The organism is Pseudoxanthomonas sp. CF125 (genome assembly GCF_900104085.1).
In the GTDB taxonomy this organism is placed as follows: Bacteria; Pseudomonadota; Gammaproteobacteria; order Xanthomonadales; family Xanthomonadaceae; genus Pseudoxanthomonas_A.
The window spans coordinates 636,376-694,046 of sequence record NZ_FNLD01000001.1 but is presented as its reverse complement, the minus strand read 5'-3'; the positions used below and the strand labels follow the sequence as shown (position 1 = coordinate 694,046).

The following is a 57,671-nucleotide window of genomic DNA, read 5'->3' as shown; positions in this document are numbered from 1 at the left end:
TGCGCGCCTGGGCGCGACGATAGAGCCGGACCCCGACGCCGCCGGCGCGATCGGCGGCTCCGACGTCGATGCCTTGCCCAAGACAACGGGTCCGTTGGGAGGCGGGTATGCCGCCGTGCCGCCACCGAGCAGTCCGCCTGGCACCAGCTATACGATCTCGAATATCGCCTGTACCGGGCCGGCGTTCGTGGCGGGTTGGATCGACTTCGACGGCAATGGCAGCTTCGATGCCGACGATCGCTCGGCGACCGCAAGTTGCGCGAGCGGCAGCGGTACTGTTTCGCTCACTTGGACTATCCCGGCCGACTATGCGTTGCAGGCGACCAGCTACATGCGTTTGCGCCTGTCGCCGGATGAAGCGGGCGTGGCCAATCCTGCTGGCGTAGCGGTCAACGGCGAAGCCGAAGATTATCGGTTGGCGCTGCCGCAGTTGGTGCCGACCTTGACCATCGCCAAAATCTCCACGGGCGGCGTGGGCACGTTTTCCTTCAGTGGCGACAACGGCTTCGCCACGCAGAATCTGACCACCACGGCGCCGAACACCGCGGTTAGCGGTACGACGCAGTCGCTGGCGGCCGCAGGCACGCCCACGACCCTTACCGAAGGCGCGGCTGCCGACTTCACTTTGAGCGGCATCGTGTGCACGGGCTTGGGCTCAGGCGGTACCGCAACGCCAAACCTGACCGCACGCACGGTTGTGCTCGACGCCGCGGCTATGGCGGCCGACGCCAACATCACTTGCACGTTCACCAACAGCGCCCACGCGAACCTGCAGATCACCAAGACCAACACGCCGGCGAGTGGTCCTACGGATGGGAGCAACGACACGGTGGCGGTTGGTTCGACCGTGGAGTACAGCATCGTGGTCACCAATGCCGGACCCGGCGTCGCCGACGGTGCAGTCGTTCGCGATCCGGCGACGACTGGCTTGACCTGCACCAACGCGGTCTGCGGTTCGGAGACGAACGGTGCGGCGTGCCCGAGTCCAACCGACCTGGTCAGCGCGCTGCAGTCGACCAGCGGCGCCACCATTCCGACCTTGCCGGCAAATGGCAGCGTGACCTTCACGTTGACCTGCCAGGTAGCGCCCTAAAGATCGAAAGGGTGGGCTTTGGATGGGCCGAGCGGTTTGTGCGCCGGCCCAGCCAAAGACTTGTAAGACCCAGTTAGTAACACATCGCATTTTACATAATATGCATTATGCGAAATTTAGCGGTGGTGCTGTCTCCTGGGCTTGGGCTTGCCTGCAGACGTGGTAGCTCTGCCTTTCTGGAGTTGTATCGATTCTGGAGTTGTATCGATGGAATGCTCACCTACTCCGTCTCTCAAGATGGGCAACGCGCCGGTGCCTTGGGGGCTTACCTACAGCTCCTGCATCTCGCTGTTGGTGTTGTCGCGCTTGTCGGTCGGGATCACTTCCGGTTGCGGCTGGACTGCCGGCTCGGCAGCCGGCGAAGGTTGCAGGTTAGCGCCGGGTTGCTCGGGCACTTCCACATACGGCAGGTGCAATGCCTCGCTGGTCATGTGGCGGATCTGGTTGGTCAACGCCGCGCTCTTGTTCAGTTCCTCGCCATAGCTAGGCACGATCGCCTTCAGGCGCGTCTTCCAGCCCGCTTCCATCTCTTTCGGGAAAGCCTTGGCTAACACGCTGAGCATGATCGACGGCGAGGTCGATGCACCCGGCGAGGCGCCCAACAAGGCCGCAATGCTGCCGTCCTTGTCGGCCACGATCTCGGTGCCGAACTGTAAGCTGGTCTTGCCGGTTTCTGGGTCGCGCTTGATGACCTGCACACGCTGGCCGGCGGTGATCAGCTTCCAGTCCTCACGCTTGGCCTGCGGGTAATACTTGACCAATTCGGCTTGGCGGTCGGCATCGGTCAGCTCAGCCTGCTGCAGCAGGTATTTGACCAGGTCCAGGTTCTCCTCACCGACCTTCATCATGCCGGCCACGTTGTCGTGGTTGACGGACGAATACAGGTCGAACCAGGAACCTTCCTTCAGAAACTTGGTGCTGTACAGAGCGAACGGCCCGAACAGCACGACGGGTTTGCCTTCCAGCTTGCGCGCGTCGATATGCGGCACCGACATCGGCGGCGAGCCGGTCTCGGCCATGCCATAGACTTTGACCTTGTGGCGCTCGACGATGGCCGGCTTCTGGAATGCCAGGAATTGGCCGCCTACCGGGAAGCCGGCGTAGTTCTTCGATTCGGGGATACCTGATATCTGCAGTAGCTTCAGCGATGCGCCGCCGGCGCCAATGAATACGAAGCGTGTTTTGACTGTTCGCTCCTTGCCGCTTTTGAGGTCTTCGACTGTGACATTCCAGGTCTTGTCTTCGTTCCGGTGCAAAGTGGTGACTTCGTGCTGCAGCCGGAGGTGGAAGTTCGGGTTGCGTTGCAGGGAGGCCGTCAACTGGTTGGTGATCACGCCGAAATTCACGTCCGTGCCCAGCGGCATGTAGGTGGCGGCCACTTTCTGCGACGGATCACGGCCTTCCATGACCAGCGGCGCCCACTTGCGGATCTGTTCCGGGTCGGTGCTGTACTCCATGCCGTAGAACAGAGGATTTTTGACTAGCGCTTGCTGGCGCTTGCGCAGGAACTCGATGTTCTTGTCGCCCCATACGAAGCTAAGGTGTGGCGTGGAATTGATGAAATCCGAGGGTTGGCGCAGCCGCCCTTGTTTGACCTCGTGTGCCCAGAACTGGCGCGAGACCTCGAACTGCTCGGCGATGCCGACCGCGCGCTTGGTCTCCACCGTGCCGTCGGGCAGCTCGGGCGTGTAGTTCAACTCGGCGAAAGCAGAGTGGCCGGTGCCGGCGTTGTTCCAGCCGTTGGAACTCTCCAGGCCCACGCCATCCAAGCGCTCAAACAGCTCTACATTCCAACCCGGCTGAAGTTCCTGCAGATAGGTAGCCAGAGTGACGCTCATGATGCCGCCGCCTATCAACACCGCATCGACAGGCTTATCGTTGTCGGCCTCGGGCGCTGAGCCCTCATAGAGTGGCCAGTACAGGAACAGTGCGCCCGATACGGCTAGTGTCAGCACAAGGCCAACCATGATTTTAAGCAGCTTCTTCATAGGGATAGATGCCTTGCCATCGAAGGGGGAGAAATCATCCGGTGACGCGCCCTGACTCTATCGGACGACGGACTTTGCAGGCGCTAAGGCCAGCGGCGCCGTCGACCAACGAGCCGCCCGGATGATAACCCGACTATTCCTGCGCATCGCGTGACCACTTCGTCTACCCGAACTTCTACAGACTCAACACAGCCCCACGACGGGTCGGGTAGTCGGTATAACCTTGCTCTTCGCCTTGGTGGAACGTCGACAGTGATGCGGGTGCTTCGGTGAGCAGGCGCGCGAACGGGACGACGGAGAAGCGCTCGCTCGAAATGCCAGGCAAAGAAGGTCCATCAAGGAGCCCGCAGTGACGGTGCCCCAAACCACGACGACGGCGCAGATAGAACCGACGATGAAGGGTGTAGCCCTACCCTACCCCTCAACACACCGCTGCCAGCCCGCACCGTTAGCCACTTGCTCCCATCCATTAGCAAGACGGCGCATGGCAGTGCCGCCGATGCAAGCGTATCCGAGGTCTTTCGCAGCCGGGGTTCCCATTGCCGGCAACTTGACGACAGTCCGCGACGGCGTGGGCCGGCCCTGACGGCGGGCTTCGTTCTGTAGCAGCGTGGTTTCCATACCCTCGCAAAATCCGATCATGCCGGGGTGCGGGCGCGTTCGATACTTCTCGCAATTGAGCGGCGTGGTGTCCTTGGCCGCTGAATTGTAAGGCGCGGCTTTGACTCGCACTGGTGGCGGTGACGTCTTGGGCTTGGACACCGAAATCTGAGCCGACGTAGCAAACGCGCAGGAAACCAGAGCGAGTGTGAAAAATTCACGGATCATGATGTGCCCCCTGCGTGGAGAATACACCAGCACCACTGTCGCTTGATTACGACGGATGCGCATCCAAAAAAACAGAAAAGAGCCCGGCTCACACCGGGCTCTTTTTTTGAAACTCCTTCCGACAACCGTATCAGTCGAACCTGTACACGACCTCCGCCGCCACTTCGCGCCCTACCGGATTGGCCACGCAGTAGGCGAAGCCGCCGCACCACTTGTCCTGGAAGTGGTCGTCCAGGATGTTGTTGACGTAGAAGTTCAGGCGCAGGGCCTCATTGAACTGATAGCCGACGCTGGCGTTCCAATAGATCTTGTCCTGGTTGTAGAAGTCCACGAATTCGCTCTGCTGCCCGTACGTGATGCTGCGCTCGCCCGTGGTCTGATCCACGCGCAGATCCGTGCAATCGGTGGCCACGTCCGGGCGGAAACCGTTGGGCAGTGCGGCACAGCCGCCGTTCCGGTCGCTGCGGGTACCCGCGGTCCAATCCACGTACAGCACCGCAGTCCAGGGATCCATCGTCCAGGTGGCACTGGCGCGGCCGCGGTAGCGGATCTGGCGTTCCTGGTCGCGGACATTTTCGAACAGGTCGCCTTCGAACTGGGCGAACTTGTAGGTCAGCTGCTGGGTGTAGTTCAGTGCGAAATCGAAAGTTCCCCAGTTCGCGGTCTGCCACTGATAGCGCGAAGCCACGTCGATGCCGCTCACGCTCTGCTTGGCACGGTTGATCGGGCCAATTTCGACGCGGGTGACCACGCCGTTGGCATCTCGAGTGACGCGGCTGAGCTGCAGGTCGCATAGCGCCTGGCTGGGCGGAGTGCGGCGCGGCTTGTCGGCGGGCGACTGCCCGGTCAGGCAGTAGGCCTCGTCCAACAGCACCTGGTCGGCGCTGACGTCGTCGATCGCATTCTCGATATTGACCCGCCAGTAGTCGGCGCTGAGCGAGAAGCCCTCGAACGCATCCCAGACGAAGCCGTAGGTGAACGAATCGCCGGTTTCGTACAGCAGGTCTTCGGTGCCCTGCCGGGCGATCAGCGGATTGTCGATGTGGTACGGATCGCCATCGCCACCGGGGCAATTACTGGTCTGCCGGTTGGGATCCCGCAGGCAGGTCAGATAGTCGACCTGGTCGGCCACGCTTTCGCTGGGATCGGCATAGACGAAGTGCATGTCCGGCGCGCGGAAGCTGGTGGCGTAGCTGCTGCGCAGCAGCAAGTTGGCAAACGGACGCCACTCCAGGCCCAGGTTGTAAGTAGTGGCCGCATCGTCGGCGACCGCGTCATAGCGGTCGTAACGGCCGGCGGTGGATAGCGTCAGGCTCTTGAGCAGTGGAATCTTGAATTCCACGCCCGCCGCGTAGCGGTTGCGCTCGCCGCCGCCGGTTTCGATGTTGCCGAACGGCGTGAAATACACCGGGTTGGTGCCCATGGTATTCGGGTCGGGATACAGCTTGTAGCCTTGCTTGGCGGCTTCCAGAACACCGGCGAAACCGATAGGGCCGGCCCAGCCTTCGAACAAATCGCCGCTGAGCACGAAGCTGCCCTGGGTGAGCCAGGTACGCGCTTTCTTGTCGCCCACCGCGCGGACACTGTCGTAGTCGCTGCGGGACACCGGGTTCCACAGCCGGTTGTAGTCGGGCGCATGGATTTCCAGGCCGCTGGCCGCATCGATGCCCAGCGATGGGCCCAGGAAGAATTCCGCAGCCCGCGCTTCATGGATGGTCGGGAAGCGCTCCCGCACTTCGTACTCGGCACGGCCGACCATGACATCCCAGTCGAAGCGGTCGTTGAAGACCCTGCCGCGCAGGCCGGCGTTGAAATCCCAGTTCGTTTCCTCCGACAGGGTCAGCGCGCGGTCGACGCCGCCGATCTCGCTCGGTACGAAGTAGCGCAGCAGGCTGCGCTCCTGGCCGCTGTCGCGGTCGATATAGTTGGAACTGGCCCAGGCCGGCATGAAGGTGTTGCTTTCGCCGGTGGATTTCCAGTAGCCGGCGGTCGCCCAGGCTTCGACGTTGCCGAACTGCTTGGTGCCGTACAGATAGGCGGAGAGATCCTCGCTGCCGTTGCGCAGGGTCCAGTGCTCGAACACGGCACGCTGGGCGCATTGCCAGCCGGTGTCGGTCTGCGCGCCGGTGAAATCGTTGTACAGAATGCGGTTATGCAGGAAGAAGTCGCCGTCGAACTGCTCGCAGGCGCCATCCGGCGGCATCAGCCGTTGACCGTTGGTCGCGTCGAACAGACGGATGCCGACGCTGGGGGTATTGGTCGCGACGCCCTGCTGCACGCCGCCGTAGTTCCAGGTGCGGCGCGGCCCGTCGAATTCCGAATCCATCCACGGCCGGTCGTGCGCCCACAACGGTTCGCGGTTGAAGTACTGCAAGGTGTAGGCAACGCTCCAATCTTCACCATGCCGGCCGCCGGACCAGGAGACGTCGCTCACCGTGCGACCACCCTCGGTGGTCGTGCCGTAGCGCGCACGCAAGGTGTCGCCGTCGATGTCTTTCTTCAGGATGACGTTGACCACGCCGGCCACCGCGTCGGATCCGTAAATCGCCGAAGCACCGCTGGAAAGCACTTCGATGCGATCGACGATGCCGGTGGGAATGTTGTTGTAGTTGGCGAAGTTGCTCTTGCCGGTATACGGCATGGGGTAATCGGCCACGCGGTGGCCGTTGATCAGCAGCAGGCTGCGGCCGGGGCCGAGGTTGCGCAGGTTGAGCGGACTGGCGTTGACCGAGCTCTGTCCCCAGTCGTAATCGTTCTGCACGTTGCCGGTGACTTCGGTCAGCGAGCTGAGCGCTTCGTAGACGGTGGTGAAGCCCTCCTTCCTGATTTGATCGCCGGTGATGACCGTCACCGGCGCCGGGCCCTCGACCTCCGCGCGCTTGATGCGCGAGCCGGTGACGGTGACCTCGTCGAGGGTCTTGGCGCTTTTGTCGGACTCGGTGGGAGTAGGTTCGGTTTGCGCGGAGTCGGCCGCCTGTTCTGCCGGTGGCTGCTGCGCATCCTGCTCCTGGGCCAGCGCCGCGAACGACGGCAACAGCGCCAATGCGAGCGCGCTCGCCAAGGCGTTGCGGTGAAAAGTTGAATACTGCATGGAGCCCCCTCCGTTGAATTGGCTAATGATTCGACCGCGATGGACGGACTCCCATGTCGGAACCATCGCGTTCGCCTGGCTTGGCGAGGATGTCAGCTGTGTGACAGTGATTCCTCAGTGCGACCATACGCGACAAAACCAGTTCGAATATGCGGTTTGTGTCACTTTTTTAGAACGATCCAAAGAAAAATATTAGCGGCGATAATTTCAATTTCGCGAGGCCCTCGGAATTGTTTTATTTGGTCACGCGCCCTACACGAGTAGAACGGGCAATCTGTGCCGTTGCGTCGCAATCGATGCCGGCTTCCTGTGCAGACTCGGGCGTTAGTCATTGCGAACAGAAGATGTGGTCTGTCGCCGAACGGCACTTCCCTCCCCTCGCGAATCCGGGGATGAAGAATGCGAAGTCGCTAGCAGGAAGCGCGCTTGCTTGAACCCTTTCCAGACCGCGATGCGCGCTATCTAGATCTCGCTATCGTCGTCATGAACCGCAACCTGATTACGCGGCGGCCGATACATGAGCGCTTGGGATATCTCGTCGGCCGCTTCACGCAGCGACTCCAGGGCTTCCTGCGCATTGATCTGCTGCGGGCGGCGCTCGATGAAAGGCACCGTGAGCGTGTAAGTGGCGTGTTCTTGTTGCAGGATCGGCGCGGTAAGGTCGATGACACCCACGACGGCCTCGCTGGGGTGCATCGCATAGCCCTGTTTGCGAACCTTGCGCGCGTCTTCCAGGAATTCGGCGCGCTCGTAAGGCACTTCACTCTCGTCTACCAGCTTCAGCCAGCGCGCTTGCTCATCTTCTTGCTGGAACGCGAACAGCACCAGGCCCGAGGTGGAGTGTGTCAGCGGCCGCCGGTGGCCGACACGGACCACCAGACCGAGGTCGCTGGGCGCATCGATCTGGGCGATGACTACGATCTGATCGTCGGAGGGCGCGACCAGATGGCAAGGCTGACGGATACGGTCGGCCAGACGCCGCATCACCGGCAACGCTACTTCGGTGACGTTCTGCACCTGTGGCTGCTGCATGCCGAGCATGAACAGGCGGTTGGTGAGTACATAGCTTCCATCGCCGGCGGCCTTGGCCAGGTAGCCGCGCTCTTCCAGTACCTGCAGCATGCGGAAGATTTCGCTGCGCGAACGCCCTACCCCTTCGGAGATTTCCCCCATGGATCTGGGGCCGGCGTCCTGAGCCAGCAGCTCCAGAATATCCAGGCCCTTGTCGAGGGCGGGCGCTCGGTATTTGGGAAGTTTGGCAGTCATCTGAATAGGATAAGGGAACGGGGAGGAGTCCTGGGCGCCACAGGCGTAGGCTGCTTCTGGTGGTGAATACACAGCAGTATTTTCATATATAAACCTATTTTTTATATTTGCATTATTGCATCGACCACAGTAGGCTCCGATGGACTCAGCGGCAGCAAGCCTTGGGAGGGGCAAGCGGCATGCACTACGAAGACGGCACCACGGCTGCGCCAAATTCCATGATCCGGACGGCCATTCTGCCTCTGGTGCTGATTGTCAGCCTGTTCTTCCTGTGGGGAATGGCCAACAACCTCAACGATATCCTGATCAAACAGTTCAAGAAGGCTTTCGAGCTTTCGGATTTCCAGGCCGGCCTGGTGCAGAGCGCGTTCTATCTTGGCTACTTCGTGTTCGCCATCCCCGCCGGCATGTTCATGCGGCGCTACAGCTACAAGGCCGCCATCATCCTGGGGCTGCTCCTGTACGCCGCCGGCGCGTTCCTGTTCTATCCGGCAGCGCAGCTGCATACCTACAATCTGTTCCTGCTGGCGTTGTTCGTGATCGCCAGTGGCCTGGCCTTTCTCGAGACCACGGCCAATCCGCTGGTGACCGTCCTGGGTCCGGCGGAAGGCGCTGCACGGCGCTTGAACCTGGCCCAGGCGTTCAATCCATTGGGCTCGATCACCGGCATTCTGATAGGCCAGCACTTCATCTTCTCGGGCGTCGAGCATTCGGCTACCGATCTGGCGGCAATGAGCCCTGCGGCGCGCCAGGCCTTCTACGTTGCGGAATCCTCCGCGGTGCAGACGCCTTATCTGGTCATCGGCAGCGTGGTGGTGCTGTGGGCGTTGCTGATCGCGCTCACCCGCTTTCCCGCAACCTCGGGCGCAGCCGAGCCGGCAGCTCAACGCTACGGAATCATCGGCCGTCTGTTGCGCAAAAGACGTTTCGTACTGGCCATCGTGGCCCAGTTCTTTTACGTGGGCGCACAGGTCGGCATCTGGAGTTTCCTGATTCGATACATCCAGGACGGCTTGCCGGGGACGCCCGAAAAATCGGCCGCGCTGTATCTCACCGTTTCCCTGGTGCTGTTCATGGTCGGCCGATTCGTGGGCACGGCGCTGCTGCGCTATCTGCCGCCGGCGCGTCTGCTGGGGATATTCGCGTTGATCAATCTGGCGCTTTGCTCCATCGCGGTGGCATCGCCGCATACGGTCGGGGTGTACGTACTGGTAGCCAGCAGCTTTTTCATGTCCGTCATGTTTCCGACCATTTTTGCGCTGGGTCTGGAAGGGCTGGGGGACGACGAGCGGAAGCTGGGCTCCTCGCTGATAGTGATGGCGATCATCGGCGGCGCCATCCTGACCGCGCTGATGGGTGCGGTTTCGGACCAGGCGGGAATCCATTGGGCCATGGCGGTCCCGGCGCTGTGCTTTGCGGTGATCTTGTGGTTCGCCTTGGCCTCGGCCAGCACAAGCCGGCCTATAGCAGGGAGGGTGTGAGCGGTGCCACGGCTCTACTACGCACTTGATCTGCACGACGATCCAGCGCTGATCGCCGAATACGAGCGCTGGCACAGCCCCGAGGCGATCTGGCCCGAGATCCTCGACTCCATCGCCGCAGCGGGGATACGCGACATGGAGATACACCGCGTCGGCGACCGCCTGGTGCTGAGCATGGAAGTGGACGAGGGCTATTCGCCCGAGGCCAAAGCCGCTGCCGATGCCGCCGACCCGCGCGTGCAGGCGTGGGAAACCTTGATGTCGTCGTTCCAGAAGCCGCTGCCCGGATCCGCACCAGGCGAGAAATGGCGGCTTATGACGCGCGTTTTTTCTCTATCCGAGTCACGCAAGGCAAAGTAAGCCGTTCCCTGCCCTGCTTGGACTTCCTGACCGGTCAAGAGACAAGCAAATCGCGGCCGGCCTTGCTCAAGTCGGCGCAGCCGGTCAACGACATGGCCACTTCCAACTCGGCCTTGAAGGTCGCCAGCATCTCGCTCACGCCTTGCTCGCCACCTGCACCCAGCGCGTAAGCCCACGCCTTGCCGACCAGGCATCCTTGCGCACCTGTGGCCAACACCCGCAGGACGTCCAGGCCGGAGCGGATGCCGCCGTCCATCAACACCGGGATGCGTCCGCCCACTTCATCCAGTATCGCCGGCAACGCCGCTATGCCCGACAGCACGCCGTCCAGCTGGCGTCCGCCGTGGTTGGACACCACGATGCCGTCGGCGCCTGCGGCCAGCGCGGCACGCGCATCGGCGGGATCCAGCAGGCCTTTGATCACGATAGGGCCGTCCCAATGGCTGCGCACCCACTCCAGATCCTTCCAGGTCACCGTCGGATCGAAGTTGTTCTTGATCCAGCCAGCGAACGCGCCCAATCCACCTTCGCCGATCACTTCCGGCGGAATATTGCCGAAGCGATGCGGTCCCCCACGCAACCGCACATCCCATAGCCAGCGCGGATGGGTGGCGCCTTGCCAGGCACGCATGCAAGCGCCCTTCATGCCGACAGGCCCCGACATGCCGGAACGCAGATCGCGGTAGCGTGCGCCAGCGATCGGCAAGTCCACCGTCAGCAGTAATACCGGGCAGCCGGCAGCTTTGGCCCGTTCGATCAGGCTTTTGCAAAAACCGCGGTCGCGCACCATGTAAAGCTGGAACCAAACCGCAGCCCCGCTACCGCTTACCACTTCCTCCAACGCGCAGATGCTCAGCGTGGACAGGCAGAACGGAACCTTGGCCGCATGTGCGGCGCGCGCCGCCTGGACTTCGCCGCGTCGTGCGTACATGCCGGCGAAACCGACCGGCGCCAATGCCAGCGGCATGCTCATCGGCTGGCCGAACAGCGTTGTCGACAGTTCGAGTCTGGAGATGTCGGTCATCACCCGCTGGCGCAGCGCGATTGTCTTCAGATCGTCGACATTGCGCCGCAGCGTGATCTCGTCGTAGGAACCGCCATCGATATAGTCGAACAGCAGGCGCGGTAACCGCCGTCGTGCGGCGGCGCGCAGTTCTGAAACGGGCCTGGCCATGGTTCAACTCCGGCTCCATAGGGAGCGTCTTCTATACGGGGCATCGACGCGGAATGCTATCCGACCGTTTGCGCGCTGAGGCCATGCGATAGGGCTGCGGGCGGCTCATCGCTCCATACCGGACCGGTCGGATAGAGGTGCCGTTGCACGGATTCGACGTGCATTTCCGCCGAGAATCCCGGAAGCGCCGGCGCCAGATAGCGGCCATTGCGGATGGTCACCGGATCGACGAAATGTTCGTGCAAGTGGTCGACGAATTCGATGGCGCGGTCTTCCATGCTGCCGCTGATGGCGACGAAATCCGCCATGGCCAGATGCTGCACCAATTCGCACAGGCCCACGCCCCCCGCATGCGGAAACACCCGCACGCCGAACTTGGCGGCCAGCAAAAGGATCGCGAGGTTCTCATTGACTCCGCCAACGCGCGCCGCGTCGATCTGGATCAGGTCCACTGCCTGTGCCTGCAGCAACTGCTTGAAGACGATCCGGTTCTGCGTATGTTCGCCGGTGGAAACCGGAACCGGCGCGATGCCGCGACGGATGGCGGCATGGGCGAGGATGTCGTCCGGACTGGTCGGCTCTTCGATCCAGGCGATGCCGAAGGGCGCAAGCTGTTTCATCCAGGCGATGGCCGGACCGACGTCCCAACGCTGATTGGCGTCCACCGCCATCGCCACCTCCGGGCCGATGGCTTCGCGCGCCAGACGGCAGCGTCGCATGTCGTCTTCGACGCTGAGGCCGACCTTGAGCTTGATGGTGCGGAAGCCGTCCTCCACCGCCTCTCTGGCCAGCCGCATCAGTTTTTCGTCCGAGTAGCCGAGCCAGCCGGGTGAAGTGGTATAGGCGGGATATCCTTCCTGCAGCAGCGATGCTATCCGTTGCGCCTTGCCCGGCTCGGCGGCGCGCAGCAAATCCAGCGCCTGTTCCGGCGTCAGCGCATCGGACAGATAGCGGAAATCGATGGTGCGCGCCAATTCTTCCGGCGTCATGTCGGCGATGTAGCGCCACAACGGCTTGCGTGCGCGGCGCGCGGCCATGTCCCAGGCGGCATTGATGACGCCGCCGATAGCCATGTGCATCACGCCCTTTTCGGGGCCCAGCCAGCGCAATTGCGAATCGTCGGTCAGGCTGCGCGCGAACGAACCCAGGTCGTCGAGCGCCGCATCCACGTCGCGCCCCAGCACCAGATGCGACAGGGCAGAGATCGCGGCGGTCTGCACGTCATTGCCGCGTCCGATCGTGAAGACCAGTCCGTAGCCAGCCAGCCCATCGGGATCGTCCGTGCGCAGGATGAGATAGGCCGCCGAATAATCGGGGTCCGGATTCATCGCGTCGGAACCGTCCAGTTCGCGCGAAGTGGGAAAGCGCACATCGTAGGTATCTATTGCGGTGAATTTACTCATGCCCTTTCCTCAAGCTTCCTTATGCTGTTGCACACGGCGGTCGGCAAACTAATCAATGCTTTCCATACGCAACGACTTGCTGTCGCTGCCGGCCCAAGCCCTGAATACCCAGTTCCATGACATCCCCGGCTTTCAGGTAAACCGGCGGCTTCTGGCCAAGGCCCACGCCCGGCGGCGTGCCGGTGCTGATCACATCGCCCGGCATCAGCGTCATGTAACGGCTGATGTAGCTCACCAGTTTCGCAACGGTGAACACCATGGTCCTGGTATTGCCGTCCTGATAACGGTGGCCATTGACTTCCAGCCACAACGCCAGGTTCTGCGGGTCCGGAATTTCGTCGCGGGTGACCAGCCATGGCCCGATGGGACCGAAGGTGTCGCAGCTCTTGCCCTTGACCCACTGCCCGCCATGCTCGAGCTGGAATTCGCGCTCCGACAGATCGTTGATGACGGCGTATCCGGCCACGTGATTCAACGCGGTTTCCACCGGTACGTCATGGGCCCGGTCGCCGATCACCACGCCCAGTTCGACTTCCCAATCGGTCTTCTGCGAATCGCGCGGGATCACCACCGTGTCGTCGGGTCCGATCACCGCGCTGGTCGCTTTCATGAACAGTACCGGTTGATCGGGCACGGCCATGCCCGATTCGGCGGCATGGTCGGCGTAGTTCAGGCCTACGCAGATGAACTTGCCGATCCGCCCTACCGCCGCGCCCACCCGCACGTTTTCGGGGACCAGAGGCAAGGAAGCGATGTCCAGCGCACGAAGCTTGTCCAAGCCGGCCGCAGTAAGGTTCTCGCCAGCGATGTCGTCGACGACATCGCCGAGGTCGCGTATCCGTCCTTCCTCGTCCAGCAATCCGGGGCGCTCTTGCCCAACCGGTCCGTAACGCAACAATTTCATTGCAGTATCTCCTTCTCTTCCGTTCTTCAGTTCGACCAGCCGCCGTCGATGATGTGGGTTTGCCCTGTAGTGAAAGAGGACTCGTCCGATGCCAGATAGACCACCAGCGCGGCGATTTCCTGCGGCTCGCCCAGCCGGCCCATCGGTTGACGGTCGATGAAGCCCTTCCACACCGCATCCTGGTCGCCGCCCAATGCGGCGACGCGCATGGAAAGCGAAGGGGTCTTGATGGTTCCGGGACAGATGGCGTTGCAGCGCACGCCCTGGGTGACGAAATCGGCCGCGATCGCCTTGCTCAAGCCGATCACCGCCGCCTTGGTGGTGGAATAGGCGAACCGGTTGGGCACGCCTTTGATGCTCGAGGCGACCGAGGACATGTTGATGATGCTTCCCCGGCGTTGCGCGAGCATGCCCGGCAGCACTGCGCGGCACAGCGAATACATGGCGTCCACGTTGATGGCGAAAGAGCGCCGCCACGCCTGCTGATCGCAATCGAGGATGCTGCCCTGATGCACGTAACCGGCGCAGTTGAACAGCACGTCGAAGGCGTCCTGGTTCGTTACGAGTGCGTCGATTTCCTCCTGCACGGTGACATCCAGCACGCGGGTGTCGATGGATTCCGACTCCGCCGAAAGCGAGGCCAGCGCCTGCGCGTCGATATCGGTGGCCAGCACTTGCGCGCCTTCGCGTGCGCACGCCAACGCGCTGGCGCGGCCGATACCCGCGCCGGCTGCAGTGATGAGGCAGCGCTTTCCTTGCAGACGGCCGCTCATGGCGCGACCGCCGGAGGAAGGTTGGATAGTCGAAACATCGTTTTTCTCCTGCGATTCACAAGTGCGATTTCCGCTCCAGGCGATAGAAGCGCCGGGCGTTGTTGGCGAAGACGTCTTCCTGATGGCCAGCGGCCAGGCGTTCGACCAGTGCTTTGGCCATGTCGAACCAGTGCAGGTAATCGGCAGTGGCGGTCAACACCGGCCAGTCGCTGCCCCACATGATCCGTGCAGGCCCGAAACTGGCGAACAGATGCGCTACGTAAGGTTCGATACTCGCCGCCGATGCGGAGCGGCCGGCTTCGGACAGCAAGCCGGACAATTTGCACAGCAGGTCGGTCTGGCTGGCCAGGCGCGCGATCTGCTGCGCCCAGTCCTCGAATCCGCCGCCGGCGATGTCCGGCTTCCCGGCGTGGTCCAGCACGGCACTCAGTCGGGGATGACGGCCCAGCCGCTCGGCAAGCGCCGGCAGGTGCACGGGCGCCACCAAGGCGTCGAACGACAGATCGTTGGCTACCAACGCATCGAACGTGCGGTCCAGCTCGGGCCTCAGCAGCCATCGCTGGTCCGGAATATCCTGGACCATCGGCCGCAGTCCTTTCAAAAGACCCTGCGCGGCGCGGCAAAGCGAAGCTACCCTCTGCGGCGCGTCTTCGGCTTCGAAGTCGGTCCATCCGACTACGCCGGCGATCAGAGGATGCTGGCGCGCGAGATCGAACAGATAGTGGGTTTCGGCCTCGGTCGCTGCAGCCTGCACCACGACCACCGACTCGACCCCGCATGTCCTCAAGGTCGCATCGATGTCGTTCGGGCCGAAATCGCGGTACAACGTGGAAAACTCCGGCGTCAGCCACAGATAGTCGCCGCGCGAAAGTTGCCAGAAGTGCAGATGCGAGTCGACGATCATTCCGGCGTTCTCGCCCAGTCCTGTGTCAATCCTTCGGCGCGTAGGCGTTGCCAGAACTCTGCCGGCAGGTCTGCGCGGTATCGCAGCGACGCGCTTGTCGCTTCTTCCGTGTTGCGCATTCCGGCCACCACGCTGGTCACTGCCGGATGGGCCAGAGGAAACTGCAAAGCGGCGGCGCCCGCATCCACGCCATGTTCCGCGCATATGGCGTAGATCCGCTGAGCGCGTTGCAGGACTTCCGGCTCCACCGGCGCGTAGTTGTAGGTGCTGCCCGGCGCCCGCGCATCGCCCATCAAACCTGAGCTGTACGGTCCCGCCACCAGAATGCCGACGTTCCGCGCTTGCGCCTCGTGCATGATCCGTCGCGATGCGTGCTGTTCAAGCAAGGTATAGCGCCCGGCCAGCATCACGCAGTCCAGCGGGAACAACGGCAGCAGTTCGACTGCGATGTCTTCCTCGTTGACGCCTATGCCGATGGCGCCGCACGCGCCGGAGGATTTCAGTTCCGCCATCGCCGGCAGCGCCTCGTCCAACGCCTGCCGCAGCAGGACCGGATGACGGTCGCCATGGGTAAGCCGGCCGATATCGTGCAGCAGCAGGATATCGACATGGTCGGTACCCAGCCGTTTCAGACTGGATTCGAACGAGCGCATCACCCCATCGCGGCTGTAGTCGAACTCCGCCTTGTAGCCGGCTACGGCGAAGCCTTCCTGGCCGGGCTTGCGGGTGGTGTCTTCATAGATCCGTCGTCCGACTTTGGTGGAGATGCGGACGCTGTCGCGGGACACGCCTTTAAGCCCCTGCCCCAAGCGGGACTCGCTCAAGCCATAGCCGTAGTACGGTGCGGTGTCGAAATAGCGGATGCCCTTTTCAAGCGCGACGCCTATCGCACGCATCGCCTCGTCGTCGGTCACCTCGGTGTACAGATTTCCGATAGGCGCAGCACCGAAGCCCAGCACAGGCAAACGGATGTCGGTGGCGCCCAGACGGCGTTCGGCGATTTCGATGGCTGCAGACATCGTTCGCTTCACTCCTTGGCCAATCGCGGCGGCGCCAAGGGCGGCTGGGGCTTCTGGTTATGGACCATGGATCTATGCATGGCATCCCCTCCCAGGGAGTTTATGACCATGTCGGTTTCGGGCGGTGAGATGGTTTCATCTATCCAACCGGCACGGATATTTCATATATAAATTTAAATCTCATATTTAAATAATACAAGTGACGGTGCATCAGGCGATAAGATTTTCTCTCAACCGATTGATATTCATAGCATTACCGATTGCGTGGGTGCGGCGGCGCGGTCGATCCGCGCACCACCAGTTGCGGCAGGAACCCCTGGTTGCGCGGTGGCACAGGCTGGTCGGCGTAGGCGTACTGGCGTAGGCCGGCGATCAGCAGGCGCGTGGCTTGCTTGGCGATACTGTCCGTGGCCTGTTTGGCGGTGGTCAGCGACGGCCACGATTGGCGCGAAAACGGGCTGTCCTCGAAGCCGGCGATGGAAAGTTCGTAAGGCACATTGATGCCGGCGGATTTGGCCGCGGCCAACACGCCGGCGGCGATCTCGTCGTTGCTGCCGAAAATGGCGGTAGGTGGTTCATGCAGCGCGAGCAAGCCCCTCGCTCCGCGGAAGCCATCGTCGAAGGTGTAGTCGCCGGGCACTGCCAACTGCTCGTCTACGGTAATGCCGTAATCCTTCAGCGCTTTTTCGTAACCGGCATAGCGCTCGCCGCTGGAGCGGTGTTGCGCACCGCCCCACAGGAAGCCGATGCGCCGGTGGCCGAGCTGGATCAGATGCTCGGTGATCTCGTAGGCGGCGCTGCGGTCATCGACGTAGATGCACGGCAGACCGTCGTCCGGGTCTTCGGTCGCGGCGATGATGCGCACCAGTGCGATACCGCGCTCGGCCAGCGCGGCGACCAGGTCGGTACGCTCGGACATCGGCGCGGTCAGCACCAGTCCGGCCAGGCGGGAGCGTTGCACGAATTCGACCAGTTCGTCGGCCAATAGCGGCGAAGTCGAATCGACTGGTTGGATCTGCAGGCCGAAGCCGGTTTCGCGGCAGGCGGCGAGCACGCCCTTCTGCATCGCGATGATGTGGTACGGGTTGGGGTTGTCGTAGACCAGGCCGATCACGTACGACAGACCATTGCGCAGATTGCGCGCGGACGGATCGGGCTTGTAGTCGAGCTCGGCGATCGCCTGCGTTACGCGGGCTTGCGTGGCCGGGGTCACCGATGGCTCGTTGTTGATCACCCGCGATACGGTCTTCAACGAAACCCTGGCGCGTTCGGCAACGTCCTTGATGGTCGATCTGCGCATGGCGTCGATCTGCCTCACGATTTGGCTCATGCCCGCAGGGCGGCGCCAACGCCGGCCAGGGCAGCCCTGACGAAAGCCGTCCGCGGACCGGCTGCTTTTATGGCTGCCAAACAAGGACACGACGCCCAAATTCGGCCATGACTTACGTTGTCATTGGTTGCTGATTTCATACCGTCTCCGCTGCCCTGTTCTGGACCCCAAACAACCGCCTTCGGCGGGCGCCAACCGGCGCTTTGGTGGCTGTCATCGCCGCGCTGGTTCAATAAATTAGAACGTTCTAAAGCCGAAAATACCAACAAATTTGGGATCAATCCAGTGCTTTTCATATATGAACAGGCGTTTCTGTAGCCTATCAGACCCTTCTTACCCCAATTCGATGACAGGTCATTGACATCGTTATTTAGATCGATCCAGACTCGGCCATGTCGAGTGCCCTGCGGGGTGTTGCGGCGAACAGAACTTGGGAAGAGGTGTGTTCGCAATGATCGATATGATCGATCCAGCCATAACGGGTTCACCGGTGAACGGCGTGCCGTTCCTTGCCGCGGATGTCGGCGGCACCCACGCGCGCCTGGCCCTGGTACGTGCGGGCGCTGCCGCCGGGCGGCCGGTCGAAGTGCTGGCGTTCCAAAAGTACGATTGCACCGACCACTCCTCGCTCGTCGACTTCATCTCCGAGTTCCTGGCCGCGCACGGCGGCGGCGGAGTGAACCGCGGAGTGGTGGCCAGCGCCGGCTACGCGCTGGACGATGGCACGGTCATCACCACCAACCTGCCCTGGCCGCTGTCGATCCGTGAGACACGCGAACGCCTCGGCTTCGCCGACCTGCGCCTGGTCAACGACTTCGAAGCTGTGGCCTACGCCGCAGCCACCCTCCCCACTGTGGAGACCACCCATATCACCGGGCCTTACGAAGCCTTGGTGCGCGGCCCGGTGCTGGTGCTGGGCCCCGGTACCGGCCTGGGTGCGGCGCTATGGATTCCCCACGGCGAACGTCCCTTCGTGTTGGCCACCGAAGCTGGCCATGCCGCGCTGGCGGCCAGCACCGAACTCGAGCTGGCGCTGCTGGCGCAACTGTTGAAGCAACACCGGCACGTGACCATCGAACACGTGCTTTCGGGCCCCGGCATCCTCAACCTGTACCGCGCGCTCGCGGTGCTGCGTGGCGCGCAACCCGCGTTGTCCACTCCAAACCAGATCACCGCGGCGGCACAGGCCGGCGACGACGCGCTTGCGCGCGAAACCCTTGAAATTTTCTGCGGCTTCCTCGGCAGCGTGGTCGGCGATATGGCGCTGACCTACGGCGCGCAGGGCGGCATCCGCCTGGCCGGCGGCGTTCTACCGCAAATCCGCGACTTCCTTCTGCGTAGCGACTTCGTTTCGCGCTACCTCAACAAGGGACCGATGTGCGCGGCGCTGGAGCGCATTCCCGTACGCCTGGTCGAACACGGACAGCTTGGCGTGGTCGGCGCAGCGCATTGGTATCTGGACTGAGAACAGGTTTTTGCAACCGCAACAACACAGACACGGAGAGGGGCGCAGGCGGCGCCCAGGGTGAAATTCTAGGGAGCAACAAAGCTCGGCAACAACTCAACCACCACAGCAACCAACAGATCGATCGGGAGAGTGGCATGAAATATCGCAAGTCAGCACTATCGGCGGCCATCGTCGCCTGTATAGCGTTCAGCGCCCAAGCGCAGGATGCCGCCAGCCAAGCGCCTAGCTCCAACGAACAGGCCACGCAGCTGGACACCGTTACCGTCACCGGCTACCGCATGTCTTTGGAAAAGAGCCAGGCGGTCAAACGCTCGGCCAACTCGATCGTCGATGCGATCAGCGCCGAAGACATCGGCAAGTTCCCCGACACCAACGCCGCCGAATCGCTATCGCACCTGCCCGGCATCACCGTCGATCGCCAGTTCGGCGAAGGCGAGAAGGTCAGCATCAACGGCACCGATCCGGCACTGAACCGGGTACTGGTCAACGGCCAGACCATCGCTTCCGGCGATTGGGGCGGCAACCCCACCGACACCAGCGGGCGCACCTTCAACTACACCCTGCTCTCGCCGGAAATCATCGGCCTGATGGAGGTCTACAAGACTCCGGAAGCCCGCATCGACGAAGGTTCGATCGGCGGCACCGTGATCGTACACACCCGCAAGCCGCTGGACCTGCCCAGCAACACCATCCGCGGTTCGGTCGGCTACAACTACAACGACCGTTCGGAAGAGGGTAATCCGCGTGGTTCGGTGCTGTGGAGCTGGAAGAACGACGCCGAGGACTTCGGCTTCCTGGTTTCGGGCACGCATGATGAGCAGAGCATTTCCCGCGCCGGCATCGAGTACTGGGGTTACACCACTGGGCTGCCCGCCACCGCCACCATCACTGGCGAAGGCGACCCCGCATTGGCCAAGTTGCCGGTCGGCATCAGCAGCTCCTATTTCCAGCAGGACCGCAAGCGCGACGGTCTGCAGGCGGCGCTGCAATGGAAGCCCAACGAGCGCAACGAGTTCAACCTGACCGGCCTCTACGTCAAGGGCAAGTACGACAACTTCAGCCAGGCGCGCTACGTCTGTCCGGCCTGCAGCCTGAGTCAGATCACCAGCGCCACCATCGAGGATGGCTATGTGGTCGCCGCCGACGTAGACGGCGATGCCTATGCGCAGCACGATTTCAATCTGCGCAAGAGCCAGGTGGAGACCAATAGCCTGAACCTGCGCCACGATTACTATGGCGACAACTGGGTATTCACTACCCAGGGCGGCACCACCAGCGCCAAAGGCGGCAAAGATCCGGAGTACCTGATGAAGACGTTGCTGCTCAGCGGCGGCTTCGACTTCGAATATGACGCCAACCACACCATCGTCAATTACGACAACAACGATGCGTCCAACTGGGGCCTGGCGCCCGGCCAGCAATACGGCGGCCAGTACTACGAGACCAGCCGCGACAAGGAGCGCTACTTCCAGTTCGACGCCGAGCGCAACGTGGAATGGGGCCCGATCAACAAGGTCCAGATGGGCTACAAGTACACCAACCACGACAACAGCGTGTCTTCGCGCGGAAATGCGGTGGACGTGGTCTCGGCATTGAACCTGACCGAGATTCTCGGCGGCATGGCGCCGAGCGGCCTCTACGACGGACTCGGGGCGAGCGGAGATTTGACGAGTTGGCCGACGGCCGACTTGGGCGCGGCCATCGCTTACTTCAATACGCTGACGCCGCGTGGCCCGTACAACTACAACTACGGTCCCTCGTTCGCAGTCAAGGAAATCACCAGCGCCTTCTACGCGCAGGCGAATTTCGAGTCGGGCAAGTGGCGCGGCAACCTGGGCGTGCGCTATGTCGATACGTCGGACAAGTCGCTGTACTGGGTCAACAACAGCACGGGCAGCTATGATCGGGCCCTGGCCAACCGCAGCTACTACAAGCCGTTGCCCAGCTTCAACCTAGCCTACGAGCTCAACGACGACATGGTGGCGCGCTTCTCCGCCGCCAAGGTGATGGCCCGCCCGCGCTACGGCCAATTGGCAGGAACGCTGGACCTCAACGACGCGCAGTTCACGGGCGGCGGCGGCAATGTCGACTTGAAGCCTTACGAGGCCACCAACTACGACCTGGCGTTCGAGTGGTACTTCGCCCCGAGCAGCATGCTGGCGGCCGAAGTGTTCCGCCGTGACATCAGCAACTACGTCGTGACCAACACCACCGAGCAGCAACTGACCAATCCGATCTCCGGCGTGTCCGGCGTCTATTCCATCAGCCGTCCTATCAACGTGGCCGACGCCACGGCCACCGGCGTTGCGCTGATCTACCAGCAGGCGTTCGATAACGGTTTCGGCATCAACGCCAATTACACCTATACCGATACCAGTACCAGTAGCGACCTGTTCCTGCCGTATGTCTCCAAGAACGCCTACACGTTGACCCCGTACTTCGAAAAAGGGCCGTTCAACGTGCGCGTGAACTACAGCTATCGCTCGGAGTATTTCAATCAGATCGGACGCCAGAACGCCACTGTGTTCGCCGATGCGTACAAGCAGCTCGACCTGATTGCCGGCTATCAGATCAACGACCTGCTCGGTGTTACCTTCAGCGCCACCAACCTGCTCGACGAAACCTACTACTGGTACGACACCCAGAAGCGCACCCCGCTGGGCGTGTACAAGAGTGGACGCAACTATCAGTTGGCCCTCACCTTCAAGTTCTAAGATGGTGTGGTACGGGCGGGCCATCGTCCCTCCACGATGGCCCGCCTTTTTTTGACAGAGCTGCCAAGGCCCCCGTCGATTTTCCACAAGGAGTGCCGTTCCTCATGACGTCCAATAGCCGCTGCAGCGCAGATCTCCTTCCCGCAATGCGAACGCCTGGGGCGCGAGACTGATGCCTGCGCGTACGGCAGCCAGGCGTCATCCATAACAAGAGCGATGAGGAACGACCGAATGTCCACGATATCCTCCCGTTCCGCGAGCGCCGGCAGGCTGTTACGCCAATTCGCTCTGCTGCTGGCCGTTGGCATCTCGCTGGCCGGCTGCGCTGAGCGCACGGCTCCGACGGCCGCCGTCGCACACACTGAAGTGCTGCAGTTGATTCCAGCGCCTGCCCAAGCCCAACGCGGTGACGGCAGCTTCCGTATCACTACCGAAACCGCCGTCTCGGTCGCGCAAGGCGATGCTCCCGCGCGCGATGCTGCAAATCATTTGGTCCAACTGCTGCGCGATACCCGCGCTTTGAATCTGACCGTGCGCGAGGAATCCGCGCCCTCCCCCGCCAGCATTCGCCTGCAACTGGATCCCCAGTCGCCCGTGGCCCAGGCCGAGGGATACGCGCTGGACGTCGATGCGCAGAGCCTGCGCATCCGCGCACGCGACGCCGCTGGCTTGTTCTATGGCGCAATCAGTGCATGGCAATTGGCGAGCGCCGAAGTCGGTCGCGGCCCCATCGAAATCCCGGCAGCGACGATCCGCGACTGGCCGCGCTTCGGCTGGCGCGGCCAGCTGCTGGACGTAGCCCGCCACTTCCACGACGTGGACACGGTCAAGCACGTGATCGACGCGATGGCCCAGCACAAGCTCAATGTGCTGCACCTGCACCTGACCGACGACCAGGGCTGGCGCATCGAGATCAAACGCTACCCCGAACTCACCGAGATCGGCGCCTGGCGCACGCCGCCGGGGGCGGGCCGCCACGGCACGCCGCAGCGCTATGGCGGCTACTACACGCAGGAACAGATCCGCGACCTGGTTGCTTATGCCGCTGCGCGCCACATCACCATCCTGCCCGAAATCGACATGCCCGGCCACGCACAGGCGGCGGTAGCGGCTTATCCGGAAGAAGTCGGCGTGACCGGCGAACGTCCGTCGGTTTCGGTGGATTGGGGAGTCAATCCCTATCTGTTCGACACCGACGAACGCAGCATGAAGTTCATCGAAGGCGTGCTCGACGAAGTATTGGAACTGTTCCCCTCGCCTTACATCCATATCGGCGGCGACGAAGCGGTCAAGGACCAATGGGAAGAATCGCCGGCAATTCGCGCGCAGATGCGGAAGCTGGGAGTGAAGGACGCGCATGCGATGCAGGGCTGGTTCAACGCGCAACTGGCGAAGTACCTGACCGGCAAAGGCCGGCGCCTGATCGGTTGGGACGAGATCCTTGAAGGCGGTCTTCCGGAAAGCGCCTCGGTAATGTCCTGGCGTGGCGTGGAAGGTGCCGTGGCCGCCGCCAAGCTCGGCCATGACGTGGTGCTGGCCCCGGCCGGCTGGATGTATCTGGACAATCTGCAGACCGAGCGCAGCGACGAGCCCAACGGCCGCCTGGCGGTACTGCCGCTGTCGCGCGTCTACGAGTTGGATCCGGTGCCGCCAGGACTGACTTCCGATCAGGCCCGGCACGTACTGGGCGCGCAGGGCGCGTTGTGGAGCGAATACATTCCTTCGCGCCGCCACGTCGACCATGCATTGTTCCCGCGTTTGGCCGCGGTGGCCGAAGTGGCCTGGTCGCCGATGGCCGCACGCAGCTGGGACGGTTTCCTGGTGCGCCTGCCGGCGCAGCTGCAGCGCTACCGTGCGCTGGGTACCGACTACAGCGATGGCGCTTTCGCTGCCGACATCAGGATCGATGGCGGCCCAAACGCGGTATTGAACGGCGGCCCGGCCAAGATCGCATTAGGCAATCAGACTGGCATCGGCCAGATCCGCTACACCATTGATGGCAGTGAGCCGACGCAGAAGTCCTCGCGCTACAGCGCGCCCTTCGCGGCGACGCTGCCGGTTACGGTGAAAGCCGCGGTGTTCACCGAGGACGGCAGGCCGCTGGCCGCCGCGCGTGGCCGGCGCTTCGACCACGAAACGCTGTTGAGCGTCGATACCCAGGGCCTGCGCAACTGCCACGATGGAGGTCCGCTGGGCCTGCGCGTGCCGCTGCTGCCGGACATGCCGGGCATGGACACGCCGGTCTACAACGTGGACCTGTTCTACGCTTGCTGGACCTACCGGCAGGCGCGGCTGGACGGCATTGCGGGAATCCGCATCGACGCCGCGCGACTGGCGCGCAACTACGGTCTGGCGCACGATCAGTCCAAGATGCATCAGTATCCTTCGAGTGCGCCGCAGGGCGAGCGTGCTCATGGCGAGCTCGAAGTGCTGGACGGTTGCGACGGCCAGACGCTGGCCAAAGTAGCGTTGCCGGCCGGCGCTACCTTGGGCGAACAGTTCACACTGGAAGCGCCGTTGCCGCCGCAAGAAGGCGTTCACGACCTGTGCCTACGCTTCACCGCATCCATCGAAGGTCCGCTGTATGCGATAGGAGCGGTTCAACTGATCGAGGCCACCGCGCAGTCGCCGCCCGCCATGCATTGAAAGGAGCTCCGCATGTTTCCGCTACACCCTCGTTTTCGCCGTCTGTCGTACCTGCTCGCGTTGCTGTGCCTGGCCCTGGCGATGCCGGCTTGGGCCGCGCCGCCCACTTCGCTGAATCTCGACGAGGGTTGGCAGATCCGGCTGGTGCCGGGACAGGCGTTAACGAAGGAACATCCGCAAGCCGCAGTATGGCTGCCGGCGCGGGTACCAGGCACGGTGCAAACCGATCTGATCGCCGCCGGGGTGGTGCCCGATCCGTTCGTGGGCAGCAATGAAGGCGCGATCCAATGGGTCGGCCTGAGCGACTGGCAATACCGCAGCCGTTTCAACGTCGATGCGGCGACATTGAAGCGCGGACACGTCGAACTGGTGTTCGACGGACTGGACACGCTGGCCGAAGTCCGCCTCAACGGCAAGCCATTACTGGACGCGGACAACATGTTCCGGCGCTGGCGCGTGGATGCCAGGCCGCTGCTCAAGCGCGGCGAGAACGTACTTGAAGTGACCTTGCTCTCGCCGATCAAGAAGATCCAGCCGTGGCTGGCGCAACAGCCGTATGCCCTGCCCGGCGGCTACGACTCTGCCTTTGGCGACGAACCGAAGGCGCGGCTGAGCTCAACTTATGTGCGCAAGGCGCCTTACCATTTTGGCTGGGATTGGGGCCCGCGTATCGTCACTGCCGGCATCTGGAAGAACGTGCGTCTGGAAGTCTGGGACGCAGTGCGCGTGGAAAGTCTGCACATCGCCCAACAGCGGGTGGACGCGCAGGCGGCGCAGCTTGAAGCGCAGATCGAATTGGAGGCCAACGCCAGCGGGCCGGTGCAGGTCGTACTGGAAGTGCGTGGCCCGGACGGCGCCACGGTGGCGCGGATCGAGCGCGATGCGGTGGTCGATCGCGGACACAACCGCATCGACTTGCCGTTGCGTATCGCCGATCCCAAGCGTTGGTTCCCCTTCGGCTATGGCGCCCAGGATCGCTATACCTTCGCCGCAACGCTGCGCGACCCCGGTGGCGACCTGCATGCGGTCCAGCGCACGACCGGCTTGCGCACCGTCGAGCTGCGCCGCGAAAAGGACCAGTGGGGCAAGAGCATGGAGTTCGTGATCAACGGAATCCCGATCTTCGCCAAGGGCGCCAATCTGATCCCGCTGGACAGCTTCCCTACCCGCGTCGATGAGACACGCATGCGCCGTACGCTGCTCGATGCACGCGAGGCCAACATGAACATGCTGCGCATGTGGGGCGGCGGCCACTACCAGGACGACCGCTTCTACGAGCTCGCCGACGAACTGGGCATCATGATCTGGCAGGATTTCATGTTCGGAGGCGGTATCCCGCCCTACGACGTGGAGTTCCGCGAGAACACCCGGCAGGAGGCGATCGAACAGGTCAAACGACTGCGCGATCATCCCAGCATCGTGATGTGGTGCGGCAATAACGAGGTGCAGACCGGTTGGGACCACTGGGGCGACCGGGTCAAGTTCAAGCAATCGATCGATCCCGAGGAACGTAGCCGCATCGAGCGCGGCATGACCACGCTGTTCGGTACCGTGTTCCGCGAAGTGGTCGCCGTGCACGATCCGGACGTGCCGTACTGGGCGACTTCGCCCGGTACCGATTTCGATGGCGCCGCGGACGTAAGCGACGACGGCGACATGCACTACTGGCAGGTCTGGGGCGGCGAAGCCAAACCGGCCGAGGCCTACCTGGATGTCGAAACCCGCTTCCTGTCCGAGTACGGCCTGCAATCGTTCCCTGACATGCGCACTATCCGCGCCTTCGCCGGCAAGCAGGACATGGATCCGGAATCGCCGGTGATGCGCGCGCACCAGAAGTTCGACAGCGGCAACGGCAACCAGCGCCTGCTCCTTTACATCCGCCGCGAGTTCGGCGAACCGAAGGACTTCGAAAGCTTCGTCTATCTGAGCCAGCTGATGCAGGCCGAGGGCATCGGCTTGGCCGCCTCGTACCTGCGAGCATCGCGTCCGCGGACGATGGGTTCGCTTTACTGGCAACTCAATGACGTGTGGCCGGGCGCATCGTGGTCCAGTGTGGACTACTACGGACGCTGGAAAGCGTTGAACTACCATGCCCGCCGCTTCTACGCACCGGAGCTGGCTGCCGCGCTGCGCAAGGACGGCAAGACGACGCTTTCTCTGGTTTCCGACCGCACCGCACCGCTCGCCGCGCGCTGGCGGCTGCGCGTAATGGATTTCGACGGGAAGGAACTGAGCCGCCGCGAGAAGACAGCGACGCTGCCGCCACTGAGCAGCACCCGCATCGGCCAGTTCAGCGATGCGCATCTGCTCGGCCGCGCCGATCGCAAACGGAGCTTTGCGGTGTTCGAACTGCTCGATGGCGAGCGCGTACTGTCGCGCCAACTGGTGTTCTTCGATGCCGCCAGGCATCTCGCGCTGCCTGCCGCACAGGTCCGCAGCGAATGGAAGGCCGACGGCGATGGCTTCGCGCTGACCTTGTCCAGCGACGGGTTGGCGCGTGATGTCTGGCTGTCGTTCGGCGATCAGGACGTGCATGTCTCGGATAACGCTTTCGATTTGCTGCCGGGCGAAGCGCTGACGGTGCATGTACGCAGCGCCTCGACATTGGAAACGCTGCAGGCGTCGCTGCAGATCCGCGACCTCGCCGCGACGCTCGCTGGTGCGCCGGCTGAACCTGCGGAGGCGAAATGACGAGTAATTCGTCATCCCCGCGCAGGCGGGGACCCAACGACTTCGGGCTCGGGAAGAACAAAAGGCACTGGCTCCCAACCTGCGCAGGGGTGACGATGCTGGCCGCCCTGCTTGCCATGGCATCCGCTCCCCTCCGCGCCGACGAAGCCGAGGACCGCGCGGCCGCACTAGTGGCGAAGATGACGCGCGAGGAAAAAATCGCCCAGACGATGAACGCCGCTCCGGCGATTCCGCGTTTGCGCGTGCCGGCCTACGAATGGTGGAACGAAGGCCTGCATGGTGTCGCCCGCAGCGGCCACGCCACGGTATTCCCGCAAGCGATCGGGCTGGCGGCGACTTGGAACACCAGGCTGCTCGAGCAAGTCGGCACCGTGACCTCCACCGAAGCGCGCGCCAAGTTCAACATCGCCGGCGGCCCTGGCAACGGCCATAAGCGTTACGAAGGCCTGACCATCTGGTCGCCGAACATCAATATCTTCCGTGACCCACGCTGGGGCCGCGGCATGGAGACCTACGGCGAGGATCCCTACCTCACCGGACAACTGGCGGTCGGCTTCATTCGCGGCCTGCAGGGCGACGACCCGCAGCACCCGCGCACGATCGCCACGCCCAAGCACCTGGCCGTGCATAGCGGTCCGGAACCCGGCCGCCACGGCTTCGACGTGGATGTCTCGCCGCACGACCTGGAGGCCACCTATCTGCCCGCGTTCCGCGCTGCGCTGGTCGAAGGCGGCGCCGGCGCGGTGATGTGCGCCTACAACTCGCTGCACGGTACGCCCGCCTGCGCCGCCGACTGGCTAATCAATGGCCGCTTGCGCAAGGACTGGGGGTTCAAGGGCTTCGTGGTGTCCGACTGCGATGCGCTGTACGACATGACCTGGTTCCACTACTTTCGCGCCGACGAAGCCGGCTCGGCCGCTGCCGCCTTGAAGGCCGGGCACGATCTCAACTGCGGCAATACCTATCGCACGCTGGGCCAGGCGCTGGATCGTGGCGAAGCCAACGAGGCGCAGCTGGACCAGTCGCTGGTACGCCTGTTCGCCGCACGCTACCGCTTGGGCGAATTGGAACGACCGCGACGGGATCCTTACGCACGGCTGGGCGCCGACGATATCGGCACGCCAGCCAACCGCAAGCTGGCACTGGAGGCGGCGCTGCAGTCGCTGGTGCTGCTGAAGAACCGGAACGCGATTTTGCCGTTGAAGCCAGAAACCCGGTTGGCGGTGATCGGTCCCAATGCCGACGCCCTCGCCGCGCTGGAAGCCAACTACCAAGGCACTTCGGTCGATCCGGTGACGCCTTTGATGGGGTTGCGACAACGCTTCGGTCAGCAGCGCGTGAGCTATGCCCAAGGCGCGCCGCTATCGGCCGGAGTGCCGGTGATGATTCCGGAAACCGCATTGCGCAACGACGGAAAAGCGGGCCTGAAGGGCGAGTACTTCGACAATCCCGACTTGGCCGGCAAACCACGGGTGGTACGCCAGGATCGTGTGGTGAGTTTCAACTGGGACCAGGTGGCGCCTGCTCCCGGCGTGGACAAGGATCGCTATTCGGTGCGCTGGACCGGAGAGCTGCTGCCGCCCGGCCCCGGCGACTACACCTTGGCGGTACGCGTGGCGCGCTGTTTCGCCTGCACCCGGCACGACCCTGTGCGCCTGTACGTGGACGACAAGCTGGTGATCGCCGGCAACGCCGAAGACAAGCGCATCGCCGCCGGCATGCACAACGCCGATGGCCGCAACGTCGAAGCGCAACTGCATTTCGAAGACGCGCAGCCGCGGCGCATCCGGCTGGAGATCGAACACCAGGGCGAGGATCAAGGATTGCGCCTGGAATGGCTGGCACCGGCGGAGGCGCAACTGGCCGAGGCCGAACGCATCGTGGCGCAGGCCGATGCGGTGGTGGCTTTTGTCGGCCTGTCGCCGGATGTGGAGGGCGAGGAACTGAAGGTCGACGTGCTCGGATTCGACGGCGGCGACCGCAATGCGATCGCTCTTCCAGCGATGCAGCAGACGCTGCTGGAACGCGCAAAGGCCGACGGTAAGCCGCTGATCGTGGTCTTGATGAGCGGCAGCGCGGTGGCGCTGAACTGGGCGCAGCAACACGCCGACGCGATTCTCGCCGCGTGGTATCCCGGCCAATCCGGCGGCACCGCCATCGCGCAGGTGCTGGCCGGCGATTTCAATCCCGGCGGCCGGTTGCCGGTGACCTTCTACCGCTCGACCAAGGATCTGCCGGCCTATGTCAGCTATGACATGAAGGGCCGCACGTACCGCTATTTCACCGGCACGCCGCTATATCCCTTCGGCCACGGTTTGAGCTACGCCACCTTCGCCTACGACGCGCCTCGGCTGTCGACGCCGACACTGAAGGCTGGCGAGCCGCTGCGCGCAAGCGTGCGGGTGCGAAACAGCGGCGAGCGCACTGGCGACGAGGTGGTGCAGATCTATCTCGAGCGTGTCCATTCAGAACCGCCGCAACGGCTTCAATCGCCGATCCGCAGCCTGGTCGGCTTCAAACGGGTGACGCTGCAACCGGGCGAATCGCGTGAAGTGAGCTTCGAATTGGACGCACGCAAGCTCAGCGACGTCGATAGCGCCGGCCAACGCGCGGTCGAGGCCGGCGACTACCGCGTATTCGTCGGCGGCGGCCAGCCCGGCACCGGCGCACCGGGTGGCGAAGCGGCGTTTTCGATCCAGGGCCGGATGCCGCTACCCAAGTGAACAGCATCCTCTTGTAGAGCCTAGCTTGCCCGGCTCTACAAAATAGAAGCGCACAGCAACACGACAGAACAGGAGATTCCGACATGCCCACCCGCCGCGACATCCTCCAGTTCCTCGGCGCTGGCGCCAGCGCGAGCCTGCTGGCCGGTGCGCTGCCCGCCTTCGCCGCGGCCACGCCTGCTGCGAAAGGCGGCGCCTTTGTGAGCAGGCGGCCGCCGAAGGGCGAACGCCGCTTCGTCAGCGCCGCGGTGGAACGCCAACTGGCCCGTATCAAGGCACAGATAAGCGATCCAGAACTGGCTTGGCTGTTCGAGAACTGCTATCCGAACACGCTCGACACCACCGTGCAGACCGGCACCCGCGACGGCAAGCCCGATACCTTCGTCATCACCGGCGACATCGAAGCGATGTGGCTGCGCGATTCTTCCGCACAGGTGCATCCTTATATCCCGCTGGCGAAACAAGACCCGACATTGCGGCGGATGCTGCATGGTTTGATCCGGCGCCAGTCGCGCTGCATCCGGCTGGACCCCTACGCCAACGCCTTCCTGCCCGACGGCGCGACCCAGCGCTTGAAGTGGTCGCTCGATGACGTTACCGAGATGAAGCCCGGCGTGGGGGAACGCAAATGGGAAGTCGATTCGCTGTGCTATCCGATCCGGTTGGCGCACGAATACTGGCGCGCCACCGGCGATACCGCGCCGTTCGATGACGGCTGGCGCGAAGCGATGCGCATCGTGCTGCGCACCTTCCGCGAGCAGCAGCGCCTGCACGACCGTGGCCCTTACACATTCCAGCGGCCCTCGACGCTTGCCACCGAAACTCTGGTGCTGGGAGGCTACGGCCAGCCGACCCGTCCCAACGGCATGATCCACTCGATGTTCCGGCCGTCCGACGACGCCTGCGTGTATCCGCTGTTCGTACCGGCCAATCTGTTCGCGGTAACGGTGCTGCGGCAGTTGGCGGAGATGTCCCGGACGATCCACCACGATCGTGACTTCGCCTCCGATTGCCGCGCACTCGCCGATCAAGTGGAAAAGGCGACGCGCCAGCACGGCATGATGCGCGACGCCGACGGCCAGTCATTCTGGGCCTACGAGGTGGACGGTTACGGCAACCAGTTGTTCATCGACGACGCCAACGCGCCCGGCCTGTTGAGCCTGGCCTATCTGGGCTGCTGCGAGCGCGACGAGCCGGTGTTCCAACGTTCCCGCCAGTTGGCCTGGAGCGAGCGCAATCCCTACTTCTGCCGCGGCCGCGCCGCCGAGGGCGTCGGCAGCCCGCATAGCGGCCTGCGCACGATCTGGCCGATGGCGATCATGCAGTACGCACTGGCCAGCGACGACGATGCGCAGATCCGCCAGTGTCTGCACTGGCTCAAGACCACCCATGCCGATACCGGTTTCATGCACGAGGCCTTCGATCAGGACGATCCGGCGAAATTCACCCGCGATTGGTTCGCGTGGGCAAACACCCTGTTTGGAGAACTGATCGTCGATCTGGCGCAACGCAAGCCGCATTTGTTGAGCGGCTGACGCAACACCAGTAACCGGAACATATCCAATGCACCATGGAGAACACCCAATGACAACCCGACGCGGATTCCTGCAGAGCGCCATAGCACTGGCCTTGTTCGGCGGCAGCGGGTTGTCCGGCTTCGCGTTCGCCCGCGCCGGCCACTATGCGCTGCCTGCCGACGCCCGTGTGCAAGCGGACCTGACCCGCCACGTCGATGTCTTTATCGGCACCGGCGGCCACGGCCACACCTTTCCCGGCGCCACGCTGCCGTTCGGCATGGTGCAACTCAGCCCGGACACCTACAACGCGGTCTGGGATGCGTGCAGCGGCTATCACGAGTCCGACGGCTCGATCATGGGCTTCTCGCATACCCATCTGTCCGGCACCGGCATCGGCGACATGCTCGATTTCCTGGTCGTGCCGCGAACCGGCGAGGTCAGATTGCAGCCCGGTCCGCCAGATTCGCCGGAAACCGGCTACCGCTCGCGCTTCGACCACGCTGACGAGGCCGCCTCCCCTGGCTACTACCGGGTGCTGCTGAAGGACACCGGCATCCATGCCGAACTGACCGCCACCGCGCGCGCCGGCCTGCATCGCTATCACTTCCCCAAGGGCCGGGCCGGTCATCTGCTGCTCGATCTGTCGCACGGCTTCCAGGACAACGCCTCCACTCCGACGCGAGTCACCGACGCGCAGTTGCGCATCGTCGATGAAAGCACCGTCACTGGCGGCCGTCGCGTCCATCAATGGGCGAAGGGCCGCTACCTCTTCTTCGCGATGCGTCTGTCGCGCCCGTTCGCGCAGGCGCGCTTGTACAGCGACGACCAGCCGCTGGCCGAAGAGGTGCGCCAGATCTATGGCACCCGGCTGAAGGCCGCCCTGCACTTCCCCGATGTCGACGCTGCGCCGCTGCTGGTCAAAGTCGGCATCTCCGCGGTCAGCGCCGAGAACGCCTTGGCGAACCTCGATGCCGAAGTGGAGGACTTCGATTTCGCCCGTGTGCACGCCGAGGCAGTCGCTGCCTGGGAGAAGGAGCTGGCGCGGGTGCGCATCGATACCGACGACGACGCGCAGCGGCGCATCTTCTACACCGGCCTGTACCACTCGCTGCTCGCACCGACGCTGTTCAGCGATGTGGATGGGCGTTACCGCGGCATGGATCTGCAGGTGCACGCGCTGCCCGAGGGCTGCCGCAATTACAGCACCTACTCGCTATGGGACACCTATCGCGCGCTGCATCCGCTGCTGACCCTGGTGCAACCCGAGCGCGTTCCCCATCTGATCCAGGGCCTGGTGCGCGGCGCGGCGGAATGCCCGGACGGCGTCGGTATCTGGCCGCTGCAAGGCGTCGAGACCGGCACCATGATCGGCTACCACTCGGCAGTGGCGTTGGCCGAAGCCCACGCCAAGGGCTTCGATGGCATCGACTACGCCGCGGCCTGGCCGTTGTTCCGCAAGCGCGCGATGGACGACGACTTCCATGGATTGCCCTATTACCGACGGCTCGGCTACATCCCCAGCGACAGGGTCAGCGAAGCGGCCAGCCGCACCCTGGAATACGCCTACGACGATTGGGCCTGCGCGCATCTGGCACGCGCGGCAGGCGCCGAGGACGATTACCGCGCCCTTGTGGCCCGCTCGCGCAACTACACCAACCTGTTTAACCGCGACAGCGGCTTCATCCAGCCGCGGTTGGAGGACGGCAGCTGGGCCTCACCGTTCGATCCGCGCGCCCTTGGCCACATGGAGCGTTGGCACGACTTCACCGAATCCAACGCCTGGCAGGCCACTTTCCTCAACCAGCACGACCTGTACGGCTATATGGAGCAGTTCGGTGGCCGCGACGGCTTCGTGCGCAAGCTCGATGAACTGTTCAGTACCAGCTCCGAGCTGCCGGCCGGCGCGCCGCCGGACATCGACGGCATGGTCGGCCAGTACGCGCACGGCAACGAGCCCAGTCACCACGTCGCCTACCTCTACGCTTATGCCGGGCAACCGTGGAAGACCCAGGCCATGGTGCGGCGATTGCTCCGCGAGCAGTACCGCGATGCCCGCGACGGTCTGTCCGGCAACGAGGATTGTGGGCAGATGAGCGCATGGTTCGTACTCAGCGCACTGGGCTTCTATCCGGTCGATCCGGTCAGCGGCAATTACGTGATCGGCAGTCCCCTGTTCCACCGCGCCGAACTGGATGTCGGCGGCGGCCGCGTGCTGCACATCGTCGCCCGTCGCAACAGCGCAAAGAATATCTACGTGCAACGCCTGCGCTGGAACGGAAAACCATATACGCGCAGTTGGCTGCGCCACGCAGATCTGGCCGCAGGCGGCACTCTGGAATTCGAAATGGGGCCTGAGCCCAATCGGGATTTCGGCAGTCGCCAGGGAGATTTGCCGCCGTCGTTTGTTTGAAGCTGGGAATTGGGAATTGGGAATCGCCAGAGCAACCAGTTCGTCATTAATGCAACACATTAAAGAGACCCACATGCTGCGCAACCTCATCGCATCACTCGTCATGACGCTCGCGCTGACGGCACCGGCCACAGGCATCGCTGCAGACATCTGGCCCGTGTTTTCCACCGAAGCCACCCATTTCAGCCGCGATGGCAAGCCCTACCAGATCGTCTCCGGCGCGATCCATTTCCAGCGCATACCGCGCGAGTACTGGAAGGACCGCCTGCAGAAGGCTCGCGCGCTCGGCTTGAACACGGTGGAGACCTACGTATTCTGGAATCTGGTGGAACCGCAGCGCGGCGAGTTCGATTTCCACGGCGACAACGACGTCGCCGCGTTCGTACGCGAGGCCGCAGCGCAGGGCCTGAACGTAATCCTGCGCCCGGGTCCTTATGTCTGCGCAGAATGGGAAGCCGGCGGCTATCCGGCCTGGCTGTTCGCCGAGCCGGGCATGCGCGCGCGCAGCCGCGACCCGCGCTTCCTCGCCGCCAGCGATGCGTACCTGAAGGCAGTGGCCGACCAGGTGCGCCCTCTGCTAAACGGCAACGGCGGCCCGATCATCGCGGTACAGGTCGAGAACGAATACGGCTCCTACGACGACGACCGCGCCTATATGCGGGCCAACCGCGACTTGTTCGTGCAGGCTGGCTTCGACAAGGCGCTGCTGTTCACTTCCGACGGCGCCGACATGCTCGCAAACGGTACGCTGCCAGACACGCTGGCCGTGGTGAACTTCGCCCCGGGCGAAGCCAAGAGTGCATTCGGGAAACTGGAGAAGTTCCAACCGGGCCGGCCGCGCATGGTCGGCGAATACTGGGCGGGCTGGTTCGACCATTGGGGCAAGCCGCATGCCAATACCAACGCCAAGCAGCAGGCCGAAGAACTGGAATGGATGCTGCGGCAGGGCCATTCGGTGAACCTGTACATGTTCATCGGCGGCACCAGCTTCGGCTTCATGAACGGCGCCAACTTCCAGGGCAACCCCAGCGACCATTACGCGCCGCAGACCACCAGCTATGACTATGACGCCGCGTTGGACGAGGCCGGACGGCCAACGCCGAAGTTCGCGCTGTTCCGCGACGCCATCGCACGCGCGACAGGGGTGCGGCCGCCGCCGTTGCCAACGCCGATACGCTTCGCCGCGTTGCCGGAGGTTGCGTTAGGCGAATCCGCTTCGCTCTGGGACAACCTCCCCGCGCCGGTTGCCGGTGAGACTCCACTGCCGATGGAGGTCCATGGCCAGGACTACGGCTACATCCTCTACCGCACCACCATTACCGGCCCGCGCAAGGGCGAGTTGTACCTGGGCGAGGTGCGCGATTACGCACGCGTCTACCTCGACCGCAAGCCGATCGGCAGCGTCGAGCGCCGCCTGCAGCAAGTATCGCTTGCGCTGGACGTGCCAGCCGGAAAACACACCCTGGATGTGCTGGTGGAAAACAGCGGACGCATCAATTACGGCCCGCGCTTGGCCGATGGCCGTGCCGGACTGGTCGATCCGGTGTTGCTGGATGGCGAACGGCTGCTGGGCTGGCAGACGTTTCCGTTGCCGATGCGTTCGCCCGACACGCTGCGTGGCTGGACCACGGCCAAGGTGGAAGGCCCGGCCTTCCATCGCGGCACACTGCGCATCGCCGCCCCGGCCGACGTCTGGCTGGACTTGGCTGCTTTCGGCAAGGGCTTCGCCTGGGCCAACGGTCGCAACCTGGGCCGCCACTGGAACATCGGCCCCCAGCGCACGCTGTATTTTCCGGCGCCGTGGCAACGTCAAGGCGACAACCAGGTGGTGGTGTTCGATCTGGACAGCATCGATGCGGCAAGCATTCGCGGTTCGCCGGAGCCGCTATGGAGCGCCGCCGACTGAGCACCTGCCTGCGTCTTTCCATTCGCCTTTTCTTGCCTATTTCCTGATTCGTTCGTGCCAACGGCCGCTCCTTCGACCATAAGGTATTTCTCCGATGACCCGCTCTTTCCGCTCCCCGATCCGCCGACTGGCCGCGCTCTGCCTGTCCCTCCTCGCCCTGCCGCTGGCCGCCGCGCAGAACTTTTCCGAGGTGCGTCCATCGCCGCAGCAAGTGGCCTGGCAAGATATGGAATTCGGCGTGATCGTCCACTTCAACCCCAACACCTGGCTGGATCAGGAATGGGGCGACGGCACCGCCAATCCGTCGGTGTTCAATCCCGATCAAGTCGATCCCGGGCAATGGGCGCGCGCTGCCAAAGCGGCCGGCGCGAAGTACTTGATTCTGGTTGCCAAGCACCATGACGGCTTCGCGCTCTGGCCCACCGGACAAAGCAAATACTCGGTCAAGAACAGTCCATGGCTGGGAGGTAAAGGCGACCTGGTCAGAATGACCAGCGATGCGGTCAGCAAGGAAGGCATGGGCTTCGGCATCTACCTGTCGCCTTGGGACCGGCACGAACCCAAGTACGCCGACGCCAAGGCCTACGACAGGTTCTATACGGCGCAGTTGGTGGAACTGGCGCTTCACTACGGACCGATCACCGAATGGTGGCTGGACGGCGCCGGCAGCGCCGGCCACGTCTACAATTTCGACAAATACATCGAGGAGCTGCGCACCTACCAGCCGAACGCGATGGTGTTCGCCGATACGGCGCTGTTCGAGTACGGCGACATCCGCTGGGTCGGCAACGAAGATGGCTTCATCGTGGGCGAGAACTGGAATGTGATCGACCGTCACGGCTTCCTGCGCTGGCGGCCGGTGGAAGTGGATACGCCGCTGCATCGCTTCCAGTGGTTCTGGCATCCCAACAGCGATCAGACTCTCAAGAGCGTGGACGAGCTGGTGGAGATCTGGGAGAAGAGCGTGGGCTTGGGCGGACAGCTGGTGCTGGGTATCGCTCCTGATACCCGCGGCCTGCTGCCGGACGCCGACGTGCAGCGTCTGCGCGAACTGGGCGAAGCGGTCCAGGCACTGTACGGACCGGCCAAGAACCTCGTATCGGGCAACCTGAAAAGCGCAGGTACCGCCACCGCGGCCGCCGATGGCGATCGCGACACCTTCTGGAGCGCGCCGGAAGGCTCGCACCACGCGACTCTGGAACTCAACTTCAAGCAGCCGGTGACGTTCGACAGCGCCATGAGCATGGAATGGATCAACGCCGGCCAGCGCGTGCAGAAATACGCGGTGGAGGCGTGGCAGGACGGTAGATGGGTGCGGCTGGCGCAGGCGCAGGCGATCGGACGGATGAAGATCGATCGTTTCGCTCCGGTCACTACCTCGCGTGTACGCCTGAACATCCTGTCCAGTTCCGATCCGGTGCGTATCCGCGAATTCCAACTGTTCAACACCGGCAGAGGCGCCGCCGGGAAACAGTGAACGCACGACGGCACTCCTCCATGCATCTTCAACGCATCAACGCCCTCGCCTTTCTGCTGCCCGTCACTATGGCCATGGCATCGTGCGGTACCCAGCCCGCGCCGTCGCTCTCGCCCTCGCCAATCGTGCTGGAGGAATTCATCGCCACGCAGCCGCCGACGCCGCAAAGCCATGCTTCCACTCTGGTCGAAAGCCGCGACGGGACTCTGCTTGCCGCGTGGTTCGGCGGCGCGCATGAAGGCGCAGCCGATGTGGGCATCTGGCTCGCCCGCCGCGGTGCCGAAGGCTGGCTACCGCCGCGACGCGTGGCCGACGGCATGCAGAACAACGGCGGACCGCAGCCGGCATGGAACCCGGTGCTGTTCCAACCCATGCAAGGCCCCTTGCAGCTGTACTACAAGGCCGGTCCGAATCCGCGACAATGGTGGGGAATGCTCACCGTGTCCTCCGACGACGGCGTGCACTGGTCGACACCCAGGCGCCTGCCCGATGGCATCCTGGGCCCGGTAAAGAACAAGCCGCTACAGCTGCCCAGCGGCCGCATTCTCGCCCCAGGCAGCAGCGAGGACGAAGCCGGCGGCTGGCGCGCGCATATCGAAACCAGCGACGACAACGGCCTGCACTGGCAGCGTAGCGCAGCGCTCAACAATCCAGCGCATATCGGCGCCATCCAGCCCAGCCTGCTTCGCCACCACGACGGCTGCCTGCAGGCGCTCGGGCGCAGCAAACAGAATCGGGTGTTCAGCGTCTTCTCCGGCGACGACGGCGCCAGCTGGGGAGCGATGACCCTGCTGGATATCGAAAACCCCAACTCCGGCACCGATGCGGTGATGCTGCGCGATGGCCGTGCGCTGTTGGTCTACAACCCGGCTCCGGCTGGCAAGGACTGGTGGGAAGGACGCGGCGTATTGGCAGTGGCGCTATCGGACGATGGCGTGCGCTGGCGGCGTACGCTGACGCTGGAAGACAGTCCCAAGGACGAGTTCTCCTATCCTGCAGTCATCCAGACCCGCGACGGACTGGTGCACATCACCTACACATGGAAGCGGCGGCGCATCAAGCATGTGGTGCTGGATCCACGCCTGCTGTCTTCCGCGGAGCTGGGTACCGATGTACGTAGCGGCGTGTCAGACGGACCTGCCTGTCGGGTCGGATCAGCCAGATGACCGCAGCTCAGCCACGTATGGTCTGTTTGGCCGATGACGTGCGTCACAGATACGCAGCGCATAAGCGCGGTGGACGGTGCGATACGGCTTGCAGGCATGTCCGGTTTACCTCACGATACGATGGTTGGATCGATCCAAATAAGATGGATTACGCCTTGAAAATACTGTGCAGAGTCGCGTTACCACGATCGCCGGTGATCGCATCCATGCGGCTGAAAGAAAAAGAACCAGAAAGGATCCGCATGCGCCGCCCCGCAACCGGGACTACCCAACAAGCGGCTGCCGATCGATGAGTGCAGCCAACAACACTATCCTCTGCTTCGGCGAGGCGCTGATCGATTTTCTCGCCAGCGAACCTGTCGAGGGCGAAGCCCGCACGTTCCGTCAGTTCGCCGGCGGCGCTCCAGCCAATGCGGCGGTCGCGGTGGCGAAGTTGGGCGGTCGCTGCGAGTTCGTCGGCATGCTGGGCCACGACATGTTCGGCGACTTCCTGCTGCACAGCCTGCACGAGGCCGGCGCCGGCGTACGTTACGTGCGCCGTACCGCCGCTGCACAGACAGCGCTGGCCTTCGTGTCGCTGGATGCGCACGGCGAACGCAGCTTCAGCTTCTACCGCCCGCCAGCAGCCGATCTGCTGTTCCGCGACGCGGATTTCGATGCAGACTGCTTCGCCGCAGCCAGTGTGTTCCATGTCTGCAGCAACAGCTTGACCGATACCGACATCGCCGCGGCGACGTTGTCGGGCATGGCCCGCGCGCGCTCCGCGGGCGCGCTGGTCAGTCTCGATCTCAACCTGCGCCCTGCACTGTGGCCGGAGGCGGCGCCGGCGCTGCCTGTGCTGTGGCACGCGCTCGAGGCCGCCGATCTGGTCAAGTTGGCGCGCGAAGAACTCGAATACCTAAAGGAAGGCCGCTACACCGACGCCGACATCGTCGCCCGTCTGCTGCACAGCGCTCGGCTGGTGCTGGTCACCGACGGCGCCGCGCCGATGCGCTGGTTCGCGCGTGGACGCAGCGGCGAACTGCCGACGATCGAAGTCAAGGCGGTCGACACCACTGCCGCCGGCGACGCCTTCATCGGTGGACTGCTATCGCAGCTGCAACGCAAAGGGGTCGATACGCGCACGTTCGATGCGTTCCTCGCCCAATCGAACGAACTTGAACACTGCCTGCGCTACGCTTCGGCCTGCGGCGCGCTGGCGGTGACCCGGCATGGCGCCTTCGCCGCATTGCCAACGCACGCCGAGGCGGTCGCACTGCTGGGTGCTTACGAGGTGGAAGCCTAGAATGAAGCCGGCCACGCCGCAGCCGTTACCCGGCGATGCTCATGCGCCCTTTGCAGCATCATGCAACGCCTCGACGAGGCGACGGACTTCGGCGGCATCGCTGCGTGTTTCGCCGCCGGCCATGCCCAATGCGTCCGTCGGCGCGAATTTCATCCGCGAAGGCAGAGCACGCTTAGCCGAGGCATGGAATTCGCGCGCGCCGGTCGCGGCCATGAGCGCGGCGATGTTGCCGGCATCGATGCCCGCGCCCGGCATGATCTCGATGCGGCCGGCGGCTTGTTCGATCAGTCGCCGCAGGTTGCCCCTGCCTTCCATCGCGCTGGCCGCACCGCCGGAACTGAGCACGCGCTTGAAGCCTAGTCCGATGACGGCTTCAAGCGCTGCCGCCGGGTCCCGACAGACATCGATGGCACGGTGGAAAGTGAGATCGAGCCGACCGGCGGCGGAGACCAGTTCCCGACAACGCGCTATGTCGACATCGCCCTCCGTGGTCAGCGCGCCGACCACCACGCCGTCGCAACCGGCGGCAGCGCAATGCGCGATGTCGGCGAGCATGGTCGCATGCTCCTCATCCGCGTACGCGAAATCGCCGGCGCGGGGCCGCACCAGTACGTGCATCGGGATGGATAGCTTTTCGCGCACCAGCGCAATCTGCGCCGGCGATGGAGTCAAACCGCCGAGTTCCAGCGCCGCGCACAGTTCGATGCGAGAAGCGCCGCCTTGTTGCGCGGCCTGCGCCGAAGCCAGCGAATTGGCGGCTATCTCAAGAATGGGTTCCCTGCTCATCGGCGCAGTCTTCGGTGCGGGCGGACCATCGGCTTGGGATGTTTCCATTCGTGCCGGGTCCTTGTCCCGGTTCGGCTTGTGATGAGGTGCGCGGCCATTGCCAACATCATTCCCTCGCGAAGAAGGGACACGTTAGCACTGCTTCTTCCGCCGGACCAGAGAACAAATCCAATGCCGGAATGTCCGGCGACCCATCGCGTCAAAAAAGCGCAAAACAAAAACCACTTCGGGAGCAATGTATGAAATCGCTACGACTCGCATTGGCCGCGCTGCTGTGCGCAACGCCCCTGTTCGCCGCGCATGCCGAAAGCCACGGCGACTACGTGCCGGAAACCGATCCGCTGGTGCTGCGCAAGCTAGAGCAATGGCAGGACTGGAAGTTCGGCTTCATGATGCACTGGGGCCCGTACAGCCAATGGGGCGTGGTCGAATCGTGGTCGATCTGCTCCGAGGACGTGGACTGGTGCAAGCGTCCCGAAGGCGAGGCTTATGTCGATTACGTCAAGCGTTACGAACAATTGCCGACCACGTTCAACCCGGTCAAGTTCGACCCCGGGCAGTGGGCAAGCATCGCCAAGGACGCCGGCACGAAATATGTGGTGTTCACCACCAAGCACCACGACGGTTTCGCCATGTTCGACACACGGCAGAGCGATTACAGGATCACCGCAGCCGACGTTCCGTTCCACACCAACCCGCGCGCCAACATCACCAAAGAAGTATTCGACGCCTTCCGTGCCCAGAACTTCGGCATCGGCGCCTACTTCTCGAAACCCGACTGGCATAGCGACGACTACTGGTCGCCGAAGTGGGCCACGCCCAACCGGCATAACAACTACGACACCCGCAAGCACCCGGATATCTGGAAACGCTTCGTCGATTTCACCCATGCGCAGGTCGGCGAACTGACTTCCCAGTACGGCCCTGTCGATATCCTGTGGCTGGACGGCGGCTGGGTGCGCCCGACTGACACCATGGACGGCATCGCCGAAGGCAATGCCGGCGTACCGTGGCCTCAGGACGTGGACATGCCGGGAATGGCTGCAATGGCCCGCAAGAACCAGCCTGGTCTGATCGTCGTAGACCGCGCAGTGGGCGGGCGCTACGAAAACTATCGCACACCGGAGCAGAAAATCCCCGATCAACCGCTGCCGTATCCGTGGGAAACCTGCATGACCCTCGGCGAATCCTGGTCGTACGCGCCGAACGACAAGTACAAATCCGCACGCAGCGTGGTGCAGATGCTGGTCGATGTGGTCGCCAAGGGCGGCAACTACCTGCTCAACGTCGGCCCCGACGCCAATGGTGAACTTCCTCCGGTTGCGGTGCAGCGCCTGCATGAAATCGGCGCATGGATGAAGGTCAATGGCGAGGCGATCTACGCCAGCCGATCCGTCGCGCCCTACCGAGATGGCAAGTTCCGTTACACGCGGCTGAAGGATGGCACCGTTTACGCGTTCTACCTTCCCGATGCCAATGAAACCAAGTTGCCGACGACGCTACGCATTCCTGGCCCCGCGCCTGCCGCCGGCACGGAAGTGAAGCTGCTAGGGAGCGATGCGCAGCTGGCGTGGCATCGCGATGGGAACACTACCGTGGTCCAGATTCCGGCATCGTTGCGCAAACAGACGGCCAATGCCTATGCCTGGGCTTTCCGTCTGCCCGACGCGGCGCCTTCCAACTGAGCGGCGGCGCGGCAGTCGCCTATGACGTGCCCTTCCGCCGCTCCCGGATCGGTTTCTCCATACGAATACCTGTGTGGCGAGGCGGCGGCTTACAACGAGAAGAACTCGGGGCCACAAAACGAAAGGCTCGAGAGCTTAAAGCGCATGGCCTAGCCTGATAAGGCGGGGTTTCTGTCGATTCCAGCGCACTGACTGTTGGCTAAGAGCTGCATGCGTTGAGCTTGTCGCTGCGAGGCTTCGGCCAAGAAGCCTCGCAGCAGGTTGGCCATGCCTGACCAAGGCATATAGCCCCATGCAAATTCCGACCGCTATTTGCACGCCTCATGGACGGCATCGTCGAGTTTGCGAAGCAAGTCGAACGTACGTTTCAAGCCCACCGAAATCAATTTGGCCTCGCGGCGCGCTTTGGCGGCCTTGCAACGGCGTTCGGCGGCGCTGATTGAGGAAATCGTCCTGACGCCGGAGCGCGACGGTCCGGAGTTCGCCACGGGTCGCCTGCCTTTAGGTTGGCGCGGGTCCAATGCCACTGCGGACGGCTCCGGCTCCGGCGCGGCTTCCCACTGCTTCACCAGGGCTTGGGTTCCATCGCAAGGTGCGGATTGATAGCTCACGTCCCTGCCCTTGGCGCATTTGTATACATGCTGCGCATACCCGGGCGGGGCGATGAGGAAAATACAAAACACGATAACCGCGCGCATGCCCTGCTCCATCAACTTGTATCGCCTGTCCGTAGGCCTCCTGAATATAGCGCGACGTTGAGCCGTCTCGAATGGGGCTTGTCGACTGCCTCTGTGGGGCGTGTACCCCTAATATGGGTAGGTGAAATCCTAAGCAGGATGCGGAATGGATCCCCGTCACGCTTGAGGCGCCGGGCGCCGGACCAGGAAAGCCGGGTGGACGGGCCTTCGCCGCCCAGCGCTGCCGCATCGGGGGAATGTGAGACGGGATAACCCTTCCATACCCGGGGGTGCGGGCCAATTCACAGATTCACTACCGGCGCTACTGTTAACGTTGAGACCGCTTTGGGGAGCGGCCATGGGGCTATTCAGCTACGACACACTGCGCCTTGCCGGAACCCGCCTGCCGTCCAGCGGAGCCGCTGCATGAAAAAATGCGTGGCCGTCGCTGATCGCGTACGCGATGCGGGCCTCCCCCATCGCGTGACCGGCATTCCACAACAGAGGCGCAAAACGTTGCGCAAGAGGGGCAATGACCACGCCGATCACCGACACATCGCCAGTTTCATCAGTACCGCTTCCCCCGAAGCTTTGATATCCATCCCCTGGAGTACGCATGTCAATAACGACCACCTCACTTGCCGCCGATTCCGATAAAGACAGCCTTGCCACTCGCTTGGCGGAGTCCGGCCGGCTCCCCGACAACCTGCTTCGGATGGGCATCCGCCGCCAATGCGCTCAACGCCTGAAGGACGAACGCAAGGGCGGCACGGACGAAGTGTTCGCGCGTCAGCAGGCTTGGCTGGAAGGTTTGCGCAACAGCGATGCAGTCCAGACGCAGACGACCAATCGCCAGCATCATGAGCTGCCGCCTGAGTTCTTCCAGCTATGCCTGGGCAGGCAGCTCAAATACAGCAGCTGCTATTGGGACGAGTCGACCACCAGCCTGAACATGGCCGAGGAACACATGCTGCGCCTGTACGGCGAGCGCGCGGAGCTGGCCAACGGACAGCGCATCCTGGAACTGGGTTGCGGCTGGGGTTCGCTGACCCTGTGGATGGCCAAGCAGTATCCGGAGTCGAGGATCACCGCGGTCTCGAATTCCAAAATGCAGCGCGAGTACATCGAAGCCCGTTGCCGCGAGCGCGCCATCTTCAACGTGGAAGTGGTCACCGCCGACGTGAACAGCCTGCGCATGCAGGACGAAAGCTACGACCGCGTGGTGTCGGTGGAAATGTTCGAACACATGCGCAATTACCAGGACCTCCTGTCGCGCATCGCCGGTTGGCTGGTGCCGGGCGGCAAGCTGTTCGTGCACCTCTTCTGCCATCGCGAACTGCTGTACCTGTTCGAAGCCAAGGGCGAAGGCAATTGGATGGGCCGGCATTTCTTCACCGGCGGGCTGATGCCGTCGGCCGACACTTTGCTGCACTTCCAGGACAGAATCGCCATCGAACAGCGCTGGCTGCTGTCCGGAACGCATTACGAAAAGACCGCCAACGCCTGGCTGCAGAACCAGGACAACAACCGCGAGCAGGTCATGCGCGTGCTGCAAGGCGTCTACGGCATGGCTGACGCACCGGTGTGGTACCAGCGCTGGCGCATGTTCTGGATGGCGTGCGCGGAATTGTTCGGCTACGACAACGGCAACGAATGGATGGTCGCCCACTACCGTTTCAGGCGCTGACGGCCCGATGGCGCCGGGCCTGCCTGGAATCCGGGCAGATCCTGGCGCAGGTTCTCTATCCCTTCCCAGGGATCGCTGCGCAATTTGCCGGCGCGTTGCAGGGCGCGGGCCATCGTATACATGTCGGGCGCTGTGACCTTGGCCAGTTCCTCCCACCGCAGCGGCATGGCCACGGTCGCGTTTTCGCGAGCGCGCAGCGACCAGGAACAGACGCTGGTCGCGCCACGCGCGTTGCGCAGCCAGTCGATGAAGATCACGCCGTCGCGCTTGGCCTTGCTCATGGTGGCCACGTACTTGTCCGGCGAATGCGCGGCCAGCGCCTCCGCGAAGGCGCCGCAGAAATCCTTGGCCTGGCCCCAGTCGGGACCGGGCGTGATCGGTACGACGACGTGCAGGCCCTTGCCGCCGGATAGGCGCAGGTAACTCCGCAGCCCCGTCTCCTGCAGGCGTTTACGGATATCGCGCGCCGCCGCCTTCACCTTGGCCCAACCGACTCCAGGGCCGGGGTCGAGGTCGAAAACCAGACGATCCGGTTTTTCCGGCGCCGTAGTTTTCGACCCCCACGGATGGAACTCCAAGGTATTCATCTGCACCAGCTCCAGCAATCCAGAAGCATCTTGCAGATACAGATATTCCTCGTTTCCGCTTTTCTGTTTGAGCGTTATGGCCTTGATCGATTTCCCCAATGCCTCGCTATGGTGTTTCTGGAAGAAGCATGTGCCTTGCGCGCCATCGGGACAGCGAACCAAGGACAAAGGGCGCCCCACCAGCTCGGGCAGCAGCCAGCGCGCGACCTGCCGGTAATACGCGGCGACGTCGCCCTTGCTGATCTTCCCCTTCTTGTAGACGATTCGATCGGGATGGGTGATGGTCACTTCGTTGGAATCGGACGGATCCAGATCCTGCATGTTCTTGTCCTCGCGCAAACGTTTGAAGCTGGCTTGCCGCAATAGCCCTTCCTTCGCCCAGCCGCGGAAAGCTACTTCGGCGATGAGTACGGGTTTTACCCATCTCACGCTATGGGCGGAGAACGGCACGTGGCTCGGCAGTTCCACGCTTGCGGTATCGGTCCGCAATTTGGCCAGCATGGTTTCCAGCGAATTCAACGTGGAATCGTCGAAGCCGGTCCCCACCCTGCCCGCATAGCGCAAGGCTCCGTTCTCCGGAACCGCCATCAACAACGAACCGAATCCGCTGCGCGATCCCTTGGGCGCGGTATAGCCGACGATCACGAATTCATCGGTGTCTTCGTGTTTGACCTTGGCCCAGGCATGGGAACGCGACTGGCTGTAACCGGAGTCGATGCGCTTGCTTACGATGCCTTCGAATCCCTTGGCCTTGCTGGCTTCGAAAACTTCCTTGCCGTGGCCCAGCACATGTTCGCTATAAGCGATCACGCCGGGCCGCTTGCCGACAAGATCCTTGAGCAGCGACTTGCGATCGGTAAGCGCGGCATGGCTCAAGTCGACGCCGGCAATGCCGGGCATATCGAAGACGACGTAGCGCAAGGGCTGTTTTGAAGTTCCGTCAATGGCACGCTGCAGCGCACTGAAATCGCTACGGCCTTTCCGGTCGATCACCACCAGCTCGCCGTCCAGGCGTACGTCCTTCACCGGCAGCGCTTCCACCGCGTGGGTCACCTCGGGGAAAGTCGCGGTCCAGTCCAGCTTTCCGCGCGAGCGCAGCTTGGCCTTGCCATCGACCAGGTCCGCCATCATCCGGTAGCCGTCCCATTTGATTTCGTGCAACCAGTCGTCGCTGGTTGGCGCGGTTTCACGGCTGCTGGCCAGCTGCGGGGAAAACCCAGCTGGGTAGTCGTCCTCGCGCGCTCCTGGCGTATCCAGGGCACGCTGCTTCCATCTGCCGGATTTCGAAGGCGCACGCCGCTTGGACTGCGCCGTGGCTCTCCTGTTGCTGGTTTTCTTCTGCGGCAGATGAGCGCCCAACAGATCGTCCGCCTCCGCATCGCCGGAATAGTCGTCCTCGCGCTTGATCAGCAGCCACTGCTTCTGTTTGCCACGTATGTTGGTGCGCACCAGTTTCCATGCCCCATTCAGCTTGTCGCCGTGGAGCACGAAATCCAGCTTGCCTGCGGCGATGGCTTCGAGAGGATCGCCTTCGCTGGCCCAGGTGCCGTGGTCGAATACTTGCACGTGCCCTGCCCCGTAATTTCCTTCCGGAATATCGCCTTCGAAGGCGGCATACGCCAACGGATGGTCTTCGACTTCGACAGCGAGCCTTTTCTCGCCTGTGCGCAAGGACGGGCCTTTGGGAACCGCCCAGCTTTTCAGTACGCCGTCGGCCTCCAGCCTGAAATCGTAGTGGCGGGCGGTGGCGTGATGCAGTTGCACCACGAAGATCGGGCGATGCCGTGCGCCGAAAGCGTTCGTTGCGCGTTTTCTGCCAACGGTAGGGACTGCATCCGGGTCCGGTTCGGATGTTTCGCTGAATCGTCGCTTGCGGTTGTAGTCGCGCAGCGACATCCGTCAGCTCGCCTTGCGCTTGGCCGCCTTCTTGGCAGGCGCTTTGGCGGCCGCCTTCTTCGTCGCTTTCTTGGCTTTGACGGCTGCCTTTTTGGCTGGCGTCCGCTTCTTGCTGTCCAGGCTCTTCTGCAGCAGGGACATGAAGTCCACCACATTGGTGGCCGCGTCTTCGGGCTCGGTGCTGGATTCGACGATCTTGGTGGTGGCGCCCTTCGACTTCACCCGCTTCTGGATGATGGCCTGAAGCCTTTCGCGGAATTCGTCGTGGTAGTCGTCCGGCGACCACTTGCCCGACATGGAAGAGATCAGTTGCTTGGCCATCTCCATTTCCTTGGGCGTGATCCGATAGTCGGATACCTTGCCGCCGGGAAGTTTGTAGTCGGTCGGATCCACCAGTTCCTGCGGATACCTCAGCAGGATCAGCACCAGCGCGTCGTCTTCGGGCATGACCGCGCACAGGTATTCGCGGGTGCGGATGACCACGCGGGCGATGCCGATCTTCTTGCTCGACTTCAGGGTTTCGCGCAACAGCACATAACCCTTCTCCGCCTTTTTACCCGGCACCAGGATGTAGGGTTTCTCGTAGTAGCGCTGGTCGATGCTGCCTGCGTCGATGAAAGCCTCCACCTCCACCGATTCGTGGCTCTCCGGAGCCGCGGACTGGATGTCCTCCTTCTCCACGGTGACGTAGTTGCCCTTGGAATACTCGAATGCCTTGACGATATCCTTCCAGGGGACTTCCTCGCCGGTTTCGGCGTTGACCCGTTCGAAACGGATCGGATTCTTGTCGCGGGAATCCAGCATGCGGAAATGCAGATCCACCTTGCGTTCTCCGGACATCAGCGAGACGGGGACGTTCAGCAGGCCGAAGGAAAGCGTGCCGGTCCAGATGGGTCTTGCCATGGGGATCTCCTTGATTGGGCGGCCCGCTGTGCTTGAGCCGACCGGGAACCGATACCGCCGCAGCCGTTATACAAGCGTGAGGAGCCGCAATGGGGCTTCACCTCCGGTTTCGTTCTGCCGCGCATCATGCGCAGCATTCCTTCACGGAGCCGTACGGATGAAACTCGCAAAGACCTTCAACAAGCTGGCCCAGTCCACCGCCAAGTTCACGGGCAACCCGCTTTGTTTCGGTCTGGCGGCGGCGATCGTGCTGGTATGGGCGGCCACCGGTCCCTTCTTCGGCTTCAGCGAGGTGTGGCAACTGGTGATCAATACCGGCACGACCATCATCACTTTCCTGATGGTGTTCCTGATCCAGAACACGCAGAACCGCGATACCGAGGCCATGCAGATCAAGCTGGACGAGCTGATCTTCGTCACCCGGCTGGCCAACAACGAGCTGCTGGATCTGGAAGAGCTGGAAGAAGCGGAACTGGACCGGGTGCGCCAGCGCTACGAGGACATGGCCAAACAGGCCAAGGCCGAACGCGAGCGCAAGCTTGCCGACAAGGCGAACAAGTCGTAATGCTCGGCGGAGGTCGCGCGCCGTGATAGGAGCTTGTCCGGGCCGGCACCAGGCTCGATGCCCAGGTCAAAACGTGACCGGCACGCGTACCGTGAAGCTGAGATCCGGCGTGTCGCGGGTAAGGCCTGCACCTAGGGCGACGTTCAGAGACGCCTTGTCGTTGAAACGGTAGGTTCCTCCCAGCAACAGCGTGGCCAGAGTGACGCGTACCGCGCCAGCAACGTCCTGGCCGTTCTGCTTGGTCTTGCCGATGATGTTCTGGTCGTAGCCGATGCTGATCGCGGCTTTTTCGTTGAGCGCCAAGCCCATGCCCAGGTTGAAGCCGATGATGTCGCCGGCTTCGACGTCGCCCAGGAATTCTTTCTGTCCGCCGATAACGGTGCGCGAGACGTCGCTGCGCTCGAAGTTGTGCAGGTAGCTCAAGCTGCCGAAGAAGACCACCGGGTCGGAGGGGAACAGCCAGGTGATGCCCGGCTGCAGGGCTTCGAAACCGCTTCCGGTGGGCAGTTCCAGCGGAAGGCCGGTGCCGGTGGTGTTGCCGATGCAGCGGGTGACGCAATCGGTGGTCACCTCGAACAGGTCGGTGCCGGTACGGCTCTTGTAGCGCAGCCAGGCCACGTAATACGGTCTATCCGGACCGCCGCGGTTGAGTTGGTAGCGGGCGGTCACTTCCACATCGCCCATGCCGCTTCCGTTGGCGTTGAACACCCGGTCCACCGCCGAGCCGGTAAAGATTTCGCGGCTGACCGTGTCGCTGTTGACATAGACGTAAGGCAGCCTGGCTTCCATCTCGAAGCGGTTGCCCATGCCGTAGCGCGCGGTCAGCACGGCCGTAGCCGAAGTGGTTTTCACCTGGCGCACGTCGATCAGGCCGATCAGCAGCGCGGGGATAATGGTGTAGCCGACCAGGGCGACGCGGTCGTTGGACGCGTATCCGTATTGCAAGCCGGGTTCCAGCACCAGCGTGCCGGAAGGGGTCAGCACGCCGGGCTGATCGAAGATCTGGGCCACTTCTGGAGGTCTGTTCTGCGATTCGGGCGCCTGCCCCACCGGCTGTCTCGACGGCTGCTGTGCGGCGGCAGTCTGTGCATAAGTCGGTACCTGCATGCTACCGGTGGTGAGCGCCGGCGCGGGCATGCCGCGGGCGCGCGCATTGGCCAGCAGCTCTTCGTTCAAGGCCTGCTGCAGTTGCGAGAGATTCCGCTCTTGCGTTTCCAGCGAGCCGCGCATGTCTTCCAACTGACGCGACTGCTCGTTGATCTGTCGCTGCAGTCCGTCCAGCTTGGATTCTTCAGTAACGGAAACGGATTCCTGCGCGTGCAGCGATCCGCAGATCGCCAAGGTCAGACAGGCCATGGGTAGAAGAGCAAGCAAATGCGACGATCCCTTTCGTTTCATGCGTTGTCCCCGGTAGCCTGATTCAAGGTGATCCTGGTGCAGCGATAAGCGCGTTGTGCAGCGCGCCGTAGGTGTTCATTTCCTGCAGCATGCCCAAGGTGTCCACGCCCACGTTCAAGGTGGTCAGCGCGGTTATGGCCTGGCCGTCGAGCGTGTTCTGGATCACCAGCGCGTTGCCGCCGGCGCCGGGATCGATGCGGTTGCCTTCGCCGATCTGCACCACCCTGCCCTCGTTGATGGCGGCCAGCGCGCTGGCCTGGTCGGCGGTCATGCGGCTCAGGTCGGGAATCTGCAACGTCGCACTGGCGACGAGTTGCCCGTTGACGTAGACCAGCCGTTCGATTCCGAACGAGAGCACCATTCCGGACGGCATCATCAATCCGCCGCGCATCTCGGCCAATCGCGCCGGATCCACCGGTACCCACTCTTCGCCAAGAAGCAGCGGCGAATCGGCTCGATCCGCCATGGCTGGAAGCGGTAGGCATGCGCTTATCGCAAGCGTGCACAGGGAAGCTAGACCGGCGATGGCGTTCATGGCTCAGATGTCTCCCGGGCCGCGTCGGGGCATGGCGATATTGCGCAGCCCTTCGCGTTGGATGCCCATGTCCAGCGGGGCTGGCGGCGCGGTGCGCCAGTCGCGCGGGTGATTGAAGCGTGCGATCTCGCGCCGGTTATGGATCACGAACAACACCCGGTTGTCCCACAGCGCCTCGAAGCGCGCACGCGACATCGCTCGGGTGCCGCGCGCAGGATCGCCCAGCAGTACGCGACCATTGCGCAAACCCTTGACCACGACGAAATGCCGATAGCCGCGGTCGTTCAACAACACGATCGCCGGCACGCCTTCTTCGGACAGCTTGTCCAGCGGTAGTTCGAAGCCGTCGGCCTCGAAACCCCGCGATTGCAGATAGCGCCGCATGTCCAGCATGGAGAAGCCTTCCTTGCGGATCTTGGCCTGGTCGCCGTTGGTGTACATCTTCACGAAGACCTGTTCTTCGTTCGCCGGCACGCCGTACTGGTAACTCAACAACGTGGCCGTAGCCGCCGATCCGCAACTGAAATCGTAGCGTTGGGGCACGGTGGTCCTGAACCGCGCCTCCTTCAAACTGGTGATGCGCAAGCCGTAGCTGCCGCCGTACGGCGCGCGCACGTCGATTCCTCCCGCCCGCACCGGCATGGCCCATGCCAGTAGCGACAAGGCCAAACCGGCGACCACAACCAGGGATACGGCTCTGGTCATGGCGTCGGCGCCACGAACTGCACGTTCACTACCATCCCATTCTGGATCAGCACGTTGCTGCCGGTGTTCTGGATCACCGTGTTGATGCCGTTGCCGTTGGCGAACGACCCGTCGCTGATGACATTGGCGCCGCTGACGATATGGTCGGCGGTATTGCCTTCGACGGTTCCGTCTATCAGCACATCGTTGTCGACGGTGCTTTCCCCACCGCGCAACTGTTCCAGTTCTCCGGCATCGACTGGAATTCCGATGCTGGGCTTGCTGACTTCATCGGACGATGCTGCGACCGCTGCCGTCGGTTGGATTTCCTTGCCGAAAAGCACGCCGTCGGGGAGCTTGTCGCTGTCGGCAACGCCGTCGACAAGCACGAAGGCCACAGTGCCGGTTGCAGGCAGGCCATCGGCGTCGTGCCCCTGTACAGACGCTTCGGTGGAGCCTGCCAGGCAGGGGCTGGTCGCTAGCACACAGGCTAGCGACAAAGTGATGCGATTGATGCGCATGGTGGTTTCTCCTTTTCCACGCGTTCCGCACGCGCCCGCCGTCCGTTCCGGCACGATCGTGCGCGTGATGCACCGGGCCGCCGTAACGGACCGGTGCATCGTTGCGAACCGCTTACGGACCTACGGTCAGGTTGGCTTGCACGGTGATGCCCTGCTGGATCAGCGAGGCTGCGCCGCTGTTCTGAGCCGCCACCATGACGCCCGCTGCCGATTGGCCGACGCTGGTCATGTTGTTGGACATGTCGAAGGCGCCTGCGTCGTTGGCCACTGAACCGCCATTGCCGCCTGCTCCGCCGACCGCGCCGTTGCCGACGCCGCCATTGCCGGTGCCGCCGTTGCCATCGCCGCCCACGCCGCCTTCGGCGCCCATCGCGCCTACTGCGCCATCGCCGGCAGTCGCATCGCCATTGGTCGCGCTGGAGGACGCGCCGCCATTGGTGGCATCGCCATTGGTGGCCGAACCGCCATCGCCGCCGTTGCCCGCGGTGCTGGCCACGTCGCCGCTGTTGCCGCCCGTGCCGGAACCCGCGCCGCCGGTAGAGGTGGCCGCACCTGAGGTGCCCGCGCCGCCACTGGCTGTTGCGGTGCCACCGGTGCCGGTGCCGTCGCCGGAAGTGCCGGCGCCGCCGGTTCCGGTCGCATCGCCGCTGGTCGCGCTGCCTGCACCGCGCTCGCGCACGCGTCCGCTCTGACCGTCGCCATCGCCGCCGCCGGCCGCACTCAAGCCGCCGCCGTCGCCGCCGCCGGCAAGAGCGTCACCGCCGCCGGCCGCGCTGAGCGCGCCCGCATCGCCGCCGTCGCCATCGCCATCGCCGCCGCGGCCGCTATCGTTGTGGTCGGAACGTCCGCCACGGCCACCGTTGCCGGCGTTGGCGTCGCCGATCCAGGCGCTGCCGTTGCTGGAATCGCCAGCCGACGCGCTGCCGTTGTTGGCATCGCCGCCGGAACCGCCACTGCCGCCGTCGCCGCCGTCGCCGCCATTGCCACCGTAGCCATTGCCGCCGTTGCCTTCGCCGCCGTAGCCGTCGCCGCCGGCACCGCCGCGGGCGCCATTGGCGTCGCCCCAGTTGTTGGCGACATTACCGATATCGTGCACGCGCACATCGGTGACATAGCCATTGAGCTTGGTCGTGGCGATGGCCTTGCTGTGGTTGAACGAATTCGAGAAGGTGGCCGTGGCCGTTCCGCCATTGTTGGCGGCGGCAGTGCCGAAGCCGTCCGCATAAGCGACGCCATTGGCGCTGTTGTCGCTGTTATCGCTATTGTCGCTGTTGTCACTGTTATCGCTGTTGTCGCTGCTGTCCGTAAGAGTGATCGTGTCGATCGCTACCTGCAGATTCTCGCCAGCGCCGTTTTCGGTGTTTTCCGCGGCAAACGCCTGGCCGCCCAATCCCAGGCCGAGCGCGACCGCAGATGCAATCAAGGTCTTTTTTGTACTCATCTCCATTCTCCTGACACGTCGGCCCGATACCCAGGGGAGGCATCAATCAAGCGACGTTCGTCGCATTAACAATGCGATTTGTTATGAGCGCGCTTGTGTCGTGTGAAGAAAAACTAATGAATGAAGAGGGTGGGAAACCATCGGGCGGCGTTGTATCGGCGGTTACACAAATTCGTGCCAAGAACGCAGCCAAAATCAGCTACCGGACAAATTCGATGGAATACGCTGAAAAATGGCGCTGAAAAACATGCGCTTCACGGTTAACAAAAAAGGCCAGGCGTGGATTGCAACCGCCCGTTTTTGAGGCGATTTCAGGCGTAAAAACATGCCCGATTGCGCAGCCTCATCCGGGCATCGGCCACGCTGATTGTCCTATCCGCCAGCCTGCCAGTACTGCGACCAGTCCCAATGCGACGTGCAGGAAAACGGTCAGGCCCAACCAGGCCCAGCGTTCCGCGCGTACCAAATACAGCAAGTCCAAGCCAAACGCGGAAAACGTGGTCAGGCCGCCCATCAGGCCGGTCAATAGCAGTGCACGCCAGAAATCGGTTTCGCTGCGCTGCAATATCCAGACCAACAGCAGGCCTGCGAAAAAACATCCGACGACGTTTACGGCCAGGGTGGAAGCGGAAAATGCGTGCTGTGCGGTTCTGGGCAAGAGCAGATTCACTCCGTGGCGCAACAGCGCACCAGCCGCGCCGCCTACGGCTACTGCGACGGCCTGCATCAAAGCTGTGCTCATGTTTCTGATTTCTTGCCGCTACGCGGCTTGTCGTTGCTGCGCCGCGCTTCGCTACGAGCCGCACGCAAGCGATCTATCTTTTCCTTCAACTTGATCTCCATGCCCCGCTCCACCGGTTCGTAATACACACGCTCGCCCATCGCATCGGGGAAGGCGGTCTGGTCCAGGGCGATACCGCCCTCAGCATCGTGATCGTATTGGTAGCCGGTGCCATAGCCCAGCTCCTTCATCAGTTTGGTCGGCGCATTGCGCAGATGCATGGGCACGTCCTGGGTGCCGTATTCGCGCACATCGCGCTTGGCGGCGCCGAAAGCTACGTAACCGGCATTGGACTTGGCGGTGCTGGCCAGGTAGATCACCAACTGCGCCAAGGCAAGCTCGCCTTCGGGGCTGCCCAGGCGGTCGTAGGTTTCCCAGGCTTCGATGGCCATCTGCAAAGCGCGCGGATCGGCCAAGCCCACATCCTCCACCGCCATGCGGGTCATGCGCCGCGCCAGGTATCCGGGGTCGCAGCCCCCATCCAGCATGCGGGTAAGCCAGTACAGAGCGCCATCGGGGTTGGAGCTGCGCACCGATTTGTGCAGCGCCGATATCTGGTCGTAGAACTGCTCGCCGCCTTTGTCGAAACGGCGGGTGCGGTCCGCGAGCACCTGCAGCAGGGTCTGCTCGGTGATCTCGCCGCCCTCGCCGAGCGCCAGTTCGGCCGCGATCTCCAGCAGAGTAAGCGCGCGGCGTACATCGCCATCGGCCGCGCCGGCGATTTCGCCCAGGGACTGCTCGGATACCTGGATACCCTGCCCGCCCAGGCCACGTTCCTCGTCGGCCAGGGCATGCCGCATCGCTTCCATGATGTCCTCGCGCGACACCGCTTCCATAACGTGCACGCGGCATCGCGAGAGCAATGCGGAATTCAATTCGAAGGACGGATTTTCGGTGGTCGCGCCCACGAAAATGATGGTGCCGCGTTCGATATGCGGCAGGAACGCATCCTGCTGGGCCTTGTTGAAGCGATGCACCTCGTCCACGAACAGCACGGTATGGCGCCCGTCGGCGAAACGGTGCGCGGCTTCGGCCAGTACCTGCCGCACTTCGGGCAGTCCCGACAACACCGCGGAGATTGCCTTGAATTCGGCGTCGGCGTACTTGGCCAGCAGCAGCGCCAGCGTGGTCTTGCCGCAACCGGGCGGACCCCACAGGATCATCGAATGCACATGGCCCGACTCGACCGCACGGCGCAGGGCGCTGCCCGGCGCGAGCAGGCGGCGCTGGCCGACCATTTCGTCCAGAGTTCGGGGCCGGATGCGCTCGGCCAGCGGACGCATCGCGGTGCGGTCCACGCTGAGCAGATCGGGTTCGTCGGTCAGTTTGTTCTTCGGCTTCGCCACTGGGACATTCTAGCGGTCACCGGTCGCAGACGATGCAAAGCAGGTCGGGGCTACGCCCCGACGCCTTGGAACTTGAACGAAAAACGTAGGTCGGGGCCACGTCCCCGACGCTTTGGCGGAAAAATGCCCTGTCGGCCGCGTAGAGCCCGCCCCGTACTTGATACGGGGGCCGACTTATTAGATGTCGCCGACGATATCCACACCCTTGCCCGGCGTGTACTTGAACGTGGTCGCGGCGAATGCCGGATTGCGCTTCCAACCGCTGAAGCTGATTTTGGTGTTCTGGCCGACGGCATCGAGCACTTCCATCCGGCTCAATCCGCCCCTGCCGAAGCCCAGGCGTGCGGACTGGAAGCTGGCCTCGCCCTCGCTCTTCGGCGTAAGGGTCAGCCATTGCAGGCCGTCGGCGGTACCGGATTCCTTGACGTTGAACTGCTGATCCAGTTTGGCCGGGTCGATCAGCGCCGACAACGGGCTGTTCTGTTCTTCGCTGCCCTGCTCGCGCACGGTGACCTGCTGGAGGTCGGGGTCGTAGACCCACACCTTCTTGCCGTCGGCGACGATGAGCTGCGGGTACGGTTTGGCGTATTCCCAGCGGAACAGGCGCGGCGTGGACAAGGCCACGCGGCCGCTGGAGGATTCCTTGAGCTTGCCCTTGGCATCGTAGACCTGCTGGCTGAACTGCCCGTCCAGGCCCTTGAGGCCGGTGGTGAAGGATTTCAGGTCGTCGCGCGCTCCGGCGCAGGCATTGCCTGCCAGCAGTGCGGCGCCGAGAAAAAAGACACCGAAGGAAAACGTATGGAGGGGCTGTTTCATGAGGATCCCTGGGGAGCGATATGGCGACAGTGTCGCGAGTTGAAGCTGAACACGCACCGATTTGGCTGGACCATCGATGAATCGCGTCGAATCATTGGAACCGGGGCATTAAGTAAAAAGAACCGGGATTAAGTAAAGCCGTTCGTGGTGGCCCTGTCGAACCACGCTCTTGGTGCGGTGCTTCAGGTCCGGCTTACCACACACACTCTGTTGCGCGAAAAGCGTGGTTCGACAGGCTCACCACGAACGGGAATTTATATTCTTGGGTATCCGAATAAAGCTAGATGGATAGCTTTAGCGCACAACCTCCTCTGAAACCTGCGCCGTATTCAAGTCCCCGTATACGATCTGTGCGCGGAATCCGCGGCGTACGTACTGGTAGAGCTCGCGGAAAGCAGGATAGTCGGCGGGCAGGCACAGCTTGTCGGGTCCATGGATGGCGTTGAGGCTGAGGCGATGCGTAGCGGTCACCACCTGCCCTTCCCGCTTCCAGCTGGCTTCATACTCGCCGGCCGCGTTGCTGAAACGGCTGCTGCGCGGGATGGCGATGAGTGGGACCGTCGCAGGGAATTTCAGCGTATAGGTTTCTTCCCGCAGGCTGTCGTTGCAATAGAACGGCGTGGCGTTGGTTTCGCTGGAAGCGGTGGCGTAGATGCCGCGCATCGAATCGGCGCCCGGCGGATCCGGAAGCGTCATTCCGCCGACCACGCTGAAATCGACGTAGTCGGTGGCGTCGAACTCGAACGAATAGCCGAACGGCTTGCCCAGATCGTCCACGTCGCCTTTCAGTTTCAGGCGTCCCACGCCATTGAAGCCGGAAGCGGACATGATGGACTCTTCCACCCGCGCCCGGTTTTGCAAGGTGAGCTGCGAGAACGAGCCGCGCAAACCGATTTCGCCCGAAGCGCCGCTGTCCTGCAGCGTATATCCGCTGACATCGCCGTTGGCGGTGAAGGTGTAGAAACTGTCGGCCCGGTAGGCGCTCACCGCAGGGCTGTTGGCGGGCGTGCGCGAGAGCTTTCCATCCGCTGTGTGCACTACCGGTGCCCCCAGGTCGCTGGCGGGCAGCTGGCCGAAGCGCGCGTACGGGCTGGTGGAATCCAGATAAAGATCGAATTCCGGCAGATAGTTGATCGCGTGGTTGAAGCGGCCCAGCACCGCGACCGGCGGCAAGGTCGGCCCGCCGCCTGCGCCGATCAGCACGGGCGTGCTGGCGATGCCTTTGGCGGCCAGCAGCGCTTCCAGGATCACGGTGTGGTCTTTGCAGTCGCCGTAACGGTTGGCCAGGATGCTGTCGGCCGAATTCGGCTCCAGGCCGCCATTGCCCAGATAGACGGCGACGTAGCGGATGTTCTTGGCGACCCATTCGTAGATCGCGGCCGCTTGCGCGCGGCTGTCGCCGATGCCTTTGGTGATCTCGTCGGCGCGCGACCGCAGGGCCGGGGTGAGCGCGGCCGCTTCGGCGCCTTTCAGCTGGTAGGCACGGCCCATCGCGGAGAAATCGGGATAGGTGCTGGCCATGATGGTGGGGCCGTATTCCCAGCCGGCCGCGGTCCAGTTCTGGTTCTGCATCGGGTTCCTGCGCTGATAGGTCCATGACCAGTGCGCCGTGTCCCCCTCTACTCTGGGGCGATCGCTGCCCTGCACGTCACGGGTGTACAGATGCATGGGCAGGCTTTTCGGCGCTCTCAGGGTGATCTTGGCGTCGTCGTACTGGGTGAACAGGCTCAGGTTTTCCCACAGGCC

At 63.2% G+C, this 57,671-nt stretch carries 41 protein-coding genes and 1 pseudogene (2 of these 42 only partly in view); 18 read left to right on the top strand and 24 right to left on the bottom strand.

The features are described 5' to 3' along the window. Nucleotides 1–1,093: the 3' portion of a CshA/CshB family fibrillar adhesin-related protein gene (locus tag BLR66_RS03050; RefSeq protein ID WP_176943742.1), read on the top strand. It extends 884 nt beyond the left edge of the window; 1,093 of the gene's 1,977 nt are visible here — the last part of the coding sequence; the start codon falls outside the window, past its left edge; the stop codon is at nt 1,091–1,093. 269 nt (nt 1,094–1,362) lie between these two features. Here BLR66_RS03050 and mqo read toward each other — a convergent pair whose 3' ends face one another. From mqo to BLR66_RS03030, 4 genes and pseudogenes are all read right to left on the bottom strand, one after another. Then, nucleotides 1,363–3,081 (bottom strand): malate dehydrogenase (quinone), encoded by a 1,719-nt coding sequence (gene mqo, locus BLR66_RS03045; protein WP_093280151.1) that lies wholly within the window; start codon nt 3,079–3,081, stop codon nt 1,363–1,365. 414 nt (nt 3,082–3,495) lie between these two features. Further along, a pseudogene (locus tag BLR66_RS19365) lies at nt 3,496–3,795 on the bottom strand (hypothetical protein); the annotation flags it as partial. A gap of 244 nt (nt 3,796–4,039) precedes the next feature. Next, nucleotides 4,040–7,000 carry a TonB-dependent receptor plug domain-containing protein gene (locus tag BLR66_RS03035; protein WP_143014534.1) on the bottom strand — a complete coding sequence of 987 codons (2,961 nt, stop codon included), beginning with the start codon at nt 6,998–7,000 and terminating at the stop codon, nt 4,040–4,042. 462 nt (nt 7,001–7,462) lie between these two features. Beyond that, nucleotides 7,463–8,266 carry an IclR family transcriptional regulator gene (locus BLR66_RS03030; protein ID WP_093280148.1) on the bottom strand — a complete coding sequence of 268 codons (804 nt, stop codon included), beginning with the start codon at nt 8,264–8,266 and terminating at the stop codon, nt 7,463–7,465. A 179-nt stretch (nt 8,267–8,445) separates the two neighbouring features. Between BLR66_RS03030 and fucP the strand changes: the two genes are divergently transcribed. Both fucP and BLR66_RS03020 read left to right on the top strand, forming a co-directional pair. Then, nucleotides 8,446–9,747, top strand: coding sequence for an L-fucose:H+ symporter permease (fucP, locus tag BLR66_RS03025; RefSeq protein ID WP_093280147.1), 1,302 nt, complete (start codon nt 8,446–8,448; stop codon nt 9,745–9,747). A gap of 3 nt (nt 9,748–9,750) precedes the next feature. Beyond that, on the top strand, nt 9,751–10,107 hold the full coding sequence (locus BLR66_RS03020) for an L-rhamnose mutarotase (RefSeq protein WP_093280146.1): 357 nt from the start codon (nt 9,751–9,753) through the stop codon (nt 10,105–10,107). Between the two features lie 34 nt (nt 10,108–10,141). On the opposite strand, the gene BLR66_RS03015 is transcribed toward BLR66_RS03020, so the two are convergent. From BLR66_RS03015 to BLR66_RS02985, 7 genes are all read right to left on the bottom strand, one after another. After that, entirely contained in the window at nt 10,142–11,281 is a 1,140-nt protein-coding gene (locus BLR66_RS03015) for an L-lactate dehydrogenase (RefSeq protein ID WP_093280145.1), read from the bottom strand. 56 nt (nt 11,282–11,337) lie between these two features. Then, on the bottom strand, nt 11,338–12,684 hold the full coding sequence (locus BLR66_RS03010) for an L-fuconate dehydratase (RefSeq protein ID WP_093280144.1): 1,347 nt from the start codon (nt 12,682–12,684) through the stop codon (nt 11,338–11,340). Between the two features lie 52 nt (nt 12,685–12,736). Beyond that, on the bottom strand, nt 12,737–13,588 hold the full coding sequence (locus BLR66_RS03005) for a fumarylacetoacetate hydrolase family protein (protein WP_093280143.1): 852 nt from the start codon (nt 13,586–13,588) through the stop codon (nt 12,737–12,739). Nucleotides 13,589–13,614: 26 nt separating this feature from the next. Next, nucleotides 13,615–14,361 carry an SDR family oxidoreductase gene (locus BLR66_RS03000; RefSeq protein WP_093280142.1) on the bottom strand — a complete coding sequence of 249 codons (747 nt, stop codon included), beginning with the start codon at nt 14,359–14,361 and terminating at the stop codon, nt 13,615–13,617. Between the two features lie 55 nt (nt 14,362–14,416). Next, the gene (locus BLR66_RS02995; protein ID WP_093280141.1) at nt 14,417–15,265 is read right to left on the bottom strand and encodes an amidohydrolase family protein; all 849 of its coding nucleotides are present in this window, start codon (nt 15,263–15,265) and stop codon (nt 14,417–14,419) included. Then, nucleotides 15,262–16,284 (bottom strand): aldo/keto reductase, encoded by a 1,023-nt coding sequence (locus tag BLR66_RS02990; protein WP_093280140.1) that lies wholly within the window; start codon nt 16,282–16,284, stop codon nt 15,262–15,264. The genes BLR66_RS02995 and BLR66_RS02990 overlap by 4 nt, the downstream gene beginning before the upstream one ends. Before the next feature lie 253 nt (nt 16,285–16,537). Continuing rightward, a complete protein-coding gene (locus BLR66_RS02985) occupies nt 16,538–17,584 on the bottom strand; it encodes a LacI family DNA-binding transcriptional regulator (RefSeq protein ID WP_093284241.1) in 1,047 nt (348 codons plus the stop codon). A 481-nt stretch (nt 17,585–18,065) separates the two neighbouring features. Between BLR66_RS02985 and BLR66_RS02980 the strand changes: the two genes are divergently transcribed. From BLR66_RS02980 to BLR66_RS02930, 11 genes are all read left to right on the top strand, one after another. Continuing rightward, nucleotides 18,066–19,079, top strand: coding sequence for a glucokinase (locus BLR66_RS02980; RefSeq protein WP_255402273.1), 1,014 nt, complete (start codon nt 18,066–18,068; stop codon nt 19,077–19,079). 137 nt (nt 19,080–19,216) lie between these two features. Continuing rightward, complete coding sequence (locus tag BLR66_RS02975) at nt 19,217–21,796, top strand: TonB-dependent receptor (protein ID WP_093280139.1); 2,580 nt, start codon at nt 19,217–19,219, stop codon at nt 21,794–21,796. A 231-nt stretch (nt 21,797–22,027) separates the two neighbouring features. Next, complete coding sequence (locus BLR66_RS02970) at nt 22,028–24,442, top strand: family 20 glycosylhydrolase (RefSeq protein ID WP_093280138.1); 2,415 nt, start codon at nt 22,028–22,030, stop codon at nt 24,440–24,442. An 81-nt stretch (nt 24,443–24,523) separates the two neighbouring features. Further along, on the top strand, nt 24,524–27,133 hold the full coding sequence (locus tag BLR66_RS02965) for a beta-mannosidase (RefSeq protein ID WP_255402372.1): 2,610 nt from the start codon (nt 24,524–24,526) through the stop codon (nt 27,131–27,133). A 95-nt stretch (nt 27,134–27,228) separates the two neighbouring features. After that, nucleotides 27,229–29,856: a glycoside hydrolase family 3 protein gene (locus tag BLR66_RS02960; protein ID WP_093284231.1), complete on the top strand. Its 2,628-nt coding sequence runs from the start codon at nt 27,229–27,231 to the stop codon at nt 29,854–29,856. Between the two features lie 83 nt (nt 29,857–29,939). Next, on the top strand, nt 29,940–31,391 hold the full coding sequence (locus BLR66_RS02955) for a glycoside hydrolase family 125 protein (RefSeq protein ID WP_093280136.1): 1,452 nt from the start codon (nt 29,940–29,942) through the stop codon (nt 31,389–31,391). 49 nt (nt 31,392–31,440) lie between these two features. Then, entirely contained in the window at nt 31,441–33,783 is a 2,343-nt protein-coding gene (locus tag BLR66_RS02950) for a GH92 family glycosyl hydrolase (protein WP_093280135.1), read from the top strand. 73 nt (nt 33,784–33,856) lie between these two features. After that, a complete protein-coding gene (locus BLR66_RS02945; protein WP_093280134.1) occupies nt 33,857–35,689 on the top strand; it encodes a glycoside hydrolase family 35 protein in 1,833 nt (610 codons plus the stop codon). 94 nt (nt 35,690–35,783) lie between these two features. After that, entirely contained in the window at nt 35,784–37,166 is a 1,383-nt protein-coding gene (locus tag BLR66_RS02940; protein WP_093280133.1) for an alpha-L-fucosidase, read from the top strand. Nucleotides 37,167–37,234: 68 nt separating this feature from the next. Next, nucleotides 37,235–38,332, top strand: a complete 1,098-nt coding sequence (locus BLR66_RS02935) for a sialidase family protein (RefSeq protein WP_255402371.1) — start codon at nt 37,235–37,237, stop codon at nt 38,330–38,332. 289 nt (nt 38,333–38,621) lie between these two features. Continuing rightward, nucleotides 38,622–39,617 (top strand): carbohydrate kinase family protein, encoded by a 996-nt coding sequence (locus tag BLR66_RS02930; protein ID WP_093280131.1) that lies wholly within the window; start codon nt 38,622–38,624, stop codon nt 39,615–39,617. Nucleotides 39,618–39,656: 39 nt separating this feature from the next. Here the strand turns inward: BLR66_RS02930 and BLR66_RS02925 are convergent, their stop codons facing one another. Continuing rightward, the gene (locus BLR66_RS02925) at nt 39,657–40,451 is read right to left on the bottom strand and encodes a copper homeostasis protein CutC (protein ID WP_343123911.1); all 795 of its coding nucleotides are present in this window, start codon (nt 40,449–40,451) and stop codon (nt 39,657–39,659) included. 191 nt (nt 40,452–40,642) lie between these two features. Between BLR66_RS02925 and BLR66_RS02920 the strand changes: the two genes are divergently transcribed. Beyond that, entirely contained in the window at nt 40,643–42,088 is a 1,446-nt protein-coding gene (locus tag BLR66_RS02920; protein ID WP_093280129.1) for an alpha-L-fucosidase, read from the top strand. 308 nt (nt 42,089–42,396) lie between these two features. Here the strand turns inward: BLR66_RS02920 and BLR66_RS02915 are convergent, their stop codons facing one another. Next, the gene (locus tag BLR66_RS02915) at nt 42,397–42,786 is read right to left on the bottom strand and encodes a DUF4124 domain-containing protein (protein ID WP_143014533.1); all 390 of its coding nucleotides are present in this window, start codon (nt 42,784–42,786) and stop codon (nt 42,397–42,399) included. Nucleotides 42,787–43,381: 595 nt separating this feature from the next. On the opposite strand from BLR66_RS02915, the gene BLR66_RS02910 reads away from it, so the two are divergent. Then, nucleotides 43,382–44,452 carry an SAM-dependent methyltransferase gene (locus tag BLR66_RS02910; protein WP_093280127.1) on the top strand — a complete coding sequence of 357 codons (1,071 nt, stop codon included), beginning with the start codon at nt 43,382–43,384 and terminating at the stop codon, nt 44,450–44,452. On the opposite strand, the gene ligD is transcribed toward BLR66_RS02910, so the two are convergent. Next, nucleotides 44,434–46,935 carry a DNA ligase D gene (gene ligD / locus BLR66_RS02905; RefSeq protein WP_093280126.1) on the bottom strand — a complete coding sequence of 834 codons (2,502 nt, stop codon included), beginning with the start codon at nt 46,933–46,935 and terminating at the stop codon, nt 44,434–44,436. The two genes, BLR66_RS02910 and ligD, sit on opposite strands and share 19 nt — an antisense overlap. Before the next feature lie 3 nt (nt 46,936–46,938). Then, the gene (locus BLR66_RS02900) at nt 46,939–47,838 is read right to left on the bottom strand and encodes a non-homologous end joining protein Ku (RefSeq protein WP_093280125.1); all 900 of its coding nucleotides are present in this window, start codon (nt 47,836–47,838) and stop codon (nt 46,939–46,941) included. Between the two features lie 157 nt (nt 47,839–47,995). Here BLR66_RS02900 and BLR66_RS02895 point away from each other — a divergent pair, with 157 nt between their 5' ends. Beyond that, nucleotides 47,996–48,403 carry a low affinity iron permease family protein gene (locus BLR66_RS02895; RefSeq protein WP_093280124.1) on the top strand — a complete coding sequence of 136 codons (408 nt, stop codon included), beginning with the start codon at nt 47,996–47,998 and terminating at the stop codon, nt 48,401–48,403. Between the two features lie 66 nt (nt 48,404–48,469). On the opposite strand, the gene BLR66_RS02890 is transcribed toward BLR66_RS02895, so the two are convergent. From BLR66_RS02890 to BLR66_RS02870, 5 genes are all read right to left on the bottom strand, one after another. Further along, nucleotides 48,470–49,759: an acetate kinase gene (locus tag BLR66_RS02890; protein WP_093280123.1), complete on the bottom strand. Its 1,290-nt coding sequence runs from the start codon at nt 49,757–49,759 to the stop codon at nt 48,470–48,472. A gap of 64 nt (nt 49,760–49,823) precedes the next feature. Then, nucleotides 49,824–50,267: a hypothetical protein gene (locus tag BLR66_RS02885; protein ID WP_093280122.1), complete on the bottom strand. Its 444-nt coding sequence runs from the start codon at nt 50,265–50,267 to the stop codon at nt 49,824–49,826. A gap of 72 nt (nt 50,268–50,339) precedes the next feature. Then, nucleotides 50,340–51,041 (bottom strand): C39 family peptidase, encoded by a 702-nt coding sequence (locus BLR66_RS02880; RefSeq protein WP_093280121.1) that lies wholly within the window; start codon nt 51,039–51,041, stop codon nt 50,340–50,342. Further along, the gene (locus tag BLR66_RS19360; RefSeq protein WP_093280120.1) at nt 51,038–51,541 is read right to left on the bottom strand and encodes a hypothetical protein; all 504 of its coding nucleotides are present in this window, start codon (nt 51,539–51,541) and stop codon (nt 51,038–51,040) included. Before BLR66_RS19360 ends, BLR66_RS02880 begins: the two co-directional genes overlap by 4 nt. Before the next feature lie 112 nt (nt 51,542–51,653). After that, nucleotides 51,654–52,982, bottom strand: a complete 1,329-nt coding sequence (locus tag BLR66_RS02870; RefSeq protein WP_093280119.1) for a hypothetical protein — start codon at nt 52,980–52,982, stop codon at nt 51,654–51,656. An 83-nt stretch (nt 52,983–53,065) separates the two neighbouring features. On the opposite strand from BLR66_RS02870, the gene BLR66_RS19105 reads away from it, so the two are divergent. Further along, nucleotides 53,066–53,224 (top strand): hypothetical protein, encoded by a 159-nt coding sequence (locus BLR66_RS19105; RefSeq protein WP_176943741.1) that lies wholly within the window; start codon nt 53,066–53,068, stop codon nt 53,222–53,224. A 101-nt stretch (nt 53,225–53,325) separates the two neighbouring features. On the opposite strand, the gene BLR66_RS02865 is transcribed toward BLR66_RS19105, so the two are convergent. The 4 genes from BLR66_RS02865 to BLR66_RS02850 form a co-directional block, all read right to left on the bottom strand. Then, nucleotides 53,326–53,724, bottom strand: a complete 399-nt coding sequence (locus tag BLR66_RS02865) for a fluoride efflux transporter FluC (protein WP_093280118.1) — start codon at nt 53,722–53,724, stop codon at nt 53,326–53,328. Beyond that, complete coding sequence (locus BLR66_RS02860) at nt 53,721–55,046, bottom strand: replication-associated recombination protein A (protein WP_093284226.1); 1,326 nt, start codon at nt 55,044–55,046, stop codon at nt 53,721–53,723. Before BLR66_RS02860 ends, BLR66_RS02865 begins: the two co-directional genes overlap by 4 nt. A 240-nt stretch (nt 55,047–55,286) precedes the next feature. Continuing rightward, nucleotides 55,287–55,925, bottom strand: coding sequence for an outer membrane lipoprotein periplasmic chaperone LolA (lolA, locus tag BLR66_RS02855; RefSeq protein WP_093280117.1), 639 nt, complete (start codon nt 55,923–55,925; stop codon nt 55,287–55,289). Between the two features lie 294 nt (nt 55,926–56,219). Beyond that, a protein-coding gene (locus BLR66_RS02850; RefSeq protein ID WP_093280116.1) for a DUF3857 domain-containing protein crosses the window boundary here: on the bottom strand, nt 56,220–57,671 show its 3' portion. 507 nt of this gene lie beyond the right edge of the window; only the last 1,452 of its 1,959 coding nucleotides appear in the window; its start codon lies off the right edge, out of view; its stop codon occupies nt 56,220–56,222.

Excerpts from the sequence above, each read along its gene's own strand:
- BLR66_RS02925 (WP_343123911.1), bottom strand. The coding sequence starts at position 40,451 with ATGGAAACATCCCAAGCCGATGGTCCGCCCGCACCGAAGACTGCGCCG.
- BLR66_RS02930 (WP_093280131.1), top strand. The coding sequence starts at position 38,622 with ATGAGTGCAGCCAACAACACTATCCTCTGCTTCGGCGAGGCGCTGATC.
- lolA (WP_093280117.1), bottom strand. The coding sequence starts at position 55,925 with ATGAAACAGCCCCTCCATACGTTTTCCTTCGGTGTCTTTTTTCTCGGC.
- BLR66_RS02965 (WP_255402372.1), top strand. The coding sequence starts at position 24,524 with ATGCCGGCTTGGGCCGCGCCGCCCACTTCGCTGAATCTCGACGAGGGT.
- BLR66_RS02920 (WP_093280129.1), top strand. The coding sequence starts at position 40,643 with ATGAAATCGCTACGACTCGCATTGGCCGCGCTGCTGTGCGCAACGCCC.
- BLR66_RS02860 (WP_093284226.1), bottom strand. The coding sequence starts at position 55,046 with ATGCGTCCGCTGGCCGAGCGCATCCGGCCCCGAACTCTGGACGAAATG.
- BLR66_RS03000 (WP_093280142.1), bottom strand. The coding sequence starts at position 14,361 with ATGAGCGGCCGTCTGCAAGGAAAGCGCTGCCTCATCACTGCAGCCGGC.
- BLR66_RS02950 (WP_093280135.1), top strand. The coding sequence starts at position 31,441 with ATGACAACCCGACGCGGATTCCTGCAGAGCGCCATAGCACTGGCCTTG.
- BLR66_RS02900 (WP_093280125.1), bottom strand. The coding sequence starts at position 47,838 with ATGGCAAGACCCATCTGGACCGGCACGCTTTCCTTCGGCCTGCTGAAC.
- BLR66_RS02895 (WP_093280124.1), top strand. The coding sequence starts at position 47,996 with ATGAAACTCGCAAAGACCTTCAACAAGCTGGCCCAGTCCACCGCCAAG.
- BLR66_RS03005 (WP_093280143.1), bottom strand. The coding sequence starts at position 13,588 with ATGAAATTGTTGCGTTACGGACCGGTTGGGCAAGAGCGCCCCGGATTG.
- BLR66_RS02960 (WP_093284231.1), top strand. The coding sequence starts at position 27,229 with ATGCTGGCCGCCCTGCTTGCCATGGCATCCGCTCCCCTCCGCGCCGAC.
- BLR66_RS02870 (WP_093280119.1), bottom strand. The coding sequence starts at position 52,982 with ATGAGTACAAAAAAGACCTTGATTGCATCTGCGGTCGCGCTCGGCCTG.
- fucP (WP_093280147.1), top strand. The coding sequence starts at position 8,446 with ATGCACTACGAAGACGGCACCACGGCTGCGCCAAATTCCATGATCCGG.
- BLR66_RS19360 (WP_093280120.1), bottom strand. The coding sequence starts at position 51,541 with ATGCGCATCAATCGCATCACTTTGTCGCTAGCCTGTGTGCTAGCGACC.
- BLR66_RS02970 (WP_093280138.1), top strand. The coding sequence starts at position 22,028 with ATGTCCACGATATCCTCCCGTTCCGCGAGCGCCGGCAGGCTGTTACGC.
- BLR66_RS03010 (WP_093280144.1), bottom strand. The coding sequence starts at position 12,684 with ATGAGTAAATTCACCGCAATAGATACCTACGATGTGCGCTTTCCCACT.
- BLR66_RS02940 (WP_093280133.1), top strand. The coding sequence starts at position 35,784 with ATGACCCGCTCTTTCCGCTCCCCGATCCGCCGACTGGCCGCGCTCTGC.
- mqo (WP_093280151.1), bottom strand. The coding sequence starts at position 3,081 with ATGAAGAAGCTGCTTAAAATCATGGTTGGCCTTGTGCTGACACTAGCC.
- BLR66_RS03015 (WP_093280145.1), bottom strand. The coding sequence starts at position 11,281 with ATGGCCAGGCCCGTTTCAGAACTGCGCGCCGCCGCACGACGGCGGTTA.
- BLR66_RS02975 (WP_093280139.1), top strand. The coding sequence starts at position 19,217 with ATGAAATATCGCAAGTCAGCACTATCGGCGGCCATCGTCGCCTGTATA.
- BLR66_RS02910 (WP_093280127.1), top strand. The coding sequence starts at position 43,382 with ATGTCAATAACGACCACCTCACTTGCCGCCGATTCCGATAAAGACAGC.
- BLR66_RS02995 (WP_093280141.1), bottom strand. The coding sequence starts at position 15,265 with ATGATCGTCGACTCGCATCTGCACTTCTGGCAACTTTCGCGCGGCGAC.
- BLR66_RS02955 (WP_093280136.1), top strand. The coding sequence starts at position 29,940 with ATGCCCACCCGCCGCGACATCCTCCAGTTCCTCGGCGCTGGCGCCAGC.
- BLR66_RS02985 (WP_093284241.1), bottom strand. The coding sequence starts at position 17,584 with ATGCGCAGATCGACCATCAAGGACGTTGCCGAACGCGCCAGGGTTTCG.
- ligD (WP_093280126.1), bottom strand. The coding sequence starts at position 46,935 with ATGTCGCTGCGCGACTACAACCGCAAGCGACGATTCAGCGAAACATCC.
- BLR66_RS02945 (WP_093280134.1), top strand. The coding sequence starts at position 33,857 with ATGCTGCGCAACCTCATCGCATCACTCGTCATGACGCTCGCGCTGACG.
- BLR66_RS03030 (WP_093280148.1), bottom strand. The coding sequence starts at position 8,266 with ATGACTGCCAAACTTCCCAAATACCGAGCGCCCGCCCTCGACAAGGGC.
- BLR66_RS02885 (WP_093280122.1), bottom strand. The coding sequence starts at position 50,267 with ATGGCGGATCGAGCCGATTCGCCGCTGCTTCTTGGCGAAGAGTGGGTA.
- BLR66_RS02990 (WP_093280140.1), bottom strand. The coding sequence starts at position 16,284 with ATGTCTGCAGCCATCGAAATCGCCGAACGCCGTCTGGGCGCCACCGAC.
- BLR66_RS02980 (WP_255402273.1), top strand. The coding sequence starts at position 18,066 with ATGATCGATATGATCGATCCAGCCATAACGGGTTCACCGGTGAACGGC.
- BLR66_RS03035 (WP_143014534.1), bottom strand. The coding sequence starts at position 7,000 with ATGCAGTATTCAACTTTTCACCGCAACGCCTTGGCGAGCGCGCTCGCA.
- BLR66_RS02935 (WP_255402371.1), top strand. The coding sequence starts at position 37,235 with ATGGCCATGGCATCGTGCGGTACCCAGCCCGCGCCGTCGCTCTCGCCC.
- BLR66_RS02890 (WP_093280123.1), bottom strand. The coding sequence starts at position 49,759 with ATGGCCTGTCTGACCTTGGCGATCTGCGGATCGCTGCACGCGCAGGAA.
- BLR66_RS02865 (WP_093280118.1), bottom strand. The coding sequence starts at position 53,724 with ATGAGCACAGCTTTGATGCAGGCCGTCGCAGTAGCCGTAGGCGGCGCG.
- BLR66_RS19105 (WP_176943741.1), top strand. The coding sequence starts at position 53,066 with ATGAGCGCGCTTGTGTCGTGTGAAGAAAAACTAATGAATGAAGAGGGT.
- BLR66_RS02880 (WP_093280121.1), bottom strand. The coding sequence starts at position 51,041 with ATGACCAGAGCCGTATCCCTGGTTGTGGTCGCCGGTTTGGCCTTGTCG.
- BLR66_RS02915 (WP_143014533.1), bottom strand. The coding sequence starts at position 42,786 with ATGCGCGCGGTTATCGTGTTTTGTATTTTCCTCATCGCCCCGCCCGGG.